Raw genomic sequence first — 57,671 nt, forward strand, 5'->3', positions numbered from 1 at the left:
AAGCCAGCCTACATCATCGCATGGTCATGCTGGAGACGCGCCCATCAGGCTGCCGCTCGACAAGCTCACCTGAAAACCAAAATGCAACTGTAATGGTAGAGCATTTCCAGGAAAAGTGTAGAGCGGTTTTCCGTCCGGAATTGCATGAAAACAAAGAGATAGAGCGGTTTAGAGATTCCGTGAAAAACTAAACCGCTCTAGCTCGAAACCTTTGACAACTGGAGCCGCTTGACCAGGCGGGATTGGCCGGATCATTGCAACGGCCGTCTCGGCGGCCGGCACGCTCAATGTGCAGGCGCCGGCTCTGCCTCGGGCGCAGCCTTCTTGTGATGGTCAGCCGCGAGCAGCATATAGACCGCAGGCACGACGAAGAGCGTGAACAGCGTTCCGATGGCAAGACCGGCGGCAATCACAAGGCCCATGTTGAAGCGGGCGACAGCGCCTGCTCCGGTCGCCAGGATCAGCGGCGCAACGCCGAGAACCATAGCGCCTGTCGTCATCAGGATCGGCCGCAAGCGGATGGCGCAAGCGCCTTCGATGGCTTCGCGCTTGGTCTTTCCTTCGGCCTGCAACGTGTTTGCCACCTCGACGATCAGAATGCCGTGCTTGCTGATCAGCCCCATCAGCGTCACCAAACCGACCTGCGTATAGATGTTCATCGAGGCGCCGCCGATGCCGAGGCTGATGAAGGCGAGCGCGCCTGCGATCGACATCGGCACGGACACGAGGATGATGAACGGGTCTCGGAAGCTGTTGAACTGCGCCGAAAGCGCCAGGAACACGATGATCAGGGCGAGCGCGAACGTCGTCGCCATGCCGCTCGATTCCTGCACATATTGGCGCGACTGTCCACCGTAGTCGACCGAGTAGCCTTGCGGCAATGTCCGCGCCGCAATCGACTTCAGCGTATTGAGCGCATCGCCGACGGCAACACCGGGCGCCGGCACGCCGGAGATCGTGGCCGAGTTCAATTGCTGAAAGTGCGCGACCGAGCGCGGTGTGGCCTGAAGTTTCGCGGTCGCAATCGCCGAAAGCGGGATCTTGTTGCCGTTCACGTTTGCGATCGGATAGTTCATGATCTGATCGATGGTCTGGCGTGACCGCTGCTCCACCTGCGGAATGACCTGATAGGAACGGTTGTCGATACTGAAATAATTGACATAGCCGCCGCCCAGCATGGAGGCGAGCGCCGAACCGACATTGTTCATAGACAGGCCGAGGGCCGAGGCCTTGCTGCGGTCGATCTGGATCGAATATTGCGGATTATCGACGTATAGATCCTTCGTCAGGAAGATGAACTCGCCGGATTTCTGCGCTTCCTGCAGGAAGGCGGTGGAGACCTCGTTGAGCTGTTCGAAACCGCTGGTGCTGCCGATGGCGAATTGCACCGGCAAGCCGCTTGCGCCAGGTAGCGGCGGTATCTGGAAGACCACCGCCTGGCCGCCGGCAATTTTTGCCATGTCGCCCTGCACCAGTGGCTGCAGCTGATCCGCCGTTCTCGTGCGCTGGTCCCAGGGCTTCAGCACCATACCCTCGAATGAAGTACCTGGCGCCTCGACCTGCAGGGTCTTGTCGGTCTCCGGGAAGCTCTTGAAGATCTTGGTGACCTGGTCGGAATTGAGCAATTTCTGTTGAAGCGTCGCGTTGGGAGCGTTGGTTACCTGCGCGCCGAGGAAGCCCTGATCCTCGTTAGGGGCCAGTTCGTTCTTGGCACTGGAATAGAGGAAATAGATGCTGCCCAGCACGATGGCGGCGAACAACAATGTCACCGGCACGGTGTTCAAGCTGCCGTGCAGCATGCGTACATAGGGTCGATGGATTTCCGAAAAGCGGCGGTCGATGAAGTCGGAAATACGCTCTTCCCAGCCGCTGCGATCGGTCAGGTGCGGCTTGAGGATGCGCGAGCACATCATTGGCGTCAGCGTGAGCGCAATGATCATGGACACGGTCACGGCGCCGACCAGGGTGAAAGCGAATTCCGTAAACAGTGCGCCCGTGAGCCCTCCCTGGAAACCGATCGGCACGTAGACCGCGATCAGCACCACCGTCATGGCCAGGATCGGCCCGACCAGTTCGTGCGCCGCATCCAGCGCCGCCCTCATGGGTGTCGATCCCTCTTCTATGTGACGATTGACGTTCTCCACCACGATGATGGCATCATCGACGACGAGGCCGATCGCCAGAACCAGGGCGAGCAGCGTCAGAAGATTGATCGAGAAGCCGAAGATCAACATCATCGCGAACGTGCCGACCAGCGACAGGGGAATGGCGACGACGGGAATGGCGACCGATCGAGGTGAGCCGAGGAAGGCGAAGACCACGAAAATGACGATCACGAGAGCCTCGACCAGGCTCTTTACGACCTCATCGATGGAGGTCGTGACGAAGGTGCTGGAATCATAGACGATGTAGCCTTCGAGCCCCTGCGGCAATTGCTGCTCAATACCCGGAAACACCGCACGCACGCCGGCGATCACGTCGAGCAGGTTGGCGGTCGGGGCGATCTGGATGCCCATGAACACGCCGTCCTGCCCATCGAAGCCGATCTGGACGTCGGGATTTTGAGATCCGAGCGCAACGGTCGCGACATCCTTCAGCCGCACGATCGTGCTGCCGATCTGCTTGACCACCATTTCCCTGAATTCATCCGTCGAATGCAGGTCGGTCCTGGCCGTCAGCACCGTCTGCGTCATCTGGCCGCGCGTGGTGCCGATGCCGGAGATATAATTGTTGGCGCTGAGCGCGGTCCAGACATCGCCGGCCGACAGGCCATAGGCGGCAAGCTTGTCCGGCTGCAGCCAGGCTCTCAAGGCAAAGGTTCGCGCGCCGAGGATTTCGGCCGTCTGAACGCCGTTGACCGCCTGCAATTTGGGCTGGACCACGCGCGTCAGATAGTCGGTGATCTGGTTGCTGGCCAGAACGTCGCTTCGGAAGCCGATATACATGGCGTCGATCGACTGGCCGATGGAAACCGTCATGATCGGCTGCTGCGTCCCCGTGGGCAGTTGATTGAGAACGGAAGATACCTTGGCGTTGATTTCGGTCATCGCCGCATCGGCGCTGTAGTTGAGCCGCAAGTTGACGGTGATGGTCGACGTGCCGCTGGTGCTCGTCGAGGTCATATAATCGATGCCGTTGGCCTGCGCGATGGCGTTTTCGAGCGGCGTCGTGATGAAGCCGGCAATGACGTCGGGCGCCGCGCCGGGATAGGTGGTCGTCACCGTAACGACAGCGTTCTGGGTCTGCGGATACTGGCGCACGGTGAGCGAACGGAACGACTGGTAGCCGATCACGATAATCAACGCGCTGACCACGAGGGCGAGAACGGGGCGCTTGATGAAGATATCGGTGATATTCATCGCTACACCTCAGTTGGGGTTCGCCGGGTTCGCATTGGGATCGCTCGACGGCTGGACTTCGTTGTTGATGATGACGGGCGAGCCGTTGTTGAGTTTCAGCTGGCCTGACGTGACCACCACTTCGCCCGCATTCAAGCCCTTGGTCACGGAGATCTGATCACCCCGCGCCTGCCCGGTGCTGACGAACTTCTGATTGGCGACAAGCTGCGGCTTTCCATCCGCCCCGTTGCCCTTGTCGGTCACCACGTAGACAACGTTGCCATAAGGATTGATGGTGACGGCGGTCTGCGGCAGGGAGATGTATTCCTTCGGCTCCCCGACCACCACCGTTATGTTGCCGAACATGCCCGGCAGCAGCTTGCGATCGGCATTGGGGAAGGTTGCCCGGATGGTGATGTTGCGGCTCTGCGTATCGACGAGCGGGCTGATCGCCGTGATCTTGCCGTCGAAAGTTTGGTTCCCGTAGGCATCGACCGTCGCCGTTACCGCTTGGCCGACCTTCAGCTGTGACAGAGCCTGCTGCGGCATGGAAAAATCGAACTGAATCGGATCGAGCGACTGCAAGGTGACGACTGCGGTCCCAGCCGAGAGATACTGACCGAGGCTGACCAGCCTGATGCCGAGATGGCCATCGAAGGGAGCGCGGATCGAATATTGATCGATCAACGCCTGCTGTGACGCGACCTGCGCCTGCGCCGCCTTCCATGTCGCTAGATCACTGTCGACCTGGCTTTGCGCGATGGTATTCGCCTTGATCAGCTTGGAATCGCGATCATAGGCGATCTGCGCATTGGCCATCGTCGCCTTGTATTGTTCAAGCGTCGCGATCTGCTGATCGGCAAGCAGCTGCACGATGAGATCGCCCTTCTTGACGTCCTGGCCGTCTTCGAAGCCGATCTTCTGGACGATGCCCTGGACCTGCGCCGAAAGATTGGCGCCTTCGACGGCATTGAAGCTGCCGATCGATTGCAGCGTCGTCTGCCATGGGCTCGCTGCCGCGGTGATTGTCGAGACGGTCTGCGGTGGCGCCTTGAGATTAGCCAGGTAGGCCGCAATCATGCGATTCTTGAATGCCTGGAAGCCGAAGATCCCGCCAAGGATCAGGCCTATGACGATCAGCATGATGATCATGCGTTTTATCATGAGTGTCAGCTCTACTCTTCGGAAACAGGTCGGGAGAAATTCTATTGGTGTCGGCGCAACGGGATTTCACGGCAATTCTATCAAAAACCCGCCGGCGCCGAGACAATCGCAAGCATATGGTAGCCCGCGGCCAATCTCTGTATGGAAAGTAGCCTTTATCAAGGCTGACAGGTTCGATCAGCCAAGTTCCTTGGCTGCTGCGCCTGTCACGCGGATTTCGCCCGCTGAAGACGACACTGACCTTACAATGATTCCAGCTGGCGGCGTTTCGTGCGGCCATCCTCTGCAAACCTCACCAGTCAAACGCCAACGGCCGCCGCTTCACTCGATCAAGGATAGGTTGCCGATATCCGATCTACAACAGCCGGCTGCATATTCCTGAAACCATATTTAATGGAGTCTTGAATAAAAGCAATCATGACGTCGACGCCGCCGACTTCACAAACTGCCGCGGCATCGACGATCCAAGTATTGAGGAAGGGCTTCGCGCGTCAGCCTCGGCGTGCCGCTTCGATCGCGGCCACATCGATCTTCCTCATGGTCATCATCGCGTCGAAAACCCGCTTTGCCTGATCGCCGCCCTCGCGCAGCGCTTCCATCAGAACACGCGGCGTGATCTGCCAGGAGACACCCCATCTGTCCTTGCACCAGCCGCATTCGCTTTCCTGGCCGCCATTGTCGACAATGGCATTCCAATAACGATCCGTCTCTTCCTGATCTTCGGTGTAGATCTGAAATGAAAAGGCTTCGTTGTGTTTGAACATCGGACCTCCATTCAAGCCGACGCAGGAAACACCCGCAACCGTGAACTCGACGACCAGCACATCGCCTTGCTTGCCCTCCGGATAGTTTCCCGGAGCGCGAATGACGGCACCCATGGCGCTATCTGGAAAAGTCTCGACATAAAAATTGGCGGCGGCCTCTGCGTCCTTGTCGTACCACAGGCAAATCGTGTTCTTTGCCATTGTTCTCATCCTCCTGCTCTCCATTTCCCGATTGTTGAAATAGGCGCGAGATCGGATTGCGCCACCCTCATCGATGCCATTTCGGCTGGGCAATGACCGTTTTCCTGTCGTAACCTCGGCACCCTTCTCAGACTGAAATAATTTGCGTGCGGCGCGGTTGTAATGACGCCATATTGGCAGATGCCGCAACCTTGAGTAAATGATGGGGAACGGGGCCGTCGCCGTTGATCAATTCATGATCGATCTCCGGGTCGGAAACGCGCAGGAAATCGAAAAGCGGTTGTTCCGGCATTCTGGCCGCAACTACTTTTTGGATATTTCGGTTCGCGCCAATATGGTTGAAGAGTGGGAACAATAAAAAATGGACAGCTTGCAAAAGAGCCTGCTTTTTCTCCTCTCACCATGCCTTTTGATTTGCATGGAGACTGCTCGCGCTGCCGATAGCGTGACGATTCCAGGATACGCTCCCAAAACGGGCGTCGAATACGTCTATCGCTCTCGCAAGACCACCTCCACCGACATGTCCTTATGGTTCAATAAGCCGGCCGCGATCATACGTGGAGATTTCCGTCAGCGTATGACGGTCGTCTCGCGAAATGCAAATAGTATGCAGGTTCGCTGGTCCCTCAGCGCGGATCTGCCGCAAGGTGCCGAAGGCGCCGCCGATTCCTACGCAATGAACGCCCTCTACGGAAATTCATTGTCGGTCTATGGTATCCGTCAACTGGAATATGAAGCGGGGTTGAACGGCTTTCCAAATAGACTGGTCGGATTCGACGCGATCCTCCGTAACATACAGAATGCGGCCGCAGTTGGACCAGACGGCCTTGTCGTCGCACCGCAAAGCAGCCTCACAAATATTATTGACGGTATAAAAAGCAATCCGCTGCTGGTTATTCATAATCTCGCACCGGAAGCGGAGCTGCTCGCCACCATACAGCAGGAGGACGCCGCGACATACGATGTCGGCCAAACGGGAACGGTGGCGACGATGGAATATTCGCGGGGCATGCCTGTTCCTGCCACCATAGAATGGAAGCTCGAAGCCGCGGATTTGGCCAATCAAACAGCCACTTTCAGCCTCAAAAAAGCCTATGACAAAGTGGCGTTCCAACAATCGCAGGCATCAGCCGTCGAGGGAGTGATCGCAAGCTTTGGCGAAAAGGCCAAGCAGCTTACTGGCGAGCAATTGGCTGCCGCCAGAATTGCCAGCAAAAACGTGACGATGGCATTCATCGTGTCCCTGCGCGACGGCTCGACACTTGAAGCGCTGGAAACAGTTGCTGCGGAAAGCGGCGGCATAAAGACTACCGCAATGAGCCATGTCTGGCGCGAGGACCTGCCGGCAAGTCTGCCCGAGCTGTCGAACTGGAACAGCCAGGCCATGTTGCCATCCGCTGTTGCTCTGCAGCCAGAGCCCGATACCAATTCCGCGACAGCCAAGTCGCAGCTTTTCGACAGATCGGCGATCGAGGAAGGACAGGCCGCCTATGATAGCGGCAACTACGCCGCCGCGCTGCGCTACTGGAAGCCGCTCGCCGATCAAGGGACAGCGGTCGCGCAATATAAGCTCGCCGGGCTTTATCAGTTCGGTTTAGGTGTCGATCGAGATTCCGCCCTCGCTGTCACCTATATCCGCAAGGCAGCGGAGCAAGGTTGGGCGGAAGCGCAAAGCAGCCTTAGTGATCTCTATGCCGTCGGCCGAGGTGTTCCGCAAGATTATGAGCAAGCTGTGATTTGGGGCCGTAAAGCGGCTGAGCAGGGGCTCGCTGTTGCTCAGTATAATCTGGGATACAGCTACGAAAGCGGCCAAGGCGTTCCCCAGGACTATGCGCAAGCGTTGATTTGGTATCGCCGTGCCGCCGATCAGGACTTTGCCACGGCCCAGTACGCCCTCGGTCTCCTATACGACCAAGGTCTGGGCGTTCCCCAGGATTACGGTCAAGCGATCGCCTGGTATAAAAAAGCCGCCGACAAGGGCCTGGATGTGGCCCAAGGCAATCTCGGCAACATGTATGCAATGGGCCATGGAGTTGCGCGGGATCGGGACGAGGCAATCAAATGGTTCCGTAAGGCGTCCGACCAGGGACTCGCAACTGCTCAAGAATCCCTGAAAAGGCTAGAAAAGCAGGAATAGTCGCGTCTTTTCTTCTTTCGGTGGTCCTGAGTTATTCTTCCTAGCGCGCTCTGCAACAAAGTCAGTGCGCGGCCCGGTCCTTTCATGAAGTACGCGAATATGAAAGACGAGGTCATATGAGAAACATCGGATCGCAGATCGAAACGTCGCGGCTGCTGCTCCGTCCCTCGCGTCTATCCGATACTCCTGCTCTGTTCGAATTTCTGGGCGACAAGGAAGCCATGAAGCATACGCATGCGGACGTGACGCCTGGCGAATGCCGTCGCAGGATCGCGGTTCACGAATGGCGCCGGCGGCGCGATGGATATGCACCCTGGACCGTTGTCAGAAAGAATGATGCAAGAATCATCGGCTGGGGCGGCTTGTACGACGATCCGTTTGACCCAGGCTGGGGCTGCGAAATCGGATACTTTTTCCGTCGGGACGCCTGGGGATATGGATATGCATCGGAATTGGTCGCCGCGGCACTGCATTTTGCCGACAGGGAGCTGCGGCTTGGCGAAGTCCGCGCCTTTGCCCATCCTGAAAACACAGCTTCCAGGAAGATCTTGGCAATGGCAGGTTTCGGGATCGTTCGCTTCGTTCCTGAGATGAATCGCCTGCTCCTTTCCAGAGCCCGGCGTGAGGACAACATAGTAGATCGAGACCGATGAGAATTACGTCTTCTCTCGAGAATGCGTGACGGGGCAAAGTTTACAAACGCGCGTCGTATAAATAATATGACTTTTTTTCTCTTGTTTTGACTCGGTGACAAGGCTATATCGCGCACGCGCCTTCGCTCGATCTCGTCGACAACAGTCATCAGGATACTTTCGTGACCATATTGAAATCAGTTTTGGCCGTTTCAGCTCTTTGTGCGACCCTTGGTTTTGCCGCGTCAACAGCCTTTGCCGCTTCGACCAGCTATCCGTTGACCATCGATAATTGCGGCACCAAGGTCACGTTTCAGAAGGCTCCGGAGCGCGCGGTCGGGCTCGGCCAGAATAGCGCCGAAATTCTTCTCCTGCTCGGCCTCGAAGACAAAATGGTCGGCACCGCTTTCTGGCCCAACAAGGTTCTGCCGCAGCTTGCGGAAGCCAATTCCAAGGTCAAGCTGCTGACGGTCGAGTTCCCGACCTTTGAATCGATCCTCTCGGAAAATCCTGATTTCGTTACAGCCGCCCTGCCGACCCTTATGGGACCAAGCAGCAAGGTGGCAAAACGCGAGGACTTCGAAAAGCTCAATATTCCGACCTATGTTTCCCCCAGTATGTGCCCAGCCCAGGGAGCCTCTCAGGACAAATACGGCTATGCCGCCCGTAGCCAGATCTGGAACATGAGCACGCTCTACCAGGAAATCGACGAGCTCTCGCAGATTTTCGACGTCCGCGACAAGGGCCAGGCTCTGATCACGGATCTGAAAAAGCGGGAAGAGGCACTGCGCGTCAATGCGCCGAAGGATGGCAAGAAGCTCTCCTATGTCTTCTGGTTCTCCAGCCCATCCCCATCTGCAGATGCCTATGTCGGCGGAAAAAACAGCCCGTCGGGCTATATCGCCGACCTTCTCGGCGGAACCAACGCCATCAAAACCGATGCGGAATCGCCGCAGCTCGGTTGGGAAAGCATCATCGCTAGCAATCCCGACGTCATCGTGGTCACGCAGGTCGACCGCAATCGCTGGGAACTCGACAAAGTCCAGGCAAAGATCAAGTTCCTGACGACCGATCCGGCGACCAGCCAGATGACGGCGGTGAAGAACAAGGCCATGGTGATCATGCCCGCACAGGCGATGAATCCGAGCGTGCAGACAATCTTCGGCGCCGAACAGGTGGCTGAGCAGTTGAAGGTACTCGGCCTCAGGTGAGCATCGTGGCGGAAACCAGTAAGTCCGGTCGCCTTTTGCCGCGGGTCGTCGCCCCTGCCGGACTTTTTCTGGCGTGCCTTGCAGCGATCGCGCTGGTGGTCGGCATCAGTGTGGGGATCGGCGATATGCCCATCCCGCTTTCCACCACCTATTTCGCCATCACGAACAAGTTTGGCTGGACCTCGGTCGAGCTCAACCGCATCCATGAAACCGTCATCTGGGAATATCGGCTGAGCCGCGCTTTGGTTGCCGTATTCTGCGGCGCGGGTCTCGCGCTTTGCGGCGCGATCATGCAGTCCATGCTGCGCAATCCCTTGGCCGAGCCTTACGTGCTCGGCATCTCCGCCGGCGCCTCCACCGGCGCGGTTGCTGTCGTTATTCTCGGGATCGGAGCTGGCGCCGTTTCGCTCTCCGCCGGTGCCTTCGCCGGTGCTTTTGCGGCCTTTATCCTCGTCGCCGTGCTTTCGAACGGAGCACGCGGTGGCCCGGACAGAACGATTTTGGCGGGAGTTGCCACGTCGCAGCTATTCAATGCAGCGACATCCTACGTCGTCACCACCTCCGGCAATGCCCAGCAGGCGCGCGACGTTATGTTCTGGCTGCTTGGAAGCTTCAGTGGTGTGCGCTGGCCGGAATTTGCACTGGTGTCGATTGTCGTCGGATTGGGTCTGATCGTCTGCCTGTTCTATTCGCGTCTGCTTGACGCTTTCGCTTTTGGCGACGAGGCGGCCGCCTCGCTCGGCGTAAATGTCGGCCGCACCCGTATCATTCTGTTTGCGCTGACCGCGGTCATCACGGCAACCATCGTCAGCATGGTCGGCACGATCGGCTTCGTCGGTCTGGTCGTCCCGCATGCGGCGCGCTTCGTCGTCGGACCGCTTCACATCCGGTTGCTGCCTGCCTGTGCAATTACCGGCGCCATCTTCATGGTTCTCGCCGATATTGCCTCCCGCATCCTTATTCCGCAGCAGGTTCTGCCGATCGGCGTGGTCACGGCGCTGGTCGGCGTTCCCTTCTTCTCCGTCATTCTCTACCGGCTCCAGCGGGCATCATGAGCATAAAGGCCGACAATATCACCTGGAAAATCGGCGCGAAGACCGTTCTCAACGGCGTCTCTTTCGAGGCGCCTGCAGGCAAGATGCTTGGTCTCCTCGGGCCGAACGGCTCCGGCAAGACCTCGCTTCTGCGTCTGCTTGCGGGGCTGAAACGGCCGAACTCCGGCCGCATCACCCTGCAAGAGAAGGATCTGCAGCAGATGTCCCGCCGCTCCATCGCAAGGCGTGTCGCTTTCGTCGAGCAGCACAGCGCAACCAATGCCAATCTCAGGGTCATCGATGTCGTAAAGCTCGGCCGGTTTCCGCATCGCTCGATGTTCTCAGGCTGGACATCGGCAGATGACGAGGCCGTGGAAGACGCTCTCGAGCGCGCCGGCATGAAGGAGAAACGCGAGGACCGATGGCAGAGCCTGTCGGGCGGCGAAAAGCAGCGCACTCACATTGCGCGGGCTTTGGCACAGTCGCCGAAGGAACTGATCCTCGATGAGCCGACCAACCATCTCGACATCCAGCATCAAATCGGTCTGATGCGCTTGGTTGCCGGCCTGCCCGTAACCAGCATCATCGCTCTCCACGATCTCAACCATGCCGCGATGTTCTGTGATCAGCTGATCATCATGCAGCAAGGCGGGGTCGTGGCCTCCGGAGCCCCGGAAGACGTGCTGACGGAAGATTTGCTGAGAAATGTCTTTGCCGTTGAGGCAAGGATCGAGACCTCTCCTCACCACGCCCGGCCGCACATTCACTATCTGCGCTGAGGGGAAATTCGGAATCTGTTCCCCTGATCATCCTTGCCTCGAACTGCAACCGAGCGCATCTTTCGCAATGACCCTCGGCATCTCCGAGAGTTTTCATTGGCATCGGCAAAGGGTCGCATCGGCATCGATTTTGCGCGTGCGGCGGATGGGGGAAATGCGTGACGGATAGGCTCAAGGGCAAGATTGCCATCATTTCGGGCGGCGCCACCGGCATGGGCGGCGCAGCGTCGCGCCTGTTTGCGGCGGAAGGCGCCAAGGTGGCGATCATCGACAGAAACGGCGACGCAGCGGCTGCGACCGTGCGCGAAATCCGAGACGCCGGCGGCGTTGCCGACCACTGGGTTGCCGATGTTTCGAATGAGGCGGCCGTCAATGCGGCGGTCAAAAGCATCGAAGACCGCTTTGGTGCGGTAACGGTGCTCTTCAATCATGCCGGCACCATCGTCATCAAGCCGTTCCTCGAAACGACGCTTGAGGAATGGGAATGGCTTCATGGCGTCAACGTCCGCTCGATGTTCCTGATGACCAAGGCCGTACTGCCGGGCATGATCGCAGCCGGCGGCGGTTCCATCGTCTGCACCTCGTCGATCTCGGCTGTTGCCGCAACCCCGATGGAAGTTCTCTATGACACGACGAAGGGAGCGGTGCACATGTTTGCCCGCGCCATCGCAGTCGAGTTCCGCGATCGCAATATCCGCTGCAATGCCGTATGCCCCGGCTTCATCCGCACGCCGCATGGGCTGCGCGAAGTGGCGGAGTTGCAGGCCCTTGGCGTCGATGTCTCGGATGCGGCAATCGCGGCCCAGCAAGGGCGGATCGGCGAACCCGAGGATGTAGCGCGGGCCGCCCTCTATCTTGCCTCCGACGAGTCCAACTTCGTCAACGGCATCCATCTCTTCGTCGACAACGGCTTTACCGCCATCTGATCACCGACGCAGTGGTAAAGCCACCAAACATTCTGTCGAGACGGCGTCAGCGCCCCACCTGATCCGGTGACTTGACGGCTACGCCGAAGGGCAGGAAGTGTTTGAGATTGGCGGTGATCACGGTCAGCTTGTGAATGCTTGCCGTTCCCGCGATGATCGCATCCGCCGTGCGAGGAGTATGTCCCGCGATGACTGCTTTCGCCTCGAGCCTCCCGGATTCAAGAGCGATGTCCTTGTCGACGGGCAGGATGTGATCACCATAGCCGGCAATCAATCCTTGCAGCCAGGTATGAATTCCCGCAGCCTTTGCTTTGGCGCCTTTTGCTTCCAACAACCGCACCCCCTTTTCGATCTCGTGGATCGTCAGGACTGAAAGGTAGACTGCATCCTGCCGATCCTGTTCATCCACCCATTCGGCAAAAGTATTCGATGCGCTGGCTTTGGACGGAGCGAACATGGAGATGGCGTTGGTGTCGAGAAGAAAGCTCACAAATCGACCTCGCGAGATGGAGCGGGATTTCTGGAGAAAACATCCTCGGTGGGATCGAAATCAGCCGGAAAGGTCTTCAGGTATTGAACCAGGCTCGGTCGGCCCTTCCGGATCGCTTTTTTTGCCTCTTCGGCTGCCTTCACGCTGACAACGACGGCTGCGGCACGCCCATGACGGGTAATTGTTACAAACTCACCGGCCGCAGCCTGATCGATGACATGGGAAAACGACGCCTTGGCATCCTTTAAGCTGATCATTGTCATGGCAGGCTCCTAAAAGGGTCACTTATGACCTCTTTTAGAAACGCGTTCGTGCAAAATCAAGGCGCGTTCAGGTCATCCACTTGCGGTGCTCAACGAAACGCTCTGCCAAAAGGTCGATGAACAAACGCACTTTCGTCGGCAGATGACTGCGGTTGGGATAGATCGCGCTGATGGTGAATTCCACGGCGCGGTAGTCGGGCATGACACGCACGAGACGGCCGGCGGCGACCTCTTCGAAGACGATGAAGCTCGGGGCCAGAAAAATGCCCTGTCCGCTTGCCAAAAGAAAGCGCAGCGTCTCGGCATTGTTCGAGACGACATTGCCTGAGATCTTGACCCTCACTTGCTTCCCGTCAGCATCTTCGAAACGCCATTCGTCGCCGTAGGGATAATAGGTATATTGCAGGCAATTATGCTCCGCGAGGTCGGCCGGCACTTTCGGCATGGGATGCGTTTCACGATATTCGGGCGAGCAGACGAGCATATGGCGCCAGGGCGCGAGCTTGCGCGCGACGAGCGTCGAGTCCGGCGCCGGCAAGGTTCGGATCATCAGATCGTAGCCCTCCTCAATCATGTCGATCGACCGTTCGCCGACGTTGAAATCGAGCGAGATCGCCGGATATAGCGTCATGAACTCATTGACGACGGGGAGCAGGAACCGGACGATGGCGCCGCTGGTATAGAGCTTCAGCGTGCCGCGCGGCATGGTGCTAAGCGCGCCCGCCGTCCGGTCGGCCTCCTCGAGATCGGCAATGATCTGCGAGGATCGCTCATAATAATATTTGCCGGTTTCCGTCAGGCTGACCCGGCGCGTCGTGCGGTTCAGAAGCCGCACACCGAGGTGATCTTCCAATGACTGCACATGGTTGCCTACCATGGTGACCGACATGTTGAGGCGGCGGGCGGCGGCGGAAAAACCACCACATTCCACCACCCGGCCAAAGACTGCGAGGCTGGTCAACCGATCCATATTGTCCTCGGATTATCCACTGTGACTTGATGATCCTTCCCGATTTGAGGAGATTATCAGAAGGATCGTTCGGACGCATCTTCATGGCATCAAAAATGACCCCGAACAAAAGGGGTAGCGTACTGAAGGAAACGGACGATGGTCGAACTACCGCGCAACGAGGCGTTCAAGAACGCAAGCCAGGCCGATGCTGCTCCGGTCAACGAGGTTGCGAAATCTCCCGCCGCCGACGTTCCGCAAGGAAGAGTTGCCGAAGCGCCTGTCGCTGACGCCAGCCCCAAGGCAGATAGGAAGCTCATCAAGCGTGGCTTGTTGATCGCCGCGCTGCTGGCCGGCGTCGCGGTCGCAGCGGATTTCGGCTATCGCTACTGGACGGTCGGACGCTTCGTCGAATCCACCGACGATGCCTATGTGAAGGCCGATTACACCACGATTGCCCCAAAGGTCGCCGGCTACATCAAGGACGTGCTTGTCAACGACAATGACCATGTCAAGGCCGGCGAGATGCTCGCCCGCATCGATGACCGCGACTTCCAGGCCGCGCTTTCCCAAGCAAAAGCCGATTTAAAGGCTACGGATGCAGCGATCGCCAATATCGATGCGCAGATCCAGCTGCAGCAATCGCTGATCGGGCAAGCCAAGGCAACGGTCGACGCATCGCAAGCCTCTCTGGATTATGCTGTATCGGATGCCGCCCGTTCGGCTCGTTTGATTACCAACGGCGTCGGCACACAGTCGCGCGCTGAAGAGACGGAATCGGCCAGAAGGCAGGCAGCGGCGGCTGTCGAGCGCGACCAGGCCGCGCTCGTCGCGGCTCAAACCAAAGTTCCCGTGCTGCAGACCCAGCGAGACCAGGCAGCAGCCCAGCGCGATCGCGCCGCTGCGGCCGTCCAGCAAGCCGAGCTCAATCTTTCCTATACCAACATCGTCGCAGCCGTCGACGGCACGATCGGTGCCCGCTCGATCCGCGTGGGACAATATGTGACGGCAGGCACGCAGCTGATGGCGGTGGTGCCGCTGCATTCGGTCTATGTCGTTGCGAATTTCAAGGAAACGCAGCTGACCTATGTGCGCCCCGGCCAGTCCGTCGAAATCAAGGTCGACAGCTTCCCTGACGTCACCATCAAGGGCCATGTCGACAGCCTCTCGCCGGCAAGCGGGCTCGAATTCTCGCTGCTGCCGCCTGACAACGCCACCGGCAACTTCACCAAGATCGTCCAGCGTATACCGGTTAAGATCGTCATCGACGACGATAATCTCGCCGGATTGCTGCGCTCGGGCATGTCGGTGGAGCCGGAAATCGATACCAAGGCTGCCCAGACATCGACAGCCGGCGCACAGGGATCATCCAGCCAGGCTGGATGATCCCTCCCGATTTTCGTCGATTATCACCTCAGCATCGTCATGAGATTGCTCCGGCATGAGCCGGAAGGAGACACGCCGTGGCCACTCTTCAGATCGCCGCAAACAACAATTCAGCCGCATCGCCGGGCGCTTCAAACGCTACCGTCATCCGACCGGCCATGAGCCCGCTGCGCATGTGGACCGCCGTGGTTGGTTCGACACTTGGCGCCTTCATGGCCGTTCTCAACATCCAGATCGTCAATGCCTCGCTAGCCGACATCCAGGGCGCGATCGGCGCTGGAACGGACGATGGCGGCTGGATTTCGACCTCCTACCTGATCGCAGAGATCGTCGTCATTCCGCTTAGCGCATGGCTTGCTCGCGTCTTTTCAGTGCGCAACTATCTGCTGACCAACGCTGTCCTTTTCCTGCTCTTTTCAGTCGCCTGCGCCTTTGCCGCAAACCTGCAACAGATGATCGTGCTGCGCGCCATCCAGGGCTTTTCCGGCGGCGTGCTGATCCCGATGGCCTTCACGATCATCATCACGCTGCTGCCGAAACCCAAGCAGCCGATGGGTCTTGCCCTCTTTGCCCTTTCCGCCACCTTCGCGCCGGCCATCGGCCCGACCATCGGCGGCTATCTCACGGAAAACTGGGGCTGGGAATATATCTTCTACGTCAATCTCGTGCCGGGCGTCCTGATGGTCGGCATGCTCTGGATCTCGCTCGACCGCGCGCCGATGAATCTTTCGCTGCTCGCCAAGGGCGATTGGCCCGGCATCATCACCATGGCAGTCGGTCTTGCAGCACTGCAGACCGTGCTCGAAGAAGGCAACAAGGACGACTGGTTCGGCTCGCCTTTCATCGTCCGTCTCTCCGTCATTGCCGCGGTTTCGTTGACGCTCTTCCTCTTCATCGAGCTTCGCGCTTCTCATCCGCTCCTCAATTTGCGTCTGCTGGTGCGCCGCAATTTCGGCTTCGGTATCGTCGCCAACTTCCTGATGGGCGTCGCCCTCTATGGCTCGGTCTTCATCCTGCCGATCTATCTGACGCGCATCCAGGGCTACAATTCCGAGCAGATCGGTATGGTGCTTGCCTGGACCGGCATTCCGCAGCTGATCTTGATCCCGCTGGTCCCACGGCTGATGAAGCGCATCGACGCTCGCCTGCTGATCATCGTCGGCTTCGCGCTCTTCGCCGCCTCGAACTTCATGAACATCTACATGACGAGCAACTATGCCAGCGATCAGCTCTTCTGGCCAAATATCGTGCGTGCGGTCGGCCAGGCACTCGCCTTCACGCCGCTGACGGCGATCGCGACCGCCGGCATCGAACAGGAAAATGCCGGATCCGCTTCGGCGCTGTTCAACATGATGCGCAATCTCGGCGGCGCGGTCGGCATTGCCGCGCTGCAGACCTTCCTTACCAAACGCGAGCAGTTCCACTCCAACATCCTCACCAATTCAGTCTCGGTGTTCGAAGAGGCGACCCGCGCGCGCATTGCCAACCTCACCAACTACTTCATGAACCATGGGGTGAGCGATCAGGCGCTTGCCGCGCACAAGGCCATTGTCGCAGTAGCCGCCAGCCTTCGCAAGCAAGCCAATATCATGGCTTTCAGCGATACCTTCTATCTGCTCGGCGTCGCGCTGGTCGTTGCCCTGATTGCCAGCCTGCTTCTGAAAAAAGCCGGTCAACTTTCCGGCGGCGGCGCGCACTGAGCGCCGCACCTCGAAGAGGAGGAAATAACCATGACCTTGCTGCATGACATTCCAAAATCCGCAACAGCCGACCCCAAGACGCTTAACGGCGGCATCGGTAACAGAGCAACACTGAGCCTCATCGAATGGCTGACCGGCGACGAATGCCATGCTCTCGATGAGGCCAGCCTCGTTGCCGGGCTTGGCCGCCGCCTGCAGGCCCTTGGCCTTCCCGTCGATCGATTGACACTGCACCTGACGACGCTGCATCCCGAATTCATCGGCCGCACCTTCGCCTGGGCGCCCGGCGAACCGGTCGAGATCCATGATCGCGAACATGGCTCACGCCTCGCGCTTGCCAATACACCGCTCATGAAGGCACAGGAGATGCGCGAGCCGCTCGTCGTCGGTCCGGGCGAAAGTCCGCATGGGCGCTGGCAGCATATCGACATATTTTCCGGCCGGGGACTGGTGCAACTGATCGTGGCGCCGCTTTGCAACGCTGACGGGCCGATCAGCAGCGCCGTCTTCGCCACGCGGCGGCCAGGCGGCTTCACATCCGGCGAGCATGACCTTATCGAGCGCATCCTGCCGGCATTGCGCAACACCTGCGAACTCCGCGTCCTCAGACAATGCGAACTCAGCCTTCTCGATACCTATATCGGCCCGATGACGGCGAGCCGTATCCTTGCCGGACACATTCGTCGCGGCGAAATCGAATCGATGGAGGCAGCCCTTTTGCTGTGCGATCTGCGCGGCTTCACCGAGCTTTCCAATCGCCAGCCAGGCAGCACCGTCCTCGAACTGCTGAATGCCTATTTCGACAAAGTGATACCGGCGATTGCCCATGAAGGCGGTGAAGTACTGAAATTCATGGGCGATGCGGTTCTGGCATTCTTTCCAGGCGCCGACACGTCCGGAGCCTGCGATGCGGCGCTCACCGCAGCCAGGACAGTCCTCTCCGAGCTAAGCGGTTTCGAATACAGCGGCATACCAGTCAAGGTCGGCATCGCGCTGCACTATGGCGAGGTGAGCTACGGCAATGTCGGCTCCGGCAATCGCCTGGATTTCACGTTGATCGGTCCTGATGTCAATATCGTTAGCCGCATACAGAACGTCTGCAGCGAAAGGGGCGAAGCGCTCCTGATGTCCGACGCGTTTCGAGATGAGGCCGGAATCAACGATGCAATCTCCATCGGCCGGCAGAGGCTGAAGGGCTTTGCCGAGGCGATGGAATTGTTCACGATCGCTGATTGAAGCGGCGGACAGGAGATGCAGCGCAGGGCATTATAAGGAGGCCGGCTCCCCTCCCGCCGAATTTTCCCGCCTGGCATGTGTTGCATGAAATCAACAACCCTTTTTTCCGTTTCCGGATACTTCCGGAGCTGATTTACAAACAATCAGAATGTATATAGCTGTGTTGCCGGGAGCTAATTAGCTTGCGATCTGGTGGGGTGTTATTTCAGCCGCCAGCTAACGAGGTTCCAAAGGGGTGGGGATAATACCCGCAGTCTCTCGCAGATGCCTGGTGGTTGCTTCGTGTTGCAAGCAGTGTCGCCGGGATGGTCCGTTGTGCCCGCTCCTTGGAATATGTACGATCCGTTGCAATCAGGAGTTTAATAATGAACATCAAGAGCCTCCTTCTCGGCTCCGCTGCTGCACTGGCAGCAGTTTCTGGCGCCCATGCGGCTGACGCAATCGTCGCTGCTGAGCCCGAGCCGTTGGAATACGTTCGCATCTGCGATGCATACGGCGCTGGCTACTTCTTCATTCCAGGCACTGAAACCTGCCTCAAGGTCGGCGGCATGGTCCGTACCGAAGGCAAGTGGTACGACGCCTACAATGCCAACAGCCATAACGGCACTCTCTGGCATACCCGCGCTCAGCTGAGCCTCGATACCGCGACCGACACCGAATACGGCCCGCTGAAGACCAACACGGTCATCCGTTGGGACTGGCAGGAAGGCAACTCCACTTCCTCTAAGCTGCTGTTCGCCAACATCAGCCTCGGCGGCTTTCTGGTCGGTAAGGCTGACTCGCAGTTCAACTCCTACATCGGTTATGCCGGCGACGTCATCAACGACGACGTGATCTATGACGGTCCGTACGAACTCAACCAGTTGACCTACAACTACGACGCCGGCAACGGCTTCACGGCTGTGGTCTCGGTCGAAGACTCGAACTCCAGCGGCTCGGGCGCTGGCTACGGCGCAAGCTGGGCATCGGACGACAAGGCCAACCACTACGCTCCTGACGTCGTTGCCGGTGCTGGCTTCAAGTCCGGCGCATGGGGCTTCAAGGTCATTGGCGGTTACGACTCGATCAAGTCGGAAGGCGCTATCAAGGCTCGTGTCGATGCTGACTTCGGCGTCTTCTCGGCCTTCTTGATGGGCGGCTGGAACACCGACGGCGACAACCTGAACAAGTATGCCGGCACCAACCTGGCTCGTTCTTCTTGCCCGGCTAACGATGCATCGAAGTGCGGCTGGGGTGATTGGGCTGTTTGGGGCGGCGTCGGCGTTCCGATCAACGAAAAGTTGAAGTGGAACCTGCAGCTCGCCTACACCGACTCGAAGATTTTTGCCGCAACCACCAACGTCAAGTGGAACCCGGTCAAGAACCTGCTCATCGAGCCGGAAGTCTCCTACACCAACTTCGATTCTGTGAACCAGGATCAGTGGGCTGGTATCCTGCGCTTCCAGCGTAGCTTCTAATAGCGACCAACCTGGTCTCCTGGGACCAGGTACGGGAAGCCTGATGTACCGATCCATCAGGCTTCTCATAGCAATCGGTTGACCTCCGATCAGAGCCGGAAGGATCCGGCTTCCCTCCGGTTCCTTCTTATTGCCCAGCCAACCTACGCCCTTCCTGTCTTCAGAAACGACATCAGTCTGGCGCGTAGTAGCCCGCCTGATGAGCGGCACGATCCAGCGCCTCCCTGAAATCGGGATGAGCAAGCCCGATCATCGCCTTTGCCCGCTCTGCCACCGATTTGCCCTTGAGGTTCACCCAGCCATATTCGGTAACAACGATATGGATATCGTTGCGCGACGTCGTTACGGGACCTGTGAGGTTCGGAACGATACGCGAAAGAGTTCCCTTCGCCGCTGTCGCATGACAGGCGATGATCGAGCGGCCGCCGCGTGAGCCATAGGCGCCGCGAACGAAGTCCACCTGGCCGCCCGAGCCGCTGAACTGCCTTCCGTTGACGAATTCGGAATTGCACGCACCATTGAGATCGATCTGTAGCGTCGCATTCACCGACACCATGCGGTCATTCTGAGCGATGACGAACGGATTGTTCACATAATCAACGGGATGCGCCTCGACATCGGGATTATCGTTCAGGAAGTCGTAAAGCGGCTTGTCTCCCAGCGCAAAGGTGAAGATGGTTCGCCCTAAATGTATCTGCTTGCGGCTATTGTCGACCACGCCGGCCCTGACCAGAGCGGCAAGTCCCGATGTCATCATTTCTGTATGGATGCCGAGGTGACGGTGCTGTGAAAGACCGGCGCAAACTGCGTCAGGCAGTGCACCGATGCCCATCTGCAGGCAATCACCGTCATCCACAAGCCCGGCGATGATAGCACCGATCGCATCATCGACTTGCGAACGAGGCGCGGCAGCAAGCGCCGGGAGGTTTGCGTCATTCTCGACAAGTGCCGTGACGCGCGAGACCGGGATCATGCAATTTCCCCGCACATAGGGCATGCTGGGATTGACTTCGAGGATCAGCCGAGCGCCGGGCTTGCGGGCAACCGCCAGGGCATAATCCGTACTGGCGCCGAGGCTGAAATTCCCGTCCGCATCCATGGGCGAGACGGTAGCGATCAATGTATCCACGCCGACATGCTCGACAAGCGAGCGCGGCACCTGGCTGAAATGGCACGGCACGATTTCGGCGGCAGGCAGCATCTCCGCCATTCGTCGCTTATCCAGGGCGCGATCCACCGCTCCATGAAAATAACTCATGGGAACGATGCGATCGCGCAGGTTGAAGTCGAGCACGCTGGAGCCGGCGACACCCGTGCAAAGCAGGTAGTAAAGCCGGACGTTGTCCACCGCCCCGGCCCGCGCGCGTTCGGCCAATGCTGCAAGGATGGCAGGCGGCTGGCCGGCAGCGATCGGCATGGCGATCTTCGCACCGGACGGTATTAGGGCAACGGCCTCATGGGCAGAGCGAACGCGTTCGCGGTATTGCGTCTGATGATTAGCGGCCATCGAGTCCTCCCCTTGAATGCCACCGTCAGCACAATTTGGCATCCACTGCGGGATCGTGGCCGGCCCTCCTCCGAGGCCGCCGCGAGCGCTTGCTGCAGTGGAACACGCTTACATAAAAGCGCCGAACCCGCTGTTTGCGCAAGACCCGAACATCGCATTCACACCGGCAAGAATGGAAGTGTCAGGCCCGGACGTCGACTGTACCCATCATGCCGAGATCTTCATGCTCGAGGATGTGGCAGTGATACATGCGCCGCCCCGGCAAATCCTGTCGCAGCAGGATACGGACCGTCTCGCCGGCGGCAACGTTCACAGTGTCTTTACAGGCCCGGTAGGATGGCTGGGTGACCGCGCCATTCTTTTCGCGTTCGACAAGTTGGAACTGTGTCCCATGCACATGAAACGGATGGTCCATATCCGCCTGGTTGACGATTTCCCAGAGCTCGACCTGTCCGACCTTCGAAACTTCGTCAATGCGCTTCATATCGAAGCTAGCGCCGTTGATGAGGAACTTCATCTCCATGCCTTCCATGGATTCCGTCAACACAAAGCGACGCGTGACGGCCGGCTTAGAAAGGTGTTCGATGGAGCGCAGCGTCGCGGGAAGCGGTGGCACGTTGGGTGCAGCCTCCTCTGAAACATCGGCGGTCAGCAGGGTGATGCCGGCCGCTTCAGGCTTGCCGGGTCCCATCCACCCGCGATCATAGTCGAGCGTGACAAGCTTTGCCGCTCCCGGCCTATCGAAGGATATGATGAGCTCAACGCGCTCGGCAGGTGCAAGCAGCAAATCGTCGATGCCGACAGGAGCTTCGATAAGCCCCCCATCCGTTCCGACAAGCGCCATGGCGGCATTCTCGAATGTCAGCCGGAGGAAGCGCGCATTTGTCGCGTTGAAGAGGCGCAGGCGACGCTTCTCCCCTTTCCTCACGGTCAATACCGGATTTTTCTGGCCGTTGACCAGCACATGATCGCCGACGCGCCCGTTCATCACATCGATCATGTTGCTCGCCGGCATGCTTCCATCTTCAGCGATCCGAAGATCGGTGAACATCAAAACAGTATCGCCATATTCCGCAGGGATCGGGTCGTCCTTGGATTTCACCAGAAAGATGCCTGCGAGACCCCGATAGACCTGCGAGGCGGTGAAGCCGTGCGGATGCGGATGGAACCAATAGGATGCTGCGCTGCCTTGCGGCAGATCGAAAGCATAGAGGCGCTCGCTACCCGAGGCGATGGATTCCATGGGATTGCCATCCTGATCGGCCGGCACCGGCATTCCGTGCCAATGAACTGTCGTCGGTTCATCGGGAATGCCGTTCCTGAAGCTGATCTCGACCCTGTCGCCCTCACGCGCCTCGATCACCGGATTTCCGTCGTTATAGAGGAGGGCCGGCGTGTCGAGCCTGTCTGCGAAGCGAACCAACCCCGGTTCGGCGGCAAGCCTTGCCTTGAACAGACCCGCTTCGCCGGCCTCGTTCAGCAAACGCGGCAGCTCCCGCAAAGGCTGCCCTTCCGGCAGGACAGGCTTACCGCCGGTCATCGCCATGTCATGAGCGCCGTTTGCTCCCATATGTCCCATGTCATGCATCATCTGGGCCGCGGCCGGCCCGGAAATCGCAAGGCCCGCCAGCCCTGTCAGAAAATTACGTCGATGCATCGATTGCTTCCTCTTACTCAACGATATCCTCATAAGGCCGCTCACTACCGTGAACGCATCCGGACCGGTCTCGATCCTGGCGTCTGGATCGACAGACTGATTGCCTTGGCGACGGATCTGGCGCCGCCGCCGCAGGTCATGTTTTCAAGTCGCAGCACCATGAGAATTCTCATCTGTTTCGATCTCATGGTGCTCAAAGTGGAGGTTCCAACCATGGTAAGGTCAAGTGTCCTGCGGCGAAAATATGCTATTGACCTTCCCATGGTTGGAAGCCCCACCTTCCATCGGCAATATCAGGCGATGCCTGTCAGGGAGAACATCATGAATATCGGACAGGCGGCAAAAGCATCGGGTGTATCGGCCAAGATGATCCGCTACTACGAAGAAACCGGCCTTATCCCCGCGGCCGGCAGAACGGCATCGGGCTATCGCGACTATTCGGATACCGATGTGCACATGCTGCGTTTCATCCGCCGGGCGCGAGATCTCGGCTTTGCCGTTGCCGAAATCAGCGAGCTTTTGGGGCTCTGGCGCGACGAAAGCCGCCAGAGCGCCGAGGTCAAGCGCCTCGCTCAGGGTCATATCGCGGCACTGAAGAAAAAGATCGCGGACCTGCAGGATATGGAGCACACACTTACCATGCTCGTTAACTCCTGTCAGGGCGACCATCGTCCGCATTGCCCGATCCTGCAGCGGCTCGAGACCGATCGGGAAGACGAAAATCTGTCAATCCAGCCTCGAGCGGGCGCCATACCGCGGCCGCTGCAGTGATCCCTGCCCGCCGACGTCTTGGTGGCGGGTTGCCGGCACACAGCATGGTCGGGATTAAATCCATACCAAGGCGGCTCAGGCTTCGCCATCCAGAAATTGCCGGAGGCGCGGCACGACGAAGTCGAGGAAGACGCGCACGCGCTGCGGCATGCGCGCGCCGCCGAGAAAAACCGCGTGTATCTGTTCCTCGTCCGGCTCGACGACATCGGCAAGCACCTCGATGAGACGACCGGCCGCAATATCGGCCCGCACGTGATAGTCGCCCATGCGGGCAAGCCCCACACCCGCCAGCGCCATGCGCCGCACGGTTTCGCCATTATTGGCAAGCAGCGAGCTCGTCATGGCGCGATCGACGATGCGGCCGCTTTCCCGCACCGGCCAGACAGGTGCAAGACGGCGGAAATTGAAGCCCAGGCAATTGTGCCGCGAGAGATCATCGACGCCCAGCGGTATTCCGTGGCGATCAAGATAGCTGGGTGCCGCCACGATCTTGCGGCGGGCAATGCCGATGCGGCGGGCAATCATGCCTGAAGCCGGCAAAGCCCCAACCCGGAAAGCAACGTCGGTGCGGTCGAGATAAAGATCGACGATTTCATCGGAAAGCGACAGATCGACGACAACATTGGGATAGGTCCGCCAAAATTCCGGCAAGAGCGGCTCGAGGCCGAGCACCCCCAGCGCAACGGCAATATTGACCCGCACCGTGCCGCCGGTCGTCGTCGCACCCTGTGCCAGCTCCTGTTCGACCTCGTCGAGATCGTGCAGCAGGGCCTGGCTACGCTCATAATAGATCTGGCCCTCCGGGGTCAGCGACAGCCGCCGGGTGGAACGCTCGACGAGCCGCACGCCGAGCCTGGCTTCGATGCGGGAGATCAGCTTGCTGACGGTCGAAGGCGTCATGCGCAGCAGGCGCGCCGCTTCCGAAAAGCTACCGGCTTCCACCACACGAAGAAATACCTGCATTTCGCCAGCGCGATTGTCCATGGAGCACCAATCTTTGATTTAGTTTCACAAATAATGTGAAAACTCAGCCAATTCTCAAGCGAGAACGCGCTCTCTATTTCATAGGCGGAAGAGATTGCGCCATCAAGTCCGGTGCTCGATCCATTCACGGCGGCCGAAGCCGCCGAGGCTTTCAAAAGGAGTTTTCGATGCTTACCGTTACCGCCCATGGCGCAACAATTCCCGCGCTCGGCTTCGGCGTCTTCCGCATGTCGGACGCAGAAGTAGAGCGGGTCATCCCGGCCGCACTGGAGGCCGGTTTCCGTCATTTCGATACCGCACAGATCTATCAGAACGAGGAAGCGCTCGGCCGAGCCCTAACGGCCGCCGGTGCACGACGAGACGAGCTGTTCCTGACCACGAAGGTCTGGGTCGACAATTACAGCGACGAGAAGATCGCCGCCTCGGTCGACGAGAGTCTCGACAAGCTCAAGACCGACCGCGTCGATCTCCTGCTGCTGCATTGGCCGGGCGACAAGGTGCCGGTCGCGGAGCAGATCGAAATGCTGAGCGCTGTCAAAGCCGCCGGCAAAAGCCGCTTCGTCGGCGTCAGCAACCAGAATATCGCCCAGATGCGGGAATCGGTCAGACTTTCCAGCACGCCGATCGTGACCAACCAGGTCGAGATCCATCCCTATCTGCCCCAGCACGCGCTCGTTGCGGCTGCAGAAGCAAGCGGTCCTGCGATCACCGCCTACTACGGCATGGCTGATGGTGCGGTGCCGAAGGATCCAGTGCTGCAGCGGATCGGCGCCAGATATGGCAAGAGCGCCGCGCAGGTCGGTCTTCGCTGGCTGATCCAACAAGGCCACATCGCTTTGTCCAAGACGGCCAACCCGGAGCGCGTCAAGGAAAACATCGCAATCTTCGACTTCAATCTCGACGAGGCGGATATGGCCGCCATCGCCGATCTCGCACGCCCGGATGGCCGGATCGTCAGCCCGCCCGGTCTCGCGCCCGAATGGGACGCCTAAGGAGCTTTAATATGGACACCAAGATTTCGACGGCCCGAAAGGCCCAAACATCCTCTCACGCCCGATGGGCGCTTCTCGCTCTTGCGATCGGTGCCTTCGGCATCGGCACGACCGAGTTTTCGCCGATGGGACTTCTCCCGGTCATCGCCAAGGGGGTCGACGTCTCGATCCCAACGGCAGGCCTCCTCATCAGCGCCTATGCGATCGGCGTCATGGTCGGCGCCCCCTTCATGACGCTCGCCTTCAGCCGCTTCGGCAAGCGCACGGCACTGATGCTGCTGATGAGCATTTTCACGATCGGCAATCTCATGTCGGCGATGGCGCCGGGCTACTTCACGCTGCTGCTCGCCCGGCTCGTCACCAGCCTTAACCATGGCGCCTTCTTCGGCCTGGGCGCGGTGGTGGCGGCAAGCGTCGTGCCGAAGGAAAAGCAGGCAAGCGCGGTAGCCGCGATGTTTATGGGGCTGACGATCGCCAATATCGGCGGCGTGCCGGCCGCGACCTGGGTCGGTCAAGCGATCGGCTGGCGCATGGCTTTTGCAGGAACGGCGCTGATCGGCATAGCCGCCATTGCAGCGCTATGGTTCGCCCTGCCGAAAGGCGAGCGCGGCGCGATGCCTGATATCAGGCGCGAACTTACCGTACTTACTCACCCCACCGTGCTGCTTGCGATGGCGACTACCGTCATGGGCGCAGGCGCGATGTTCTCGCTATATACCTATGTCGCTCCGGCTCTCACCGAACTTACCGGCGCATCCAATAGCTTCGTGACCCTTGGGTTGGTCCTGATCGGCGTCGGCTTCACGATCGGCAACTGGCTTGGCGGACGGCTCGCCGACTGGTCGCTCGACGGTGCGACCAGGATCTTCCTGGCTTTGCTCGCAGCTATCATGTTCGCGCTGCCGCTGGCAATGATCACCCACGTTGGTGCCGCCATCGGTCTGCTTCTCTGGGGTGGCGCGGCATTTGCCCTCGTCCCGCCCGTGCAGATGCGCGTCATGGAAGCAGCGGCAGAAGCGCCGGGGCTTGCTTCCTCCATCAATGTCGGAGCCTTCAATCTCGGCAATGCTCTGGGGGCGGCCACCGGTGCCGCCGTCATCAGCCTCGGCTTCGGCTATGCGGCGGTCGCGATTGCCGGAGGCGTGTTGGCCGCCGCCGGCTTGGCGCTGGTGTTGATCGGTACGCGCAAACCGTCATCGCTCCCGGCAAATTGCGGCGCTTGATAAGCTCAAGGCGTCCAAGCCCTCGATAATGAAGCCTGATCATGCCGTCTGCAGGTTGATGCCATCGCCTGCAGGCGGTTTTGCGCATCCCGGGGATGCTTGTGGCTTCGTCCTGTCGAAGGCACGCCTTGTCGTATAGTGCTGGCCGGTGCCGCACTTACCGAAATTGGCCGGCACTTCTAATTTGTCTTATGAATTAAAGGCCTTCGTATTGCCAGCGCTGGTTGCTTTCGGATAGACCCTTTCCATCTCTCGTGTTCAGATTTTCCGGAGCATCGAAATGCGTCTTGAACCGCAGCAGCGAATTTATGTCTGCTTCTTCCTCTTTGCGGTATCGATGGGCGCAATGCTGTCGCGCCTTCCCGATCTGCAGGACGCCTTGCAGATCGACAAATCGGAGCTCGGTCTGACACTGATCGGCGCAGCTATCGGGGCGCTGATATCGCTCACCTTCGCCTCCCCGATCGTTGCACGTCTGGGCGCGCGCAAGACGGCATTCATCACCGTGCTCGGAACCTCCGCATCCCTGGCGCTCGTGCCCTGGATGGGCGTTGCTCCGCTTGTCTTTGCCATCCTGCTTTGTGAAGGTCTGCTGGCCGGAGCGCTTGAAATCAATCTCAACGTCGAGATCGATCGCATCGAGGCGCAGCTTGGCCGGGGCGTGATGAACCGCGCCCATGGGTTCTGGAGCCTCGGCTTCTTCGTCACCGCCCTCGCATCTTCGGTCATCCGCCAGGCCGGCATTTCGATGCAGCTGCACCTTGCCCTGACATTCACATTCGTGCTGATCGTGGGTTCGCTTGTCATTGCCGGCATGCGTAATGCGCCCGCCCGCCCGGCACAGGAACATCCGGAGGCCGGGCATGTCGCGCTGCCGACGCTCGGCCTTCTGCCTCTCTGCGTGATCGGCATTGCCGCTTTTCTGGTCGAGGGCGCAGGCATCGACTGGTCTGCGATCTATATGCGCGACGTCTTCCACGTCGAGCCCTTGGTCGGCGGTCTCGGATTGACGCTTTTTACCTTCTTCATGGCGCTGGCAAGATTGTTTGCGGACCAGTTCGTCGATCGCTTCGGCTCCCGCTCCGTTGCACTGTCGCTGCTGCTGCTCTCGACTGCCGGCCTCTGCGCCGTCTGGGTCGCACCCCACCCCAATGTGGCGCTGCTCGGCTTCGCCCTCATGGGCGCCGGTTGCAGCGCGGTCTATCCGCTTGCGGTTTCGGCCGCCGCCCAGCGCACCGATCGTCCAGCTCATGTCAATGTTGCCGCACTTGGACAAATGTCCTTCGTCGTCTTCTTCCTGGCTCCGCCGCTGCTGGGATTCGTTGCCGAACATGCAGGAATTCGCACGGCCTACCTTGTCTGCATCCCGGTCATCCTCGCCGCCTTGATGGGCATAGGGTCGCTCTCCGCACGCCGCAGCGCTTTTGCGTAAGGTCTCTCCTATCGCTGAAGTCGCCTCCATCTTCGCCAGGATCCGTTATTCGCTGTGAGGGGGAACGCTATACGCTTCCCCCTCCTCCGCAGCCAAGCGTGGGGCATCGCTCGCCTGCGGTGCTTTCACCAAACCAGGAGCCTCTGCCCGCTTAACGCAGCGAGCGGAATGCTGCCCTGACTTCATTGGTGAAAATCGCCGGCTGCTCCCAGGCCGCAAAGTGGCCGCCATTCTCGGTCTTGTTGAAGTAGATCAGATTGCCGAAGGCACGCTCCGTCCACGACTTGGGTGCCTGATAGATTTCTCCCGGAAAGACACTAACCGCGACCGGCACGGAAGGGATCCTTTCGAGAGCGTTGAAATTGTTGGTGTGGTCTTCCCAATAGATCTGGGCTGCCGAGGTACCCGTCTCCGTGAACCAATAGAGAGAAATGTCATCCAACATCTCGTCCCGAGTGAGAACCTTTTCCGGCTGCTTGTTGCTATACGTCCACTCGGCGAACTTGTCGTACATCCACGCGGCCATTCCGATCGGTGAATCGACGAGCGAGTAACCGATCGTCTGCGGACGCGTAACCATCATTTGGGCGTAGGCAGCGCTGCCTCGGTAGAAAATCGCGAGCTTGTCGAAGCAGGCGCGTTCGTCCGCAGTGAGACCTGCGGGCGCCGGGGCACCTGCAGCCAAGATCGGCACGATTTCTTTTGGAACGATCGCAGGCATGTTGAGATGAATGCCCAGCAGTCCGGGCACCTTTTGATGCGCCATGCGCTCGGAGATGACCGAGCCGCAATCACCGCCTTGCGAGACGAACTTCTCATATCCGAGGCGATTCATCAGCGTGCCCCAAGCACGGCCGATATGGTCCGAACCCCAGCCCCTCGTCGTCGGCTTGCCGGAGAAGCCGAAACCGGGAATCGATGGCACCACGAGATGAAAGGCGTCTTCGGCCTTGCCGCCGTGAGCGGTCGGATTCGTCAAGGGATCGATGACCTTGAGCATTTCCAGAACCGAGCCCGGCCAGCCGTGGGTCATGATCAGCGGCATTGCGTTTTCATGCGGCGAGCGCACGTGAATGAAGTGAATGTCCAGCCCATCGATTTCGGTCACGAACATCGGCAGGGAATTGAGCTTCTGTTCCACCTTTCGCCAATCATAGCCGTCGGCCCAATATCCAACGAGATCGCGCAGGCGTTCGAGTTGCACGCCCTGGGAGTCGTCAGCGACATTCTCCTTGAGCGGCCAGCGTGCCGTCGCAAGCCTCTGCTTCAATTCGGCAATCGCGCTGTCGGGAATATGGACCTTGAACGGCTTCACACCATCAGGCAAGGCGTCCGATGCGGCAAGGGACATGGCAGGCTTCAGGAGCGAGGCTGCACCGGCGACGGCAGCCGCAGTCACAAAGGCGCGTCTATTCATTGAAAAGGATAAAGGCGACATCAGGTTCTCCAAATGTTTGGGAGGTTTGTTGAATGCCGCGAAGTTTTGCTCTCTGCGTGTATCCCGGCTGTGTCCTCAACCCAGCCAAATTGTATCCCTCTTTGTCCGGATCGACCGAGGCTACAATGGAACACAGAACTCTGCGTTTTGGCTTTGCCAGCGGCAAATGCACCCGAAAAATATGGAACTTGGCCGAGTAGCCAGTGAAGAGGAATTTTTGGAGAATCTTGGGGTGGGAAATGAGGCAATGCGGCGCTGCCGAACCCTGAAGCGGAACTAGAGGGTTTGCGCAAGCGTATGGAAGTCGTCTTCGATGATGATGGAAGTGGCTCGATGGCGACTTGCCGAGAACAACGCTCGCCTATCGGTGTAGATAGGAGGCAGCTATCCTGGCGGGAGGAGAAACCATGATAGCCGGCCGGCCGCGATAGGATGAAATCAGGCCGGCAAATTTCACTCAATCGCGTTGCCGCACCTTACGGCGCGTAGCGCGTAAAGACGTAGTCGTGATCCCTGACGTTGCCGACATGGCAGCTGAGACAGGTTTCATGTTGCGCAACGTCAACCGGCTTGCCGTCGATGAACCGTCCGAAACCCCAGCCGTGACTGTCGGGATATTTCTTGGAATCCTTCACCATGACCTGCACCGTGGTCGGCGTTCCAGGCACCGTTGCCGGCGCGAACTCCGTTGATTGCTTGCGCTTATAGGCAAGCTTGACGAGGATCGAACCATCCGGAAAAGGCAGGGTACGCTTTTTATAGGCGTCGATAGCGATATCGTTGCCGAGTACCGCGCGAAGTTCGTCAAGCGGTGGAGCCTCTTGTGCCGGCGCAATGAATTTCCAGTCCCGATAGCCTTCCGGTATGGTGACGCCATAAATCGGCGAGGCATTTTCCGGCGGCGTCGCAGAACCTGCCGATTGAGACGCGGCGATGCCGACGGCAAGGCTTGAGACGGCCAATGCGCCAAGGAATGCGAATTTCATTTTTGACTCCTGCCTGACGGATAATCCCGCAGAAGATCGCCGGGAATTGTATCCGCTAAATTTCAGGAAACGGCTCGATTGTATCGCAATGTAGCCAGGGAAACCCATTCGTGTGAGCTGCTCATCGGAAATCGGGTGGCTACCGCTCCGGTTCGAACGCTAGACTTCAGCTTATCACGGCTTCCGAGGACCCGACATGAACACATCGATCTCCACTTCCGCACCGGCTTTCACGGAGAACTCTATAGAGGCTCGGATCGACGCCTATGATTGGCCGTCGCTCGCAAGAGAGCTTGACGGCTTCGGCTGCGCCGTCCTTCCGAAGCTTCTCGCATCGGAGGAATGCGATGCAATCTCCAGCCTTTATCCCGAGGAACATCATTTCCGCAGCCACGTCATCATGGCGCGTCACGGTTTCGGAAGAGGCGAATACCGCTATTTCAACTATCCGCTGCCGTGGCTTCTAGGGGGATTGCGCACAGCGCTTTATCCCCACCTCGCCGGCATCGCAAACCGGTGGAACGAACGGATGGACGTCGAGGAACGTTATCCCGATGAGCATGCCGCCTTCCTAAGGCAATGTCATGAGGCCGGTCAGGGGCGCCCGACGCCGCTGCTGCTGCAATATGTGCCGGGAGACTACAATTGCCTGCATCAGGACCTCTATGGCGAACTCGCCTTTCCGATCCAGGTGGCCATTCTGCTGTCGGAGCCGGGACAGGGTTTCACTGGTGGCGAGTTTGTCCTGACCGAGCAGCGGCCGCGCATGCAAAGCCGCGTGGAAGTCGTGCCGCTTCGACAGGGCGATGCCGTCGCCTTTGCGGTCCACAATCGGCCCGTGCGCGGAACGAAGGGAAGCTACCGCGTCAATCTCAGACACGGGGTAAGCCGCGTCCGCTCAGGCATGCGCCACACTGTGGGGATCATCTTTCACGACGCCCGCTAAGGGCGCCGCTAACCGACGAAGCCGGCGTAATTTTCTCCGGTAATTCTGTGCATGATGGCCGAGTATGCCTCGTGATTCTGATCGCCCGCCAAGACGCGCCCGAGCGACGGCTGCGCGAAAGCCGACATGGGCAGGAGGGCGAGCGGCGTCGAGACGGGTGTGAGATGTGAGCCCTGCCCGGCGCGCAATGTCATCAGCAGACCGAACATCTCGCCAGTGATACTGGGCCTCGACAATATCGCCATGCGATACTGCCCGGACGAATTCGTCACCAGGTAGATATGCCCCGACAGGTGCGGCACCGACACCGAGCCCTGCTGTGAAAACGAGGCATCGCTGCGCTCGCGTTCCCGGAAGCTCAGACAGGTCCGTTCTCCATCCCAGGCGATCTCGGTGCAATAGGCGAAAATTGCCTTCGCATCGCCGAAAGACGGACGAAGCGTTAGATAAGTGCCCTCCAGCCAGGAAACCGAGGCGCGGGAATAGGCACCAAGCTCCTCGGGGGCATGGCCGGGCTTGTCATTGACAACGGTCGCTTGCGTTCCAGCCGGCTCCCGCAGGACGACACCCATCGCCTGCTCCAGCCGAATGAGGGTCGCGAGCGTGAAAGGACGGTGGCCTGAAAGAGCCTTCTCCAAGGTCGAAAGGCTGATGCGCGCGTCATTGGCAAGACGCTGCCGGGAAATGCGCCGTCTGGCGATCTCCTCGCGAACCCGCGCTGCCACGGCGCTGTTCTGGCTGTCGGACAAATAGGGGTCGCCCTGGACCATTCCTTCGTTTCCTGTTTGCGTAATTTTTTTTCACAATTCCACACATGGCCGTAACCGGCAAGACCGGTTACGGCAAGATGCGGACGAAACAGGGCAAAGCTTACGCTGGCGAGAAAATAGCCTTTGTTCACAATGGCTTCAGTCAATCCACCAGCGAAACAAGGAGCCTGTCATGTCAGCCTCGCCAAACATCTCGCGCTGCCAGAAGCGGCAAAATTTCCTCATCAGATTCGGCCTGCTGCTTTGGTTCAGCAATGCCATCCTGCTGCCGGTGCTTGCCGTCATTTTCGCACTGCTGCATCCGCTGGAATCGCACGCGCAACCGGCAGCCTTCGTCACGCCGAACGAAATGGGCACCGGCAGCCTTCTTCTTCAGACCAAGGACGAAGGAAAATATATAGAGGCGCCCCGCCTTGCGACCGATGTCGATCTCGACGTCAATGGACCGACGGCACGCGCCGTCCTCACGCAAGCCTTCGAGAACACGACCGACAAATGGGTCGAAGCCCTCTACGTATTTCCTCTTCCGGAAGACAGCGCCGTCTATTCCCTAAAGATGATTGTCGGCAACCGGGTTGTTATCGCTGATATCAAGGAGAAGCAGGCTGCGAGCGCCATATACGAGAAAGCGCGCAGAGAGGGAAAGAAGGCGTCCCTCGTCGAACAGCAGCGCCCGAACGTCTTCACCAATATGGTCGCAAACATTGGCCCGCATGAAAAGATCGTCGTTCAGATCGAATATCAGCAGGCCGTGCATCTCGCCGACGGGCGTTTCTCCCTGCGAGCTCCCCTGGTTGTGGCTCCGCGCTACACGCCGCGGGATGCCTCGCCCATTACACAGCAAGCCGATCTGAAGGCCGGCTGGGGTCAGTCCAAACAGAGCTCATCGCGGACGCTTAGCGACAAGCCTGTTTCGGCGCCCCTGATGGCACCTGGCGACGACCGCACCAACCCTGTCACCCTCAAAGTCAATCTCAATGCCGGCTTTCCGCTCGATGACGTCAAAAGCCTCTATCACGCGGTCAAGATCGACAAAGTAAGCGACACCGAGCGCCGGATCATCCTGGATGGCGATGCGACTGCAGATCGCGACTTCGTGCTCGAATGGAGCACGATCGCAAGCAATATGCCGAGCGTCGGTCTCTTCCGCGATCATGTCGGCAAGGATGACTATGTGCTTGCCTATGTGATGCCGCCGGCGGTGGCGACGCCGCAAAAGGCGGGTCGCGAAGTGGTCTTCGTCATCGACAATTCCGGGTCGATGGGCGGCACGTCGATCGAACAGGCAAGGGCGAGCCTCGATTATGCCCTCTCCCGACTCGAGCCGAACGATCGCTTCAACGTCATCCGCTTTGACAACACGATGACCAAATTCTTCCCCGATTCGGTCATGGCGACGGCTGAAAATATCGCCTCGGCCCGCCGCTTCGTCACCGGTCTGGAAGCTGCCGACGGAACGGAAATGCTGCCACCGCTTCAAGCAGCACTCGACGATAGCCACCAAGCGAACGGATTGCGCCAGGTCGTATTCCTGACCGACGGCGAGGTCAGCAACGAGCAGCAGCTTCTCGATGCGATCGCAAAGTCGCGCGGGCGCTCCCGCATCTTCATGGTCGGCATCGGCTCGGCGCCGAACACCTACCTGATGAGCCGCGCCGCCGAACTTGGCCGTGGCAGCTTCACCCATATCGGGTCGGTCGCAGAAGTGAACGAACGCATGCGCGCCCTCTTCGACAAGCTGGAGAACCCGGCCGTCACCGATGTCGTCGCTGCCTTTTCGGAGAAGAATGTCAGCCTGTCGCCCAACCTCCTGCCTGACATCTACCATGGCGAACCGCTCGTTCTGGCGGCCCGGATGGGAAAAGCTGCCGGAACCCTGACCGTCAGCGGCAAGATCGGTGACCGCCCATGGACGATCTCCTTGCCGCTCGATCAGGCAAGCAATGCCAAGGGTATCTGCAAGATCTGGGCACGGCGCCAGATAGATGATGCCGAGGTCAATCTCACGCTTGGCAAGATCTCGCAGGCCGATGCCGACAAGCGCATCCTGCAATTGGCGCTCGACCATCATCTGGTCACGCGCCTCACAAGTCTCGTCGCCGTCGATACCAAGCGTCTGCGACCGACAAACGCACCGCTGACGCAGGCCGACATTCCATTGCAGCTTCCCGCTGGCTGGGATTACAACAAGCTCCTCGGCATCGGTGCAACGCGGGATGCGAAAGCCGACACCAGGCATCTGCAGGCAGACGACAAGTCGCAGGGTGCCGATGGCGATGCGGAGCTCGAGCCAATCTCCGCACCGGCTCCGGCCAGCGTTCCGCTGCCGCAGACGGCAACGCCGGGAATGCTTCTCATCCTCCAGGGATTGCTTGCTCTTCTGTGTGGGGCTTCGCTGCTGTTCCTAGCATCGCGAAGGAGCCGGGCATGATCGTCGCCACTCGCCTCCAAACCATCGGGAGCGCGCCAGCGCGCTCCCTTCTGACTTTTGCGGCCGGCATTTTCATTGCCGCCGGTGTCTTCCTCGCCGCGCAAGGCGGATGGATCTACGCCAAGGCAGCTTTGGCGCAAGTCCTTCTGGAACGTGCCTTTGCCGAAAGCGTAACGTCAGGCGCAGCGGTCAAGCCCTGGAGCTGGGCCGATACCTGGCCGGTGGCGCGTATCGAGGTTCCGCGCCTTGGCGTTTCCGCTATCGCTCTGAAGGGTGCAAGCGGCCAGGCGCTTGCCTTCGGCCCTGGCCATCTCGACAATACTCCGCAGGCCGGTGAAGAGGGTACGGCCGTCTATGCGGCGCACCGCGATACCCACTTTACCTTCCTGAAAAATATCAGGGAGAACGACCGTATCCGCATCACACGCAGCGATGGCCGGACCTTCACTTTCCACGTGACTCACATGGCGATTGCCCGCTGGGACAAAGCAGAGATCGACCCCGATGCGCGTGGCGCCCATCTCGTCCTGGCCACATGCTTTCCCTTCGACGCCGTGACCTCGGGGCCGCTTCGCTATCTCGTCTATGCCGATCTCGAAGAAACGATGGCGAAATAGACCACGGCCAGCCATATGGAATCTACCCTACCCGCTGGTGCGGGTAGACGCTTGCGAGTAACGCGCGTCCATGGGTGCGAGGCCGTTGGCATTGGGTTGTGTCAGGATACCATAGAGCTCCGGGCGGCGGCCTCTTATCCAGCGCTGGCCCGTACACTTGTCGAGCAAGGCCAGATCGATTTCAGCGCTCACCCTCGCATCGGCGGCGGCCCAGGTTTCTGCCAGGATGCGCCCATAAGGATCGAGGATCATGGCATTGCCGGTGCGCACCTCGTCTTCATCCTGTCCGACGCCATTGCTGAAGACGAGGAACATTCCATTGTCGTGGGCGCGCGACGGCAGCCAGCGCATGAACCACTCCCGGCCGTTCGGACCTCGAAATTCAGCCTCGATCGCCTCGGGGTCTTCGTAGCGATTGATCCATTTTTCGACCGGTATCCGCTTCAGCCCGTGCGGACTAACCGAATGGCCGCCGCCGGCCTGATGCGGCGCGATCAGCAATTCGGCACCAAGCAGCGCCGTGGCGCGCGCGTTCTCGATCAGATTATTGTCCCAGCAGATCAGGATGCCGGCACGAATTCCCCAAGGTGTGTCGAAGACCGTGAAGGCATCGCCGCTAGAAATGAGGCGATGCTCCCAGGCATGCAGTTTGCGATGGCAATGGATGTGTCCGTCCGGCATGCAGACCGCATAGCTGTTATAGAGCTTTCCATTTTCACCCAGCTCGAGGAAGCCGGCGCCGATCGCGATGCCCTTCTCCCGCGCCAGGGCAGCTACTCGACTGATCGAGGGACCGGAGAGCGGCTCCGCCAGCGTCTGCAGCGCGGGACCATCGAGCTTGGGAACATGCCAATATCCACAGATGCACATTTCGGGAAAGACGACGAGCTGATTATCAGCCTGAACGGCTTCTTCCGTGAAATGCTCTATACGCGAGAGATTGTAGGCCTTGTCATTGGCCCGATGCTGAAACTGTACGGATGAAATTTTGAGCGTCATGTCGATTGCTCCGTTCGTCATGAGCCCATTTGACCACGCGCCATCTCTTTCGTAAAATGACTTTATCGATTAAAATTATTCCTGGACAGAATGGAAATAAAGCTCCTCCGATCCTTCATTCAATTGATCGACACCGGCCACTACGGCAAGGCTTCGGCAAAATTGTTCGTCACCCAGTCGACCCTGACCAAGCAGATTCAGGCTTTGGAAGCTGCAATGGGCGGAGCGTTGTTCGAGCGCGGCCGCCATGGCGCCAAACTGACGCCTCTCGGAGAACTTCTGCAGCGCGAAGCACGTCCGCTTCTCCAATTGAACGACGACGTCGACAGGAAGATGCATCGCGCGATAGCCGGCCTTAGCGGATATCTTGATATCGGATTTGGAATATCGACACTTGCCGTCGCACCACGGCTGATCGCCGGTTTTCGTGCGGCGACACCGGATTGCAGCATCACGCTCAACGACCTGCCATCGCGGGAACAGCATCAGCGCCTGCTCGACGGCCGGCTCGATATCGGTTTCTGCCGGGCGCCGGAGGACGATCGCGGCTTGGCTTTCATGCCCGTCGTCGAAGAGCATCTAGCCTTGGCGCTTCCAAGTGGGGTGACCATGCCGGCCCAGGATCGGCTGGCGGAGCTGAATGAGCTTGGATTTGTCGCACTTTCGCCGTCGCGCGGACCGGGACTGGATGACCAGATCAGGCGCTGGTGTTCTCTTGCCGGTTTCGAGCCTCGCGTCGCCCAATATGCCGACGACATACTGACCGTGCACGCCATCGTTTCTGCCGGCCTGGGCGCGGCATTCCTGCCTTGGCATGGCGTGCGGGCATTGGCGGGGTCCGTGCGCACGCAATCTCTCTCAGGACCGGAATCAAAATGGCCGGTAGGAATCTGCTGGCATCGCAAACATACGAGCCCCCTGTTAGCCGGCTTTGTAGATCATGTAACGAAGAATCTGGAATTCGACCACCCAGCCTCCGAGTGGCAATCGGGATAAAGGCCTAGCTTGCATCGGTATTCTGCGATGCAAGCGATCGCTCTCGTTGCCGGCAATGGGGGTTGTGCATCCAACCCCGTTCTCCGAAAGACGCTAAACAAGAACCTGCCCGACGTCGTCGTCGGACGGTTCAAGCGCCCTGATGCTCAAAACGAACCATGCAGCCAAAGCATAGTCGGCATACCCAGCACCGCCACTGCGATCATCACTGAAACTGCCATCTTGATCGCTTTGATGCGCCGTGTCCTGACGCCGCTCCAATCATAGCTCAAAGTTACTAACCCTCACAAATCATTAATGATTCGCAAACTAGGGCCGATCCAACTTTCGACAAGGGAAGGCGGTGATTCGTCCACAGCCGATATTTCAACGTCCGTTATGTGAAACTTGTCCAGCCTTTATCCATGGCAGGCGTACAGCTGCGCGGGGGGCAACAAAAGACGGCAGAGCCTGATCTGCTCAACGCTCCAGGCATGCCGAACGGCTATATGCTCGCCGCCTGCACTTGTGCCATGATCGCTGAAAGGGAAAGCCGGAGATCCTGCGTGAGAGCATCCGCACGAAGCCGACTCACACAGCCCCATTCGGTGATTCCCGTTGTCGAAATCGTTACAATCTTAGCCGGATAGAGATCGGCAGATCGGTGGCAACGACATTATGCAATCAAAAGCGTAAGCCTTCATCCGCAGCTATTTCCAGCAGGTGGCTGCAGAAAGTGCAGGAAAGACAGCGCGTTAAACGGCCCGGCCAAAGTCCTGGCTGTCACACGCTGACCGTTCATTATCCGTTAATCTCTGGACGGCCTGACAGAATCGTGTTCTATGTTCTGGCGGGCAAATGTCGGCAAACCGGCGACAGGCCGCCAAGAGGGATAAATGGCGATAGCGAACCGCACGGAGACAATAGCTCCTTCAAAGGAAAATGCAGCCAGTAAAATCGCGCGGCACGCAACCGTACTGTCTGGTCAGCTCCAGCAGCTCAGAACGCGTATGTATCCGCCGAAATCCGAGAAGATGCTGCGCCAGTTCCTGACCAATGAAGTGTCAAAGCTCACGTCTATCCCGGATTCGACATTGAAGCTGATGTCGAGTGAAGGCCGCGGTCCTGTTCCCAGCCGGTTGGAGAACAATCACCGGGTCTATACGCTTGCCCAGATCAACGAATTGCGGGAACTGTTTGCCAAGCAGAAGCCTACGGAAGCGCTTCGCTTCCTGCCTCGGCGCCGACCGGGCGAACATCTGCAGGTCATGGCGATTGCCAACTTCAAGGGTGGCAGCGCCAAGACGACGACCTGCGTTCATCTCGCGCATTATCTTGCGCTGCATGGCTATCGCGTGCTTGCCCTCGATCTCGATCCGCAGGCATCGCTTTCGGCCATGTTTGGCGCGCAGCCGGAAATCGATGTCGGCGCCAACGAAACCATCTATGCGGCACTTCGATATGAGGCGGCCGAAAGGCGTTCCATCCGCGAGATCATTCGCAAAACCTATTTCGACGGCATTGACCTTATTCCAGGCAACTTGGAGGTCATGGAGTATGAGCACGAGACCCCTCGCGTCCTGGCCCAAAAATCCGGCTCCGGCGTGATCTTCTTCGAGCGGCTTAAGCTAGCGCTGGCGGAAGTCGAAAGCGATTACGACATCGTCATCCTCGACACGCCGCCGTCGCTCGGATTTCTGACCCTCAGCGCTATTTATGCCGCAACGAGCATGATCATCACGGTACATCCGGCCATGCTGGACGTGGCATCGATGAGCCAATTCCTCCTCATGATGGGCGACCTGATCAGCGTGCTCAACGAAAGCGGTGCGCAGCTCGATCATGATTTCATTCGCTATCTGGTAACGCGTCACGATCCGAACGATGCGCCACAGTCCCAGGTCGTTGCGATGCTGCGTCATCTCTTCGGCACTGATGTCTTGTTGCCGACGGCGATAGAGAGCACCGCAGTCGAGGCCGCCGGACTTGCAAAGCGCTCCCTCTACGAGCTGGAAATGGGGCAGATCGGCCGAGATACGCACAAGCGCGCGCGTGAGGCCGTCGACGCCGTCAACGAGGCGATCGTGCAACTCATCAATGCAAGTTGGGGACGTGGATGAGCAAAAGCCCGAGAAAATCCATCGTCGCCAGTTTCGGTCTGCTCTCAGCGGAGTTGGAAAGTAGCGAAAACAAAACGGATTCATCGCCGCCGGCCCCTGCCCCCGCGCAAGCCGGCCGTGTCGGTGCCGGTGTGATCGGGGCCGCGCATCGGGCGATCGGTGACATACGCGCCGAGCGTGACCGGCTGCGTGCCATTGTCGAATCCGGCGAAGGCTGGATACAGGACCTCGATCCTCAGGTGATCGATGCTTCTCCTTATCCGGATCGCCTGCCTGACGATGATCCTCAGGATTTCGAGAGATTCAAGCGTTCCATTGAGGAAGAGGGCCAAAAGGTTCCGATCCAGGTTCGACGGCATCCCTCTTCAAGCGATCGATATCAGGTCGTTTACGGCCATCGCAGATGGCGGGCTGCTCTAGAGCTCGGTCGCACCGTCCGTGCCATAGAAGTCGAGATTTCCGATCTCGATCTCGTTCTGGCGCAGGGCATCGAGAATGCCAGCCGGCAGGACCTGACATGGATCGAACGCGCCTTGTTTGCCTCGCGCATGGATGATGCGGGCATCAAGGCGCGCCACATCTATGCGGCTCTCTCGATTGAGGATGCGGAACTTGCGCGAATGCGGAGTGTCTATCGCGCAATTCCGGCAGATATCATTGAAGCGATCGGCAGGGCTCCGAAGATTGGCAGACCGCGTTGGCTGGATCTGGCGAAGGCCATATCCGCAGCCCCGAATGCTCTTGATGTGGTGCGCGCCGCTCTCTTGGATGCAAACAGGGCCAATGAAACCTCTGACCAGCGCTTTCAGGTGGCGCTGAAGGCAATCAGGCCTCCGTCTGAGCCGCGCAACACGCAAATTGCGATTTCCGATACATCCGGAACTAGGTTGGGTGTGTTCATGACCTCCCCTCGGGAAGTTCGAATTTCTGCCGAGGGCAAACTGGGTACGGAATTCGTGAGATTTATCGAGGAGGAGTTGCCCGATCTTGTCGAGCGCTTCACTCGTTTCAGAAACAAACGCAACCCCTGACAGCTGTCAGGGTTTTCTGATTGGAAAGGAAACTAGCAAAAGAAAAAAGGCCCCCAAACGTTGCCGTCGTGGAAGCCTTCTCTTCAATGTAGCAGCTGAAGAATCGCATTTCCCCGAATCACAGTCAAGAGTTTTTGGCACCGTTTTTGGTGATCGTATTTCTTTTGCCTCTTGAAGGTGAAGAAAATGCAGAACGGAAGTGTGACGACGCCCTTTGGGCGGCGGCCGATGACGCTTGCCTTAATGAGACGGCAGGTCGCCACGTCCGCGATCGAACCAAACAAGACGGCCGATAAATGGAAAGTCTTTCGAGACATATCCGAAGCACGAGAAAAGCTCGGTCTGCAGGATCGCAGCTTGGCGGTACTCGACGCGTTGCTGAGTTTTTATCCCGACAATGAACTTCGTCAGGACGCCAAGCTCATCGTCTTTCCCTCCAATACGCAATTGACCTTACGAGCCCATGGCATTGCAGGCGCCACGCTTCGCAGGCATCTGGCATTTCTCGTAGAGGCTGGCCTGATCGTTCGCAAGGATAGCGCCAATGGCAAGCGCTATGCGAGAAAAGGCCGAACAGGCGAGATCGAAAACGCATTCGGCTTCGATATCTCACCGCTGTTGTTGCGCGCCGAAGAGCTTGCAATCATGGCTCAACAGGTCGTGGCAGATCGGATCACCTTTCGGCGGGCCAAGGAGAGCCTGACAATTTGCCGGCGCGACGTCCGTAAACTGATTGCGGCGGCTATCACGGAATGCGTCGAGGGCGACTGGCCTCGGATCGAAGAAACCTATAGCGCCCTCCTCGCGCGCATTCCTCGCTCCCCGACGATGTCTGAGGTCACCTCTATTCTCAGTGATATGGAGCTACTGCGCGGCGAAATCATCAACCTGCTGGAAAAACAGCAAAAAATTGGAAATTATAGCACCAATGATGCCCATGGTGAGCGCCACATAAAGAATTCGAATCCCGAATCCTTTAATGAACTTGAACCAGGCTTTCGAACAAAGTTGGAAGCAAGATCTCGGAAAACGGACGAGCGACAAAAAGAGCCGATGCGCATCTTCCCGTTAGCTCTCGTGCTGAAGGCATGCCCCGAAATTAGCTCCTATGCCCCTGCAGGCGTGATCAGCAATTGGCGAGATCTCATGTCTGCAGCCATCGTGGTACGATCGATGCTGGGTGTCACGCCCTCGGCCTATCAGCAGGCTTGCGAGACGATGGGGCCGGAAAATGCCGCCGTGACGATGGCCTGCATTCTCGAGCGATCAGGACATATCAACTCAGCCGGTGCTTATCTACGCGATCTTGCGGGCAAGGCAAAACGCGGCGAATTTTCACTTGGTCCGGTACTTATGGCGTTGCTTCGCACAAACGCGGGGTACGGCGATATCTTGTTAGAAGTTTCATGACATATCAGATCGGCTTGCTGAGATGCGCCGGTTCCGAGACACCAACGGTACGCGATCGGAATGAGCCTTCGGGTCAACACAGGAAAGAGGCCCCAGGATATACATCCTCTTGTGCGCTATGGCTGCGGCAAGCCATTCAGCTTTGGCCATCGAACCTTGCCGACGGCCAAAGCTGCACATTGGGTTAACGGCAGATGCGCTCCTTGCGAACCACCCAATGGCCATGAACCCTATGCTTTACGGTTTTTACAAAGCAATTGTGGTGATGACGATGAAATGGAGCCGCCTGGGAGGGAGCGCTGACGGCAACGACCGAAGCCAGGGCGATGGCAGTAGAGAGAAGCAGGCTTTTCATGTGAAACCTCATAAGCATTGGGGGTGATGCTGCGTGTTTACGCATGACTTTGATGACCGATTAAGGCTTAACCGAAAATGAATAGCACCCTTACGATTTTGTAATGAACTTTAGCGGCAGCAACTCGCTCGACGAATTTTCGAAAGGGGTAGAATCGAGCTTCAGAGATTAGATCCCGGTTTAATCGACAATACGCAGTGCATTATGTCTCATCATTATTCCAGTGAGATAGAGTCATTGGAACGGTCATGCACGAATGTGGGAATGGAACCGCGAATAACTGCGCTCGGATTACTCGCTCAGAGGCTATTTCCCCTCTGCTGAAGAAAAAATCGGCGCCAATGGGTGCACATCTCGCGGTCGATAAAAAGTTCAGTTAACGCGATATGGCTTATGGAAGCTAATGCCCATATAGCTTCGGGATTAGAAATTTTCGCTGAGAAATCTGGCAGTTAGACGGTGCTGAATTCGGGTATGAACAGCGAGATATTCCGCTTGTTTTGTGATGTATAGCAAGACACGGGAGGGAATAGTCAAGCAAATTGTCGTTCAGCAACATCCTTCAGATAGCCCGCAAACGGAGACGTATTGTCTTGCGTAGAAGGTCGATTGCTTCGGAAACGGTCGGTCCTTGGATAGGAGGCGGCAGCGCACGTTCGCAGAACTCCCGCCAGACGAACAGGGTTAGTTCGGCGCCGTCCGTTTCGCTTTCCTCCTCCCCTTCCGTAAATTGCCCGAGGAGCCGATATCGGGCGTCTCGCCAGAACAGTTTCTCGACCCACTCATAGATAGGAATGATATGGAAATGAAAAGCGAGTCCGGAGCTGTGACCATAGCGCCCGATATAGACGCGCGGAACGCGGAGCTCCTCCTTCAGGGCAGCTTGAAACAGCGCCAACAACGGACCGATTTCGCGCAAATCGTCATCGGATAAGTCTGACAGATCATCTGCAGATCTCTTCGAGGCAACGACAAGATAGCCGGGGAGGGCAGAGTTCGCGCGATGACTAACAACCCATCCGTCGGTTTCAGCGATGAAAAACTGTGAAGCGGGCCTCATTTCGGCTCTCCTGTTCCTGCGATTGTTCGCCGGCTATTTTTACCCCGCGCCTAGCGCAAAAGCGGTGTGGGATCCGGTGAGCATGAGCCGACCCCCCTTTATTGGGCTGAATGAAGGGGCAGACAGTATGGTCCACTCCATTTGCAAATCTTGCTGGGCGCCCGGCAGATTACACCGAGGAAACAGATGGCGGTAACGATATGATGTGAAGTTCTCTAGCGTTGACGGCACCTCAAAGTCGTTTGTGGCGGCTTCGGAAAAGCTCTCTCCAGTTTTCGCGCTCACAACAAAACCCTGACAGCTGTCAGGGTTTTCCAATAGGCGGACGTGGGAGGCGGTATGGAAAGATCTACCCTGCGTAAGGCGACGGGTCGGAAGACAACATATGTCATGCTGCCTATCAATAAGCTTGGACCGTAAACCCTGACAGCTGTCAGGGTTTTGATTGTACGGGATTCCTAGCATTGGGGCGCTATGCGGCGGAGCAGAAACCTGGTCAGCCTTGCCAGGACGATTTCGGCGGGAAGATAAACCGCAGGCTGAATCACGCGGGCGGGCCGCCATTTTATCCCGCGTGGCTGCAGCCGCGACGCTTCAGAGCGAGCGTGATCCTTAATATGCGGCCAGCAGGTTCGATCCGAAATCCGGCTCGACACCGAGCAGTGGCGCGGCGTGGGCAATAATATCGTGAACCATGGGAGCTGCCGTTTCGGCAGCAAGATTCAGGTTGTGCACACCCGTCAACGGCTGGTCGATGAAGGCCAGCACTACGTATTTCGGGTTATCCATGGGGAATGCTGCGAGGAATGAATTGAAACTGAGCTTGTGCGAATAGACGCCGTGAATGACCTTGTTTGCGGTACCGGTCTTCCCGCCGACATGATAGCCGGGAACGTCGGCCGCTCGGCCCGTGCCCTGCTCGCCATTCAGCCGGAAGAGGTAACGTATCGTATCGCTGGTGCTTTTCTTAACGACCATCGTTTCGGTCTTCTCCGCCTCCTCCTGCGTGCGCGGAAGAAAGGACGGCTCGATCAGTTTGCCGCCGTCGATGAGGGCTGCGCCAGCAACGGCAGTCTGCATCGGTGTCGTGGCGACGCCGTGGCCAAAGGCAATGGTTATGGAGTTGAGCTTCTTCCAAACCTTTGGCTGGCTCGGCGCTTTCACCTCAGGCAGTTCCGTCTGCATTTTCGACAGCAGACCGAAGCGGGTCAGGTAGCTCTTCTGGATGGTCATGCCCACCTTGTCCATCATTTTGGCCGTGCCGATGTTGGACGAATAACGGAAGATTTCCGGGATCGACAGGACACGCCGCGGCACGTCGCGATCGTCATGGATGGTGAAGCCGCCGTAGTGCAGGGGAGAGCTGGCGTCGAAGGTGTCCGTCAGCTTGACCGTGCCGGTATCGATGGCCATCGCGATCGAGAAGGTCTTGAAAACCGATCCCATCTCGTCGGTGCCGTTCGACATGCGGTTCAGCCAGCCTTTGACATCAGTCTGCGGATCGTTTGGATCGAAGTCGGGTGCCGAAGCCATGGCTAGGACTTCGCCGGTGTGGATGTCGAGAATGACGGCGCCGGCCGCCTGACTCTGGTAGCGGCCGATCGCATCCGACACCACGTCGTGGACGATGTTCTGAACGCGCAGGTCGATCGAAAGCCGCACGGGCTCCAGTTGGTCGCGGCTCGTCAGGCCCGTCGATGCGAGATCCGACAGGCCCTGCATGTCGAGATATTTCTCCATGCCGGCAACGCCGTGGTTGTCGATGTCGACATAGCCGAGAATATGGGCAGCGGTTCGTCCGCCCGGATAGAAGCGCTTGACCTCAGGCCGAAATCCGATCGCCGGAATGCCGAGCGCCAGGATTTCGCTCTGTTCCTTCGGCGTCAGCTGCCGGCGCAGCCAGGCAAAATGCGAGCGGCGATCAGCAAGCTTCTTATAAAGGGATTTGCGGTCGATATCGGGAAAGATCGAGGCGATTTTTTCCACTGCCTCGTCCGGATCGATTACACGGTTGGGCTCGGCAAACATCGAAACTGTGCGGATATCCGTTGCAAGCAATTCGCCGTTTCTGTCGACGATATCGGGACGCGCGGCGCTGACATGATCCGGAGGAATTGCCGAGGTGTCGGTCCTCGACTCCATGTCGAAATAGGTAAGCCTGGCGAAGATCGCCACATAGCAGACGAGCAGCCCACCCGCGAGCATCATGATGCGCGCTTTGGCAAGTTTCGCCTGGCCCGTCGCGCGCACCGGCGGGCGCTCGCGGCCCCCAGGACCAAAGGTGATTCTGATGAGGCGGCCGCTATTTGCGCCGAGTGCGTGGATGATCGACATGAACGATAATTCGCAAAAACTGGGAGGGCGGGTTTGCCTCTCGATTAACAATCTTTAAACGCAAGATGGTTAACAGGAGTCTAATCATAAGCTCCCATTACCATCCTCGTGCGTGAAAGAGAGTGCACCAAGCGGACTTCCGACCGGCAAGTGATAAAGTGGAAATGCTAGTGGGAAGGACACTTTCTAAAAAGCGACGATTGGCGTCCGGAGGACGACAGTATGTTCAGGCGCCTACAGTAGTATGCGAGGCAGATTTGGGGACTGGTAGCCCCCTCTACGTGGCGTCTACCCCTTCATCTCTCGTTCCCATACACCGTCTTGCAATGAGCAACGAACATGCCAGAAAGGCCGTGGCATAGCCGCTGATCAAATATGGTGTGGATATCCCAGCCATCTCCGCCAGCGCTGCTCCAAGCGGTGGAGCGGTCATCATCGCTACCGCACTAAGTCCCTCGCCTACCGCGGCAACGCGCCCCAAAAGCTCAAGCGGTGTCTCCCTCTGTAGAACCACGCGGTAAGGGACAAAAAAGCCGGCGCTGGCCAAACCTGTGGCAAATAGGAGTGCGCAAAAACTTACGGCAGACATCTCGATATCGCCGCGTCCGACGTGGCCCATCGCGGCAATTAACAGTCCCCCGACAAGGCCTGAACCGATCATCAGCTGAAAAGGATCGCGCCGCGCGAAGAACTGTCCCAGAAGCAAAGCGCCAATTACTCCGCCGGTTCCTGCGGACGCAACGGAGGCTCCGAGCAAGGCGCTCGAAAGCCCGATCTCCTTGACCAGGAGTGCGATCAGCCCGTCGTAAAGGAAGATTAGAAAATAGCCGAGAACCATAGCCACAATGGCGGTAGCCAGGACTGGCTTGCGGCGAATATGTCTCAGTCCGTCGGCAAATTCCTCGCCAAATTTTCCCTTTGTGGTTCCACTGCGATCTGCGCGCAAACCACCGGGCAAGCCCAAGAGAATCATGGCTGCGATCAGGGACAGACCCGCGTTCACCAAGAAAATCTGCTGCAGGTCGAGAAATACCGTCAGAATTCCACCCAAGGCCGGGCCGATAATCTTGGTGAGCTGATTGATGACGTGGCTGAGACTATTTGCCGCCAACAATCGATCAGGGGTCGTAAGAAGTGGAAGTGCGGCCTGCTTTGCCGGCGTGAACAAAGCGTCGGCACTGGATTTGATGACGACGCATCCGAGGAGCACAACGAGATTTGGCGCTAGAACAAATGCCGCCGTTGAAATGGCGCGTATGAGGTTACTCGCTACCAGCAGCGTTCGTTGATCCGCGCGATCCACCAGAACGCCAACGGCGGGGGCGAGAACAACATAGGGTAACGCTAGCGCCAATGTTAAACTTGCAACCCCTATAGGTCCAAGCTGCCATTGGAATGCCACCAACGCGTTCAACGCCACGAAGTCCAACCAATCGGCCAAATCGGAAGGGATCTGGGCGAGGAGTAGTCGTCGCAGTTTCGGCACGGTGAGCGGCGCGAGGCTATCAGGGCACCGATGCATTGCGACCGCGGTTAATATCGAACCTCGTCATGGAGCCTCTTCGTTACTCACCTCAAGCATCTGCTCTACCACACCACGGATTATGATCGAGGATGGGGAATGGCACAATTGCCGATCTAGCGACGCCGCCCCCAAATCCGCTCTTTTTACCTTTGAGTGCCAGTATCATACCTCAATGCAAGACCTGTTAATAGATTGAAGTATATATATAATTTCTCGATATGGAAGTATAATCCATGATAGTTTCCGCCTGTGATTTTGCGCGGTATCGAGCAGATTATTGCGAGGCTCCGGGCGTCAACCAAAATTATGGACTCGACGAAAGAGGGCTCTGCTTGCATTGTCATCTTCCCCGAGGCGATCTTGTTTCTACAGAAGGCCCGCTGGCGGAAACGGCGGAGATCGATTTCTGCGGCTTCGAAAATTTTACAGCCCTCAATTCGCTATCGCTATCAACTTGACAAAGCCAAGGTGACCGTATTTTAATCACGCTCAAGATATGAGCAAATATGCTCGTTTTATTAACATGACTTCGATTGTCGAAGGGCAATAGCGCCCCCACAACGTCCCGGTTTCCGGGAAATGCGTTGTGGGGTTTTTTGTTTTGGGAGATGCGATGCAGACCGCCGTGAAGATCGGCATTCTCTACTCGACCACCGGGCCATACGGTTTGTTGGGGCGCGAGGCTCAACTTGGCGCCGAATTTGCCCTTCACGATTATCGCCGCAATGGTGGCCGCAAGGCGGAGCTCGTCTTCTTCAATCCGCATGCAGATCTGGCCGCCTATCTCGAGGGCGCGCGCAGCTTGATGCGTGACAGCGGTTGCCGGCATATCATCGGCACGATCACATCCGCCGCCCGCAAGGAAGTCATTCCGCTTGTCGAGAAGCATGACGGCCTGCTGTGGTACATGTGTCCGTACGAAGGGTTCGAAGCGAACGAAAACGTCATCTACATCGGTGCCTGCCCCAATCAGCATCTCATCCCGCTATTCGAACATCTCATTCCGCGTCACGGGTCACGGCCTTATCTCGTGGGCGCCAATTATGTCTGGGGCTGGGAGATGAACCGGCTCGCCCGCGAGCTGATCGTCAATGCAGGCGGAACGATCCTCGGTGAACGCTATCTGCCGCTTGAAGAAACCGCCGTCGAGCGCATTGTCGCCGATATTGCTGAGAAGCGGCCGAGTTTCATTCTCAACAACCTGATCGGCCCTTCGAGCTATGCTTTTCTGGCTGCGATCGCCGAACTCGGGAAACGCGACCCGGCGTTCCTGCCGGAAAATTGCCCGGTCGCCAGCTGCGACCTGACCGAATGCGAGCTGACGGATATTGCCGGCGGCGCCGTCGGCCAACTTTCAGCGCTTTCCTATTTCGATGGCTTGGACACCAGCGAAAACATCGCCTTCAAGTCCCGTCTGAAAACATGGAGGCCGGAGATCGGCAAGATCTCGACCATCTTTGCCAGCTCTTACACCGCCGTCGCCCTTTGCATCGCCGCAATCGAAGCATCAGGCAGCGACGACCCCTTGATGGTACGGCAAGAGGTCGTTTCGCGCTCCTGGCCATCGGTGCTTGGCAACCTGGTGGTTGATCCGACGACGAACCACGCCGCGCTCCCCTTCTATCTCGGGCGTATCAACGCCCAGCATGGATTCGATCTGATCGCTTCTGAGCCGGCCATTCCCGCCGATCCCTACCTGATCACGATCAGACAGAAGCCGACACGGCATCTACGGGTGGTGCAGTCATGAACGGCACACCCAATTTCGCCGGCTGGCATGTCACGCTCCTTGCGGAAGACGATACCAATACAGAGAGGCTGAACCGCCAGCTGATCGTTCTCGGCATGCGGGTGAACCGCCAATGGAAGCCAATCCCGGCCAACGACCTACCGAATCTGGTCGTCGTCGACGTCGATCGTGGTTGGGATGAGTTGATCCCATGGAGCGGCGACAAACCGTTGCGTCCCGTCGTTGCCGTGCTCGGTTCGGAAGCGCCCGCCCGTATCGCCTGGGCCCTGCGCCAGGGTGCCGGCGCCATCATTCAAAAGCCGGTGACGGCATCTGCCGTCTTTCCAGCACTTGTGCTGGCGGTGTCCATTCATGAAGAACGTCTGACCACAGCAGGGCGTATCGCCCATCTGGAAGAGCGTCTGAAACTGCGACCGGTCGTCTTCACCGCAATCGAACGGCTCAAGGCCGAGCGCAAGGTCGATGACGAAGGCGCCTATGCGATCTTGAGAAATTGCGCCATGCGCCGGCGTCTTCCGGTCGAACAAATCGCCGCCTTCTTCCTGGTCGGCTCCGAGACACTCTCCGAGGTCGGTTAATGCGGATATTCAAGGAACTTTGCCGACAACCCGCAGGGCTGTTCGGCATCATCATTGTGGTGACCGTCGTCACCATGGCGATCGCGGCGCCGTGGCTTGCGCCGTTCGACCCCGACAATCAGATGTTCGATGGCCTGACCCTGGAAGGAGCGCCTATACCGCCCGGCGGGCAATTCCTGCTTGGCACCGACACGCTCGGCCGCGACCTGTTTTCGAGGCTGCTGTTCGGCGCGAGGACGTCCCTGGTCATCGGTCTCGTCGCCAACGGAGTCGCCGTGACGATTGGCCTTTTCGTCGGCATCATGGCCGGCTATCTGCGCGGTTGGGGCGGCAGTCTGCTGATGCGCTTCACCGATCTGATGACGGCCTTTCCCGCCCTTTTGCTCGCCATTGTGCTTGCCGCAATCCTGAAGCCCAGCCTTTGGATCGTCGCTATGGTCATTGCGCTTGTGAACTGGGTGCAGGTGGCTCGCATCGTCTACACCGAAACGCGCGCACTGGTGAAACGCGACTTCATCATGGCCGAACGGGCGCTCGGCGCCGGCCATGCGCGCATCGTTATCCTGCACATATTGCCGCATCTCGTGCCGACCGCCATCGTCTGGGGAACGCTCGGCATCGCAACGACCGTTCTTCTGGAAGCGACACTATCCTTCCTAGGCGTCGGGGTGCAGCCGCCGCAACCATCCTGGGGCAATATCATCTTCGAAAGCCAAAGCTATTTCCAGGCGGCCCCCTGGCTCGTCTTCTTCCCCGGCGCGGTCATTCTGCTGACGGCCCTCGCTTTCAATCTGGTCGGTGACGCGCTGCGCGACATTCTCGATCCGACCCAGAGGGGCAGAGGCTGATGCTGAACGTCCTTGCGCGGCGTCTCGTTCAATCGGCGCTCATTCTTCTCGGCGTCGCCGCCATTACCTTCATTCTGCTCTACGCGCTACCGGCCGACCCGGCGCGCATGATCGCCGGCCGCAGCGCCACCCCGCAGACAGTTGACAATATCCGCCGCGAACTTGGTCTCGACCAGCCGCTGCCGGCGCAATTCATGCACTATCTGAAGGGCCTGCTGCAGGGGGATCTCGGCCGCTCCTATGCGCAGAAAACACAGGTCACCACCCTCATCCTGGCCCGCCTGCCGGCGACGATCACCTTGATGGCGGCAGGCATCTTCGTGGAAGTGCTGCTTGGCCTGACGCTCGGGATCATCGCGGCGCTCGATCGCGGCGGCCCGACCGACCGGCTCGTCATGGCGTCGGCCTTCGTCGGCGTGTCTGCGCCGCAATTCGTCGTGGCATTGTTTCTGCTTTATCTCTTTGCGGCCACGCTGGGCTGGTTCCCGATGAGCGGCTACGGCAGCTTCTCGAACATCGTGCTGCCGGCGGCCACGCTTGGCCTTCTTGGCGCCGGCTGGTATGCCCGCATGGTCCGTTCCGCCATGATCGATGTGCTGAACCAGGATTTCATCCGCACCGCACGCGCAAAAGGCTTATCGGGGCGGCGCATCATCCTGCGCCATGCCCTGCCGAACGCCATCCTGCCGATCATTGCCATGATCGGCATCGACATCGGCCAGTTCATGGGCGGTGTGGTGGTGGTCGAGGCCGTCTATGGCTGGCCGGGCATCGGCCAGCTGGCCTGGCAGGCGATCCAGCAAGTGGACATTCCCATCATCATGGGGGTTACGCTCACTTCTGCGCTCGCCATTATTCTCGGCAATCTGGCCGCCGATCTTATCGCGCCGCTCATCGATCCACGCATTCGTTCGCATTGAATCACACCAAGAAGGGGAACTAACCTATGTTCAAAAGCTGGTTACTCAGAACGACCACGGCTGCCATGCTGGTCCTCACGCCGCTGGTCGGCCATGCCTCCGATCAACCGACTGAGGGCGGCAGTATCACCGTTACCTATAAGGACGATATCACCACGCTCGACCCGGCCGTCGGCTACGACTGGGTGAACTGGTCGATGATCAAGAGCCTGTTTTCCCGTTTGATGGATTACGAACCGGGTACGGCAAAGCTCGTCCCGTCGCTGGCCGAAAGCTTCACCGTTTCCCCGGACGGCCTGACCTACACCTTCAAGCTGCACAAGGGTGTGAAGTTCTCGAATGGACGCGAGATTGTCGCTTCGGACGTCAAATACTCTATCGAGCGTGCGGTCAATCCGAAGACGCAGGGTCCCGGTGCCGGCTTCTTCGGCGCGATCAAGGGCTATGAGGACATGGCCGCCGGCAAGGCCGACATTCTTCCGGGTATCGAAGCCCCGGACGCAGATACGGTCGTTTTCCATCTGAGCCGCCCGGATGCGACCTTCCTGCATGTGCTGGCAATCAATTTCGCTTCCGTCGTGCCGAAGGAAGCCGTGGAGGCCGCAAATGGCGACTTCGGCAAGAAGCCAGTCGGCTCCGGCACCTTCATCCTCAAGGACTGGACCATCGGCCAGAAGCTCGTCTTCGAGCGTAATAAGGACTACTTCGCCAAAGGTCTTCCGCATGTTGACAGCTTCACGGTCGAAGTCGGACAGGAGCCGCTCGTCGCGCTCCTGCGACTGCAGAAGGGTGAAGTCGATATCGTCGGCGATGGCATTCCGCCTGCAAAATTCCTGGAGATCAGGAGCTCTCCGGACGGCGCGAGGATGATCGTCGATGGTGAGCAGCTGCATACCGGCTACATTACGCTCAACACCAAGGTGAAGCCGTTCGACAATCTAAAGGTTCGCCAAGCAGTTAACATGGCCGTCAACAAGGATCGCATTACGCGCATCCTCAATGGCCGCGCCACGCCGGCAAATCAGGTTCTGCCGCCGCTGATGCCGGGCTATGACAAGTCGTTCCAGGGCTTTGCCTACGACGCGAAGAAGGCAAAGACGCTGCTTGCCGAGGCCGGCTATCCCGATGGCTTCTCGACCGTGCTCTACTCGACCAATACCGACCCGCAGCCGCGCATCGCGCAGTCGATTCAGCAGGATCTGGCTGCAATCGGCATCAAGGCCGAGGTTCGCGCTCTTGCCCAAGCCAATGTCATCTCTGCCGGCGGAACAGAAGGCGAAGCGCCGATGATCTGGTCGGGCGGCATGGCCTGGATCGCCGACTTCCCCGATCCGTCCAACTTCTATGGCCCCATTCTCGGTTGCTCCGGTGCCGTTCCGGGTGGCTGGAACTGGTCGTGGTACTGCAACAAGGCCCTGGACGAACGCGCCGTTGCCGCCGACTCCATGTCGGATCCGGCCAAGGTAGTCGAGCGCCAGGCAGCCTGGGGCAAGATCTTCACCGACATCATGGCCGATGCTCCCTGGGTACCCGTCATGAACGAGCGCCGCGTGGTTGCCAAGTCGCTGCGCATGGGCGGATCTGGCAATGTCTATGTCGATCCGACTCGCGTCATCAACTATGACGCGATCTTCGTGAAGCAATAAGCCAAGAAGACGACCAATTCGCCTCCCCCGCTACGCGGGGGAGGCGGGCCAAAGCCAGCGGAATTGAACTCGGAGACCATCATGTGCATCGCCTGCACTCACACTATTCATCGCGCGCAGCATAATTTCGGCTGGAATAAGGACTTTCCGCCGGCCCTGACAGCAAAGCCCGGCGAAACCATCCTGTTCGAATGCATGGATTCATCGGGCGGTCAGATGGGCGCGGACGCGACGCTGGAAACGCTCGTCAATCTCGACTTTGCCAAGATCAATCCCGTCTCCGGTCCGGTCTATGTGGAAGGCGCCAAGCCCGGCGACGCCCTTAAGGTGACGATCCGCAAATTCCACCCGATCGGTTACGGCTGGACGGCAAATATTCCGGGCTTCGGACTTCTGGCCGACCAGTTCAAGGACCCGGCGCTGCATGTCTGGAAGTATGATAGCGTCACCATGGCACCTTCAGCGTTCGGTCCGGGCGGTCGCGTGCCCCTGAAGCCGTTTACGGGAACGATCGGCGTGGCACCGGCAGAACCTGGCCTCCACTCCGTTCTTCCGCCCCGTCGCGTTGGCGGCAATTTGGACATCCGCGATCTGACGGCGGGCGTCACGCTCTATCTGCCGATCGAAACGGAAGGCGCACTTTTCTCCGTCGGCGACACGCACGCGGCGCAGGGCGACGGCGAAGTTTGCGGCACGGCCATCGAAAGCCAGATGAATGTCGAATTGACGCTCGATCTGGTCAAGGGCGCCAACCTCCAGACCCCGCGCTTTACGACCACCGAACCCGTCACGCGACATCTCGATGGCGCCGGCTACGAAGTGACGACCGGTATCGGCCCTGATCTGATGACCGGTGCGAAGGAAGCCGTCATGCGCATGATCGACCTGCTCGCGGCCGAGCATGGCCTCAATCCGGTCGATGCCTACATGCTCTGCTCGGTTTGCGGAGATCTGAGGATCAGCGAAATCGTCGATGTGCCGAATTGGGTTGTTTCCTTCTATTTTCCAAGGATTGTCTTCGCGTGAGCAATCGAAGCGCCCGTTCAGCCGTTCTCTCCGTCCGTAACCTGAGCGTCGATGCTAGAACGCCGGAAGGGTTGAAGCGCATTCTTGATGATGTGAGCTTCGACCTTGAACCCGGCAGGACGCTTTGTCTTGCGGGCGAGTCGGGATCCGGGAAATCGGTGACCTCCCTCTCGATCATGGGCTTGCTTCCCAAGGCTTCGCTGAAGGTCGCAGCGGGCGAGATCCTGCTGGAGGGCCGCAATATCGTCGGCATTCCGCACCGCGCCCTGCGGCAGATTCGTGGCGGTGAGGTGGCGATGATCTTTCAGGAGCCGATGACCTCGCTCAATCCGGTCATGACGATCGGAGCGCAACTCGTCGAGGCCATCCGCGAGCACCAGGCAGACACCGCCGACGATGCCGCAAAGATCGCCAAGTCCATGCTCGATGCCGTCCATATCAACGACGCCGCCAAGCGCTTGACCCAATATCCCCACGAGCTCTCCGGCGGCATGCGTCAGCGTGTCATGATCGCCATGGCCCTGTCGTGTCGTCCAAAAGTGCTGATCGCCGACGAGCCGACTACCGCGCTTGACGTCACGGTACAGGCGCAGATCCTGACGCTGATGCGCGAGCTTCGCGACGAATTCAACACGTCGATCCTGCTGATTACCCACGACATGGGCGTCGTTGCCGAAATGGCCGATCGCGTTGCGATCATGCAGCATGGGCGCATCGTCGAGCAGGGCGATGCGCTCGATGTCTTCGGCAAGCCCAGCCAGGCCTATACGCGCGAGCTGCTGGCCGCAGTGCCGCGCCTCGGTACCCATGCCGGCACGGATGAACCGCCGCGCGTTTCAAATGCTTCTGTCGTGGTTACGCCGGCCACGCCAATCGTCGAAGTCGAGAAGCTGAGCGTAACCTATGGCGGCAAGAGGGGATTGTTCGGCAAGGCCAAGACCGCCGCGCCCACGGTCAATGAAGTGTCCTTCACGATCAAGGCCGGCCAGACGCTCGGGCTGGTGGGCGAGAGCGGATCGGGCAAATCCACCACGGGCAAGGCCATCCTCAATCTCATCGGCTTTGCGGGAAGCGTGAAGATCGAGGGCCGCGAGGTTCATGGGCTCTCGGGCGCTAAAATGCAGCCGGTGCGCCGCGCCGCGCAGATGATCTTTCAGGATCCCTATGCTTCACTGGATCCGCGCATGAGCATCGGTTCTGCGATCGCGGAGCCGCTGGTGATCCACAATGTCGGCAATGCATCCGAGCGCAAGGATCGCGTCGCGGCGCTATTGAAGCGCGTCGGCTTAACGGCGGATGCCGCAAGCCGCTATCCACACGAGTTTTCGGGCGGGCAGCGCCAGCGCATCTGCATCGCGCGCGCATTGGCGCTCGAACCGAAGCTGATCGTTGCCGATGAGAGCGTGGCCGCGCTCGACGTTTCGGTACGCGCACGCGTTCTCGATCTGATGCTCGAGCTCCAGGAACAGATGGGGCTTGCCTATCTCTTCATTTCGCACGACATGGCCGTCATCGAGAAGATGTCGCATCACGTCGCCGTGATGCGTAGCGGCAAAATCGTGGAAATGGGCACACGCCGGCAGGTGTTCGAAAACCCAAGCGACGATTACACGCGAAACCTGATGGCTGCCGTTCCGATCCCGGATCCAGCTTACTATCGCCAGGCACGCCGACGCTGATCATTTTCCCGACCGTCGGCGGTCTTCCGTAGCGGAAATCTCGTTAAAGCGGCTGCTTTGCGTGGGGCAGCTCCGGCTCCAGCATCTCGGGCAAGTTTTGAGGCACAGAAGTCACCGGGAAGGTGCGGCAAACATCAAGCGGCGCAGATCTCTCGTGCGATATCTCGCGGATAGGCTCCAAGGCAGCCCTCTACCGCTGTGTTGGACATGATTGCAGCAGAAATACCTTTCACAGGATCGATGAACCAACTGTGTCCATAGACGCCGCCCCATGTTACCGATCCTTTCGACATCGGAGACTCTGCCAAAACCGGGTCCTGGATGACCGCGCCCAAAAAAGAAAATCCCTGTCCTGGTTCGCCTGGGCGTGGAATGTCATCTATCTGGTTGAGGAGTGCCGCTTTCGCCGTCTCAGACTTCAAGATGGGGGCCCCGCCTTGGCGGATGGTTTCAAGAAAGGAGATCAGATCCGGTGCCGTCCCCACCATACCAGCGCCACCGGACTGGAAAGCCGTTGGGTTGAACAGCCGGGTTGGCGCAAAGGTCAGCAAGTTGCCATCATCGTCCGGGACTAGATGATGGTCACTCATTCTAACAGCTTTGGGATCGCCATCGGCATAGGGTGTAGCAAGTCGCCGGGGATCACTGACTGAGAAACCCGTGTCGCTCATCCCGAGCGGTCCGGTTACATGACGACGCACCGCTTCATCGAGGCTACACCCTTCGATCTGCGCGATGACCGCTCCAAGAACATCGATGGCGATCGAGTAAGACCAAAGTGTGCCCGGCACTGCCAGCAGCGGGAAGGTCGATAGCCGGCTGAAGTTCTCCTGGAAATCGAGGTCTGTATCGGAAAGGCCGCTATTGAACATCCGCTCCGGTGGCGTGGTTTTGGGGTCTGCCCCATAACTGAGGCCTGCTGTATGAGTGAGCAGGTGTTTGATGGTGATATCGGCTATTTTCCCATCTGGCTGTCGGGGCCGGAAATAGGGAAGATAATCTCGCACGAGGCTGTCAAGGGCTAGCCGACCTTTATCGATAAGAGCCAGAGCAGTCGCTGCTACGAGTGGTTTGGTCACCGACGCCAGCCGGAATATGGTTCGGGTTTCAATGGGCTTTTCTATTTCGCGATCGGCATAACCGGCCGCACGGCTATAGACGGTTTCTCCATCCCTAACGACAATTACGACAGTGCCGACGATCTTGCCGGCACTGATCGCCCTCTCCACGACCGCGTCGATCCGCATCTTCATCGCAATCATCCTCCAATGGTGCCGAGTAGCCAAGAGCAGGACTACTCATGCAGCTGATGTTCCACAAGGCGTGGGAATGGGAAAGTCGATCTCTTGCGCTAGTCTTGATCGGCCAAGAATACAGCCTTCGGGTAGGCCCCACGTGTTCGATGGATTTCGGTGAAGCGAACAGGACCTAGTTTGAAGGCGAGGGGTGTCAGCGCGGATGGCCCAGGATCTAGTTGAGCTGACATTCCGCCGTCCACAAGAGCGAAAGGCTCGCGGTGATCCGACAAAGAGGAGTGAACTCAGCAGCGACGGAGCAGTTCGTTCAGTTCGGACGATATTCGACGGTTAATCATCCTCGCATTTATGGAGCAGAACTCCAGAATTGCAAGGAAAATCCAAGCAGCCTTTCCGAGAAATCGGGACGCGGCGCTATACAAGCAACCGCGCCGCCCGCCCGTTCTTCAGTTCGGCGTTGTTATAATAGCTCGCCGCCTGCGTCACTGACTTGTGCAGCGATTGCTGCATGGCTTCTTGCAGCGGCACGCCGCGGTTCGCCGCCTCGGTCAGATAGCCGGACCGCAGTCCATGCGCCGAAAACATCTCTGCGTCCAACCCCGCCAGCTTGCACCGGCTTTTCAGGATCAGATTGACCGATTGCGGCGTCAGCGCGCGCCGGTCGATGTTCCCCCACTGGTCGATCCGCCGGAAGAGCGGTCCGCTCTCGATCCTTGATTCTTCGATCCAGCGCTTCAA

47 protein-coding genes and 1 pseudogene (1 of these 48 running past the window's edge) are annotated in these 57,671 nt (G+C 58.7%); 29 read left to right on the forward strand and 19 right to left on the reverse strand.

Features of this window, described 5'->3' with window-relative positions; translation table 11 throughout:
• Nucleotides 1–191: pseudogene (locus FHX05_RS30250) on the forward strand (hypothetical protein); the annotation flags it as partial.
• Nucleotides 192–284: 93 nt separating this feature from the next.
• Here the strand turns inward: FHX05_RS30250 and FHX05_RS26025 are convergent.
• From FHX05_RS26025 to FHX05_RS26040, 4 genes are all read right to left on the reverse strand, one after another.
• Entirely contained in the window at nt 285–3,359 is a 3,075-nt protein-coding gene (locus FHX05_RS26025) for an efflux RND transporter permease subunit (protein ID WP_112339113.1), read from the reverse strand.
• A gap of 9 nt (nt 3,360–3,368) precedes the next feature.
• On the reverse strand, nt 3,369–4,490 hold the full coding sequence (locus tag FHX05_RS26030) for an efflux RND transporter periplasmic adaptor subunit (protein ID WP_246699108.1): 1,122 nt from the start codon (nt 4,488–4,490) through the stop codon (nt 3,369–3,371).
• Nucleotides 4,491–4,993: 503 nt separating this feature from the next.
• Entirely contained in the window at nt 4,994–5,467 is a 474-nt protein-coding gene (locus FHX05_RS26035; RefSeq protein ID WP_183875457.1) for a VOC family protein, read from the reverse strand.
• Nucleotides 5,468–5,594: 127 nt separating this feature from the next.
• Entirely contained in the window at nt 5,595–5,843 is a 249-nt protein-coding gene (locus FHX05_RS26040; protein ID WP_162708032.1) for a hypothetical protein, read from the reverse strand.
• Here FHX05_RS26040 and FHX05_RS26045 point away from each other — a divergent pair.
• From FHX05_RS26045 to FHX05_RS26070, 6 genes are all read left to right on the forward strand, one after another.
• The gene (locus tag FHX05_RS26045) at nt 5,829–7,604 is read left to right on the forward strand and encodes a tetratricopeptide repeat protein (protein ID WP_246699109.1); all 1,776 of its coding nucleotides are present in this window, start codon (nt 5,829–5,831) and stop codon (nt 7,602–7,604) included. The two genes, FHX05_RS26040 and FHX05_RS26045, sit on opposite strands and share 15 nt — an antisense overlap.
• A 116-nt stretch (nt 7,605–7,720) precedes the next feature.
• Nucleotides 7,721–8,257, forward strand: coding sequence for a GNAT family N-acetyltransferase (locus tag FHX05_RS26050; protein WP_183875459.1), 537 nt, complete (start codon nt 7,721–7,723; stop codon nt 8,255–8,257).
• 161 nt (nt 8,258–8,418) lie between these two features.
• The gene (locus FHX05_RS26055) at nt 8,419–9,447 is read left to right on the forward strand and encodes an ABC transporter substrate-binding protein (protein WP_183875462.1); all 1,029 of its coding nucleotides are present in this window, start codon (nt 8,419–8,421) and stop codon (nt 9,445–9,447) included.
• Between the two features lie 5 nt (nt 9,448–9,452).
• Nucleotides 9,453–10,502, forward strand: a complete 1,050-nt coding sequence (locus FHX05_RS26060) for an iron ABC transporter permease (protein WP_183875463.1) — start codon at nt 9,453–9,455, stop codon at nt 10,500–10,502.
• On the forward strand, nt 10,499–11,260 hold the full coding sequence (locus FHX05_RS26065; RefSeq protein ID WP_112606121.1) for an ABC transporter ATP-binding protein: 762 nt from the start codon (nt 10,499–10,501) through the stop codon (nt 11,258–11,260). Before FHX05_RS26060 ends, FHX05_RS26065 begins: the two co-directional genes overlap by 4 nt.
• Nucleotides 11,261–11,418: 158 nt before the next feature.
• A complete protein-coding gene (locus FHX05_RS26070) occupies nt 11,419–12,186 on the forward strand; it encodes an SDR family oxidoreductase (RefSeq protein WP_112606118.1) in 768 nt (255 codons plus the stop codon).
• 46 nt (nt 12,187–12,232) lie between these two features.
• Here the strand turns inward: FHX05_RS26070 and FHX05_RS26075 are convergent, their stop codons facing one another.
• The 3 genes from FHX05_RS26075 to FHX05_RS26085 form a co-directional block, all read right to left on the reverse strand.
• Nucleotides 12,233–12,676, reverse strand: a complete 444-nt coding sequence (locus FHX05_RS26075; RefSeq protein ID WP_183875465.1) for a type II toxin-antitoxin system VapC family toxin — start codon at nt 12,674–12,676, stop codon at nt 12,233–12,235.
• Nucleotides 12,673–12,939, reverse strand: a complete 267-nt coding sequence (locus tag FHX05_RS26080; RefSeq protein WP_183875467.1) for a type II toxin-antitoxin system prevent-host-death family antitoxin — start codon at nt 12,937–12,939, stop codon at nt 12,673–12,675. Before FHX05_RS26080 ends, FHX05_RS26075 begins: the two co-directional genes overlap by 4 nt.
• 67 nt (nt 12,940–13,006) lie before the next feature.
• Nucleotides 13,007–13,909, reverse strand: coding sequence for a LysR family transcriptional regulator (locus tag FHX05_RS26085; protein WP_183875469.1), 903 nt, complete (start codon nt 13,907–13,909; stop codon nt 13,007–13,009).
• A gap of 138 nt (nt 13,910–14,047) precedes the next feature.
• Between FHX05_RS26085 and FHX05_RS26090 the strand changes: the two genes are divergently transcribed.
• The 4 genes from FHX05_RS26090 to FHX05_RS26105 all read left to right on the forward strand — a co-directional run bounded on the left by FHX05_RS26090 (nt 14,048) and on the right by FHX05_RS26105 (nt 19,667).
• Nucleotides 14,048–15,274: an HlyD family secretion protein gene (locus FHX05_RS26090; protein WP_183875471.1), complete on the forward strand. Its 1,227-nt coding sequence runs from the start codon at nt 14,048–14,050 to the stop codon at nt 15,272–15,274.
• A gap of 77 nt (nt 15,275–15,351) precedes the next feature.
• Complete coding sequence (locus FHX05_RS26095; RefSeq protein WP_183875472.1) at nt 15,352–16,974, forward strand: MDR family MFS transporter; 1,623 nt, start codon at nt 15,352–15,354, stop codon at nt 16,972–16,974.
• A gap of 30 nt (nt 16,975–17,004) precedes the next feature.
• Entirely contained in the window at nt 17,005–18,210 is a 1,206-nt protein-coding gene (locus FHX05_RS26100; RefSeq protein WP_112606103.1) for an adenylate/guanylate cyclase domain-containing protein, read from the forward strand.
• Nucleotides 18,211–18,575: 365 nt separating this feature from the next.
• On the forward strand, nt 18,576–19,667 hold the full coding sequence (locus FHX05_RS26105) for a porin (protein WP_015343906.1): 1,092 nt from the start codon (nt 18,576–18,578) through the stop codon (nt 19,665–19,667).
• Between the two features lie 172 nt (nt 19,668–19,839).
• Here the strand turns inward: FHX05_RS26105 and FHX05_RS26110 are convergent, their stop codons facing one another.
• Together FHX05_RS26110 and FHX05_RS26115 are read right to left on the reverse strand one after the other, a co-directional pair.
• Complete coding sequence (locus FHX05_RS26110) at nt 19,840–21,174, reverse strand: acetyl-CoA hydrolase/transferase family protein (RefSeq protein WP_183875474.1); 1,335 nt, start codon at nt 21,172–21,174, stop codon at nt 19,840–19,842.
• Nucleotides 21,175–21,355: 181 nt separating this feature from the next.
• On the reverse strand, nt 21,356–22,831 hold the full coding sequence (locus FHX05_RS26115; protein ID WP_183875476.1) for a multicopper oxidase family protein: 1,476 nt from the start codon (nt 22,829–22,831) through the stop codon (nt 21,356–21,358).
• A gap of 321 nt (nt 22,832–23,152) precedes the next feature.
• Here FHX05_RS26115 and cueR point away from each other — a divergent pair, with 321 nt between their 5' ends.
• Nucleotides 23,153–23,602: a Cu(I)-responsive transcriptional regulator gene (gene cueR / locus FHX05_RS26120; protein WP_183875478.1), complete on the forward strand. Its 450-nt coding sequence runs from the start codon at nt 23,153–23,155 to the stop codon at nt 23,600–23,602.
• A gap of 75 nt (nt 23,603–23,677) precedes the next feature.
• Here the strand turns inward: cueR and FHX05_RS26125 are convergent, their stop codons facing one another.
• Complete coding sequence (locus FHX05_RS26125; protein ID WP_183875480.1) at nt 23,678–24,586, reverse strand: LysR family transcriptional regulator; 909 nt, start codon at nt 24,584–24,586, stop codon at nt 23,678–23,680.
• 167 nt (nt 24,587–24,753) lie between these two features.
• On the opposite strand from FHX05_RS26125, the gene FHX05_RS26130 reads away from it, so the two are divergent.
• The 3 genes from FHX05_RS26130 to FHX05_RS26140 all read left to right on the forward strand — a co-directional run bounded on the left by FHX05_RS26130 (nt 24,754) and on the right by FHX05_RS26140 (nt 28,233).
• Nucleotides 24,754–25,578, forward strand: coding sequence for an aldo/keto reductase (locus FHX05_RS26130; protein WP_183875482.1), 825 nt, complete (start codon nt 24,754–24,756; stop codon nt 25,576–25,578).
• Nucleotides 25,579–25,589: 11 nt separating this feature from the next.
• Nucleotides 25,590–26,801 (forward strand): MFS transporter, encoded by a 1,212-nt coding sequence (locus FHX05_RS26135; protein WP_183875484.1) that lies wholly within the window; start codon nt 25,590–25,592, stop codon nt 26,799–26,801.
• Between the two features lie 280 nt (nt 26,802–27,081).
• Entirely contained in the window at nt 27,082–28,233 is a 1,152-nt protein-coding gene (locus FHX05_RS26140) for an MFS transporter (protein ID WP_183875486.1), read from the forward strand.
• A gap of 151 nt (nt 28,234–28,384) precedes the next feature.
• On the opposite strand, the gene FHX05_RS26145 is transcribed toward FHX05_RS26140, so the two are convergent.
• Nucleotides 28,385–29,671 (reverse strand): epoxide hydrolase family protein, encoded by a 1,287-nt coding sequence (locus tag FHX05_RS26145; protein ID WP_183875488.1) that lies wholly within the window; start codon nt 29,669–29,671, stop codon nt 28,385–28,387.
• A 476-nt stretch (nt 29,672–30,147) separates the two neighbouring features.
• Entirely contained in the window at nt 30,148–30,657 is a 510-nt protein-coding gene (locus tag FHX05_RS26150; RefSeq protein ID WP_183875490.1) for a cytochrome P460 family protein, read from the reverse strand.
• A gap of 196 nt (nt 30,658–30,853) precedes the next feature.
• On the opposite strand from FHX05_RS26150, the gene FHX05_RS26155 reads away from it, so the two are divergent.
• The gene (locus tag FHX05_RS26155) at nt 30,854–31,603 is read left to right on the forward strand and encodes a 2OG-Fe(II) oxygenase (RefSeq protein ID WP_183875492.1); all 750 of its coding nucleotides are present in this window, start codon (nt 30,854–30,856) and stop codon (nt 31,601–31,603) included.
• A gap of 8 nt (nt 31,604–31,611) precedes the next feature.
• Here the strand turns inward: FHX05_RS26155 and FHX05_RS26160 are convergent, their stop codons facing one another.
• The gene (locus tag FHX05_RS26160; RefSeq protein WP_183716057.1) at nt 31,612–32,373 is read right to left on the reverse strand and encodes a helix-turn-helix transcriptional regulator; all 762 of its coding nucleotides are present in this window, start codon (nt 32,371–32,373) and stop codon (nt 31,612–31,614) included.
• A 172-nt stretch (nt 32,374–32,545) separates the two neighbouring features.
• Between FHX05_RS26160 and FHX05_RS26165 the strand changes: the two genes are divergently transcribed.
• Together FHX05_RS26165 and FHX05_RS26170 are read left to right on the forward strand one after the other, a co-directional pair.
• Nucleotides 32,546–34,804: a marine proteobacterial sortase target protein gene (locus FHX05_RS26165; protein WP_183875494.1), complete on the forward strand. Its 2,259-nt coding sequence runs from the start codon at nt 32,546–32,548 to the stop codon at nt 34,802–34,804.
• The gene (locus FHX05_RS26170; RefSeq protein WP_183875496.1) at nt 34,801–35,421 is read left to right on the forward strand and encodes a class GN sortase; all 621 of its coding nucleotides are present in this window, start codon (nt 34,801–34,803) and stop codon (nt 35,419–35,421) included. The genes FHX05_RS26165 and FHX05_RS26170 overlap by 4 nt, the downstream gene beginning before the upstream one ends.
• A 27-nt stretch (nt 35,422–35,448) precedes the next feature.
• Here the strand turns inward: FHX05_RS26170 and FHX05_RS26175 are convergent, their stop codons facing one another.
• A complete protein-coding gene (locus tag FHX05_RS26175) occupies nt 35,449–36,420 on the reverse strand; it encodes a nitrilase family protein (RefSeq protein ID WP_183875498.1) in 972 nt (323 codons plus the stop codon).
• A 90-nt stretch (nt 36,421–36,510) separates the two neighbouring features.
• Here FHX05_RS26175 and FHX05_RS26180 point away from each other — a divergent pair, with 90 nt between their 5' ends.
• From FHX05_RS26180 to repC, 4 genes are all read left to right on the forward strand, one after another.
• The gene (locus tag FHX05_RS26180) at nt 36,511–37,416 is read left to right on the forward strand and encodes a LysR family transcriptional regulator (protein ID WP_183875501.1); all 906 of its coding nucleotides are present in this window, start codon (nt 36,511–36,513) and stop codon (nt 37,414–37,416) included.
• An 875-nt stretch (nt 37,417–38,291) separates the two neighbouring features.
• Nucleotides 38,292–39,515 (forward strand): plasmid partitioning protein RepA, encoded by a 1,224-nt coding sequence (gene repA / locus FHX05_RS26185; RefSeq protein ID WP_183875503.1) that lies wholly within the window; start codon nt 38,292–38,294, stop codon nt 39,513–39,515.
• Nucleotides 39,512–40,546: a plasmid partitioning protein RepB gene (gene repB / locus FHX05_RS26190; protein ID WP_183875504.1), complete on the forward strand. Its 1,035-nt coding sequence runs from the start codon at nt 39,512–39,514 to the stop codon at nt 40,544–40,546. The genes repA and repB overlap by 4 nt, the downstream gene beginning before the upstream one ends.
• A 186-nt stretch (nt 40,547–40,732) precedes the next feature.
• Complete coding sequence (repC, locus tag FHX05_RS26195; protein ID WP_183875506.1) at nt 40,733–41,956, forward strand: plasmid replication protein RepC; 1,224 nt, start codon at nt 40,733–40,735, stop codon at nt 41,954–41,956.
• A 917-nt stretch (nt 41,957–42,873) separates the two neighbouring features.
• Here repC and FHX05_RS26200 read toward each other — a convergent pair.
• From FHX05_RS26200 to FHX05_RS26210, 3 genes are all read right to left on the reverse strand, one after another.
• Nucleotides 42,874–43,371: an HIT domain-containing protein gene (locus tag FHX05_RS26200; RefSeq protein WP_183875509.1), complete on the reverse strand. Its 498-nt coding sequence runs from the start codon at nt 43,369–43,371 to the stop codon at nt 42,874–42,876.
• A gap of 612 nt (nt 43,372–43,983) precedes the next feature.
• On the reverse strand, nt 43,984–45,705 hold the full coding sequence (locus FHX05_RS26205; RefSeq protein ID WP_183875511.1) for a penicillin-binding protein 2: 1,722 nt from the start codon (nt 45,703–45,705) through the stop codon (nt 43,984–43,986).
• 277 nt (nt 45,706–45,982) lie between these two features.
• Nucleotides 45,983–47,227 (reverse strand): MFS transporter, encoded by a 1,245-nt coding sequence (locus tag FHX05_RS26210; protein ID WP_246699110.1) that lies wholly within the window; start codon nt 47,225–47,227, stop codon nt 45,983–45,985.
• A gap of 616 nt (nt 47,228–47,843) precedes the next feature.
• Here FHX05_RS26210 and FHX05_RS26215 point away from each other — a divergent pair.
• The 7 genes from FHX05_RS26215 (at nt 47,844) to FHX05_RS26245 (ending at nt 55,677) form a co-directional block, all read left to right on the forward strand.
• Complete coding sequence (locus tag FHX05_RS26215) at nt 47,844–48,980, forward strand: transporter substrate-binding protein (protein WP_183875515.1); 1,137 nt, start codon at nt 47,844–47,846, stop codon at nt 48,978–48,980.
• Nucleotides 48,977–49,558 (forward strand): ANTAR domain-containing protein, encoded by a 582-nt coding sequence (locus FHX05_RS26220; protein ID WP_183875517.1) that lies wholly within the window; start codon nt 48,977–48,979, stop codon nt 49,556–49,558. The genes FHX05_RS26215 and FHX05_RS26220 overlap by 4 nt, the downstream gene beginning before the upstream one ends.
• On the forward strand, nt 49,558–50,406 hold the full coding sequence (locus FHX05_RS26225; protein WP_183875519.1) for an ABC transporter permease: 849 nt from the start codon (nt 49,558–49,560) through the stop codon (nt 50,404–50,406). Before FHX05_RS26220 ends, FHX05_RS26225 begins: the two co-directional genes overlap by 1 nt.
• Nucleotides 50,406–51,326, forward strand: a complete 921-nt coding sequence (locus FHX05_RS26230; protein ID WP_183875521.1) for an ABC transporter permease — start codon at nt 50,406–50,408, stop codon at nt 51,324–51,326. Before FHX05_RS26225 ends, FHX05_RS26230 begins: the two co-directional genes overlap by 1 nt.
• 26 nt (nt 51,327–51,352) lie before the next feature.
• On the forward strand, nt 51,353–52,972 hold the full coding sequence (locus tag FHX05_RS26235) for an ABC transporter substrate-binding protein (protein WP_183875523.1): 1,620 nt from the start codon (nt 51,353–51,355) through the stop codon (nt 52,970–52,972).
• A gap of 81 nt (nt 52,973–53,053) precedes the next feature.
• A complete protein-coding gene (locus tag FHX05_RS26240) occupies nt 53,054–53,998 on the forward strand; it encodes an acetamidase/formamidase family protein (RefSeq protein ID WP_183875525.1) in 945 nt (314 codons plus the stop codon).
• Complete coding sequence (locus tag FHX05_RS26245) at nt 53,995–55,677, forward strand: ABC transporter ATP-binding protein (RefSeq protein WP_183875527.1); 1,683 nt, start codon at nt 53,995–53,997, stop codon at nt 55,675–55,677. The genes FHX05_RS26240 and FHX05_RS26245 overlap by 4 nt, the downstream gene beginning before the upstream one ends.
• A 134-nt stretch (nt 55,678–55,811) precedes the next feature.
• Here the strand turns inward: FHX05_RS26245 and FHX05_RS26250 are convergent, their stop codons facing one another.
• Both FHX05_RS26250 and FHX05_RS26255 read right to left on the reverse strand, forming a co-directional pair.
• Nucleotides 55,812–56,930: a serine hydrolase domain-containing protein gene (locus FHX05_RS26250; protein ID WP_183875530.1), complete on the reverse strand. Its 1,119-nt coding sequence runs from the start codon at nt 56,928–56,930 to the stop codon at nt 55,812–55,814.
• Between the two features lie 417 nt (nt 56,931–57,347).
• On the reverse strand, nt 57,348–57,671 hold the end of the coding sequence (locus FHX05_RS26255) for a site-specific integrase (RefSeq protein WP_183875532.1). Its footprint extends 852 nt past the window's final position; only the last 324 of its 1,176 coding nucleotides appear in the window; its start codon lies beyond the right edge, outside the window; the stop codon is at nt 57,348–57,350.

Source organism: Rhizobium sp. BK491, assembly GCF_014194925.1.
GTDB lineage: Bacteria > Pseudomonadota > Alphaproteobacteria > Rhizobiales > Rhizobiaceae > Rhizobium.

Bases quoted from the DNA above. Each gene is read 5' to 3' on its own strand.
- FHX05_RS26085 (WP_183875469.1), bottom strand. From the start codon at position 13,909: ATGGATCGGTTGACCAGCCTCGCAGTCTTTGGCCGGGTGGTGGAATGT.
- FHX05_RS26170 (WP_183875496.1), top strand. From the start codon at position 34,801: ATGATCGTCGCCACTCGCCTCCAAACCATCGGGAGCGCGCCAGCGCGC.
- repB (WP_183875504.1), top strand. From the start codon at position 39,512: ATGAGCAAAAGCCCGAGAAAATCCATCGTCGCCAGTTTCGGTCTGCTC.
- FHX05_RS26215 (WP_183875515.1), top strand. From the start codon at position 47,844: ATGCAGACCGCCGTGAAGATCGGCATTCTCTACTCGACCACCGGGCCA.
- FHX05_RS26250 (WP_183875530.1), bottom strand. From the start codon at position 56,930: ATGAAGATGCGGATCGACGCGGTCGTGGAGAGGGCGATCAGTGCCGGC.
- FHX05_RS26155 (WP_183875492.1), top strand. From the start codon at position 30,854: ATGAACACATCGATCTCCACTTCCGCACCGGCTTTCACGGAGAACTCT.
- FHX05_RS26065 (WP_112606121.1), top strand. From the start codon at position 10,499: ATGAGCATAAAGGCCGACAATATCACCTGGAAAATCGGCGCGAAGACC.
- FHX05_RS26225 (WP_183875519.1), top strand. From the start codon at position 49,558: ATGCGGATATTCAAGGAACTTTGCCGACAACCCGCAGGGCTGTTCGGC.
- FHX05_RS26140 (WP_183875486.1), top strand. From the start codon at position 27,082: ATGCGTCTTGAACCGCAGCAGCGAATTTATGTCTGCTTCTTCCTCTTT.
- repC (WP_183875506.1), top strand. From the start codon at position 40,733: ATGCAGAACGGAAGTGTGACGACGCCCTTTGGGCGGCGGCCGATGACG.
- FHX05_RS26100 (WP_112606103.1), top strand. From the start codon at position 17,005: ATGACCTTGCTGCATGACATTCCAAAATCCGCAACAGCCGACCCCAAG.
- FHX05_RS26035 (WP_183875457.1), bottom strand. From the start codon at position 5,467: ATGGCAAAGAACACGATTTGCCTGTGGTACGACAAGGACGCAGAGGCC.
- FHX05_RS26135 (WP_183875484.1), top strand. From the start codon at position 25,590: ATGGACACCAAGATTTCGACGGCCCGAAAGGCCCAAACATCCTCTCAC.
- FHX05_RS26230 (WP_183875521.1), top strand. From the start codon at position 50,406: ATGCTGAACGTCCTTGCGCGGCGTCTCGTTCAATCGGCGCTCATTCTT.
- FHX05_RS26090 (WP_183875471.1), top strand. From the start codon at position 14,048: ATGGTCGAACTACCGCGCAACGAGGCGTTCAAGAACGCAAGCCAGGCC.
- FHX05_RS26130 (WP_183875482.1), top strand. From the start codon at position 24,754: ATGCTTACCGTTACCGCCCATGGCGCAACAATTCCCGCGCTCGGCTTC.
- FHX05_RS26235 (WP_183875523.1), top strand. From the start codon at position 51,353: ATGTTCAAAAGCTGGTTACTCAGAACGACCACGGCTGCCATGCTGGTC.
- FHX05_RS26030 (WP_246699108.1), bottom strand. From the start codon at position 4,490: ATGATCATCATGCTGATCGTCATAGGCCTGATCCTTGGCGGGATCTTC.
- FHX05_RS26105 (WP_015343906.1), top strand. From the start codon at position 18,576: ATGAACATCAAGAGCCTCCTTCTCGGCTCCGCTGCTGCACTGGCAGCA.
- cueR (WP_183875478.1), top strand. From the start codon at position 23,153: ATGAATATCGGACAGGCGGCAAAAGCATCGGGTGTATCGGCCAAGATG.
- FHX05_RS26145 (WP_183875488.1), bottom strand. From the start codon at position 29,671: ATGTCGCCTTTATCCTTTTCAATGAATAGACGCGCCTTTGTGACTGCG.
- FHX05_RS26160 (WP_183716057.1), bottom strand. From the start codon at position 32,373: ATGGTCCAGGGCGACCCCTATTTGTCCGACAGCCAGAACAGCGCCGTG.
- FHX05_RS26220 (WP_183875517.1), top strand. From the start codon at position 48,977: ATGAACGGCACACCCAATTTCGCCGGCTGGCATGTCACGCTCCTTGCG.
- FHX05_RS26045 (WP_246699109.1), top strand. From the start codon at position 5,829: ATGGACAGCTTGCAAAAGAGCCTGCTTTTTCTCCTCTCACCATGCCTT.
- FHX05_RS26205 (WP_183875511.1), bottom strand. From the start codon at position 45,705: ATGTCGATCATCCACGCACTCGGCGCAAATAGCGGCCGCCTCATCAGA.
- FHX05_RS26125 (WP_183875480.1), bottom strand. From the start codon at position 24,586: ATGGACAATCGCGCTGGCGAAATGCAGGTATTTCTTCGTGTGGTGGAA.
- repA (WP_183875503.1), top strand. From the start codon at position 38,292: ATGGCGATAGCGAACCGCACGGAGACAATAGCTCCTTCAAAGGAAAAT.
- FHX05_RS26175 (WP_183875498.1), bottom strand. From the start codon at position 36,420: ATGACGCTCAAAATTTCATCCGTACAGTTTCAGCATCGGGCCAATGAC.
- FHX05_RS26200 (WP_183875509.1), bottom strand. From the start codon at position 43,371: ATGAGGCCCGCTTCACAGTTTTTCATCGCTGAAACCGACGGATGGGTT.
- FHX05_RS26110 (WP_183875474.1), bottom strand. From the start codon at position 21,174: ATGGCCGCTAATCATCAGACGCAATACCGCGAACGCGTTCGCTCTGCC.
- FHX05_RS26180 (WP_183875501.1), top strand. From the start codon at position 36,511: ATGGAAATAAAGCTCCTCCGATCCTTCATTCAATTGATCGACACCGGC.
- FHX05_RS26150 (WP_183875490.1), bottom strand. From the start codon at position 30,657: ATGAAATTCGCATTCCTTGGCGCATTGGCCGTCTCAAGCCTTGCCGTC.
- FHX05_RS26050 (WP_183875459.1), top strand. From the start codon at position 7,721: ATGAGAAACATCGGATCGCAGATCGAAACGTCGCGGCTGCTGCTCCGT.
- FHX05_RS26025 (WP_112339113.1), bottom strand. From the start codon at position 3,359: ATGAATATCACCGATATCTTCATCAAGCGCCCCGTTCTCGCCCTCGTG.
- FHX05_RS26165 (WP_183875494.1), top strand. From the start codon at position 32,546: ATGTCAGCCTCGCCAAACATCTCGCGCTGCCAGAAGCGGCAAAATTTC.
- FHX05_RS26115 (WP_183875476.1), bottom strand. From the start codon at position 22,831: ATGCATCGACGTAATTTTCTGACAGGGCTGGCGGGCCTTGCGATTTCC.
- FHX05_RS26240 (WP_183875525.1), top strand. From the start codon at position 53,054: ATGTGCATCGCCTGCACTCACACTATTCATCGCGCGCAGCATAATTTC.
- FHX05_RS26210 (WP_246699110.1), bottom strand. From the start codon at position 47,227: ATGCATCGGTGCCCTGATAGCCTCGCGCCGCTCACCGTGCCGAAACTG.
- FHX05_RS26080 (WP_183875467.1), bottom strand. From the start codon at position 12,939: ATGACAATGATCAGCTTAAAGGATGCCAAGGCGTCGTTTTCCCATGTC.